This is a genomic window from Nostoc sp. (genome assembly GCF_036919815.1).
GTDB lineage: Bacteria > Cyanobacteriota > Cyanobacteriia > Cyanobacteriales > Nostocaceae > Nostoc.
The window spans coordinates 1-57,671 of record NZ_JBALCE010000028.1; the positions used below are offsets into that span (position 1 = coordinate 1).

Sequence of the window (57,671 nt, forward strand, 5' to 3'; positions counted from 1 at the left end):
TACCAAAAACGATTTGCTTATCTGGAGAAGAGATGGCAAATTTGTGATCATTATCTGTATTATATCCATTAATTTCGTAATAGATAGAAGGGTTAGCTTTGTCGTAGAAGCTGTATTGTAATCCAATAGGTGTTTGATTTATTAAGGATAAAGTTGGAAACACGAGGGGATAGTTTGGATATTCAGTATCATCCTTTTCGGTGTAAAGATTAGAATCATTGTCGAATTGAAAACTTAGCGATTTAACTAGTGCTACCGGAATAGCATTATTACTGAAAGTTGAGTCATCAAAGCTAAACAAACCCTTTCCCTTAGTGATCGGGCTATCAACAGTGAAAGCATAGTTAATAATTGCAGCAGATGCAGAGCTACCATTTAAGATAGTAAAACCTAGAGTAAGAGTAGTAGCAGTAAGTAATAATTTTGTAAACAACTTCATTTCTATTTTCCTCAAGATAGATTTTTCCAAGCGATCGCTAGGACAAATTATTGAAATAATGATGGAATACATCTACAAATTTTGTAACTAAACCAAAAGATTACCAATCAGGTGTTGTCACAACTAATTGTGTCCAAGGGGTGCAATTTGGTTCTTGAGCAGTATCTTTAGTAGTAGGAGCATTGCACCCACGGACTTTAAAGGTGTACTTGACAAGATCCCTGGCTCCAACATAAGTCCAACTACGTGCTGTTGGGTCATTGATTTGCGTCATATCATCTTTATCATCGCCCGAACTCACTTGATAGAAATCATTTTTTTGACATACATTCCAAGTAATCTGAATTCTACGGACTCTTGTTGTGTCTGCAACTAGGTTGTATGGATTTCTGGAATCACAAGGTGAGTTATCAGTTTTGCTATTACAGGTGCTAGTACTAGGGGTACATTCCGCTAGGGTTTTGATTGGGCGAATTAACCCAGCAGAAAATGTTGTTAATAAGATGACAGAGGTCAGACTATATCTGAAAAAGATAGAATTCAATCCGATTTTGTGCATAACAAACCCTTCAATTATCTTGACTAAAACCACAGCAGAATTTAGAAGGTAAAAGTGCTTCTAATAACTCCAAGTACAGCGTCGCTGTTACGCTCATCGTGGTTGGGAGCAGTCAGCCAAATTAAACCAGGGGTGATGGTAATATTTCTGAAAGTGCGTAGCTGTAAAAAGCTTCAATATGTAAAGAGGTATTGCGGTCTTGGGCAGAGTTGCGGTTTTGCGGCGCGACTATCTCCGTAAATACATTAGCGATCGCCCCATTCGCACTGGTAACTTTTGGCTCCATCCCCACAACAATTCCCGCCAGATTGCCTTTTTTACCCAAATCCGGGAAAGCCAGAGCAACCGCATAGTTCCAAATATCCGCGTCTCCTACGCCCAAAACACGGCTTTTGGCATAGCCAGCCCAAGCATTAATGAAAAAGCGGGAATTTACTTGATAGGATGCTTCTAAGCCATAAGCGTTGGTGAAAGTCGGCGAATCGGTAACTAAGCCCAAGTTAGCTTTTTGGCTACCCGTACCTGGGAGTGCCAAGTCTTCACCCAGGTTATTGTAGGCATTGACGTAGGTTAAACCGATGCTGAGGCGATCGCTTGGCTGAAATGTCAATTGAGCGATCGCACCATAAGAACCATTGAACAAACCGTTGTTGGGATTGGATGCCGTATTAGACAAATATCCCAAACTCAATTCCAACTGTTCAGAGAGGCGATGTCTCAGCCCAACCCCCGCTCCAGCAGGCACAAAGTAGTAAACTGAATTGCGGCTACCAAACTTGGATAAAGCACCACTTGCTCCTTCATCTCCATCCAAGAAAGGGTTGATCGTATCAACGAAGTCTTCAACTTCTCCTTCGTTGGCAAATAAGGTAACGTCAGTTTTTTTGCCTAGAGGAAATCTGTAAAACAGCGTCTCAACTTCAACTTGATTATTTGCAGGATCTTCATCCCCAATCTCACTATTAAAAGCTAGAGTCCCTTCTGGCAATCTAGTTTCAGTACCATCCTCACCGGAGAAGTAATTGAGGTTCAGGGCTTGTAGTCGAACTCTGAGTAAATCTTGGCCAGTGAAACTGGTGTCAAAGTTGAGGCGAATGCGATCGCCAAAAGTCGTATTTGTGGGAATGTCGGCATTATTGGCATCTTGCCCAGCAGCAAACCCTGATATAGCAAAAATAGCCTCACCATTAAGTTTTGTCGTGGTTGAGAACTGCTGTTTTTCCACAGTTTCAAGGTGAGGTTCCAAAACATCTAATCGACCCTGCAAAGTAGCCAATTCAGCAGCGAATTGTGCTTGTAATTTTTGCAGTGTTGTTAAATCTTCTTTCTTAACTATGTCAGTTGTTGCCGTTGCAATTAGTTGATTTAGCCGTTCTAAGCAGGCATTAATTCCAGCCGCAAATTCGTAACGACTTAAAGCCCGATTACCCTGATAAGTTGCATTCGGATAACCTGCGATACACCCATAACGCTCAACTAAAGATCGCAATGCACCGAATGCCCAATCTGTAGGCTGTACATCCGATAGTTGAGAAACAGATGTTACCTGTGCTGTTGACTCAGACTCTAGCTGTATTGAAGTATTAGTCTTCTTTGGAGATAACTGATTATTTTCTGATGGTTCATTTTTAGAGTTTGTCAGCTTCACCTCAGCATCTTGCTTCTGAAAACTTTCAGCTACAATTGGGGCTGCGATCGCCTGAGTTGTGGCAGTGATTACCGAGAATAGCCCCAACGCCAATGGAGAAATCGGCAGCCACTTCCAAAACATTCTGATCATTTTTCTGTAATCCTCACACCAATTAATATCAATCACAACCCACGCAATCAAAAGCAAATTCGTCTATTATCTTATGTCGGAAGACATTAAACCTCTTGCAAAAGTCCCTAACATCCCACCCCCAACCCCTCCCCGCAAGCTCTTAGGGGAGACAAAGCGTTGGGGTTCTTTCTTATTTTTGATTTATGCAAGAGGTCTATTAAACCTCTTGCCTTCCGACTAACTTCGTCGCTTTTTGTCTGCTATTTTTTCGCTTCAGGAGAGCGACTGTTTTCACTTAATTGCCAACCCTTTAGCAGTTGAGCGCGGTTTTCCCGTAAGTCCTTACGGTTACGTTCTTCAGGGTAAGGAATATTATCACCCTTAATTCCTGCCCAGAGAATTTCGTTGAATTCTTCTGGATCAAGCTTATCTTCACCTGCAAAATTGAAGTCCTTAGTTATATTAGCCCACCACTTTTTATCCTGAAGAATGGGCATAGCTGCCGTCTTCTCAACATTTTTGTCTTGGCAAGCTGGTACTAGTTTTGGATCTACAGGCTTACTACACAAGTTACCTGGCACAATAGCTGTGTAAGGCTGAAAGTTTGGTTCTCTGGTGAAGGCATCTGACATTGGTTCAGCATTAGCATCAGTAATTGCCAAGTAGCCAATGTTTAACAAATCCTCCATTGTCCGCAATACACTAATGGTGTTGTAGTTAGTGCTAACGAGCGCACCCCGTTTTGTGTAGGGCGAAATAACATAGGCTAAAGAACGGTGGGAATCGACGTGATCGGGGCCGTTTTGGGAGTCATCTTCAATGATGAAAATTGCTGTTTCCTTCCATTCCGGCAGATGAGAAATTTTCTCTACCAACTTGCCTATGGCATAGTCGTTATCTGCAATTTGCAGTTCAGGAGTGTTAAGTCCGGCTAAAGCAGTACCAAAGGAACCAAAATGATCATGAGATAAACGCACAAGCATTAAATTGGGTAGTCCATTTTGCTTAAGATCCCTTTCCCACTCGTTGTACAAATAAATATCGGCATTATTCTGATCGAATGACCGGAAGTAAAGATCAGTCTTATCCAACAATACAGTTTTAGTAACGGGAGCTTGAGGAATCTTGTCAGCGTAGGGAGTTGGTGAGATAGGGATATAAGTCGGGTTTTTCGGATCGGCTTTAGTAGGATCAGTTTGACTAGTAGTGTAAGGAACTGCATTATCAACGAAGAAACCGTAATTACGTACAGTTTTGCCAGCACGTAACGCCGTATCCCAAAGATAACCACCAATAGCATCTGGCTGGAGATTACCATCACCTTCGGGAGCATCAACATCTCTATCTCCAGGCAATATGGAAGACTGGCCAGAAGGATCTAAAATTCCCGTTATGCGCGTATTTATTGGCGACTTCTTCGAGGAAGTTTGTGGCAGTGCGAGACTTATATTCCGATTTGTACCTTCGTAATCGTAGGTTAAGCCGTTAAAGCCGGCGTTACCATAAAGAACTGATTGAGTTTTTTCGGTGTAATCTGTAGTACGACCATAGGTAGACCAGTTCCAACCCACTCCACTCGATTCGCCACTGTCGTAAAAGTTATCAAAAGTTGCAAAGCCAAGGGATAGCTGGTGATGATTGGGTGCAATGGGTTGCCCGAATAAGGTTAGTCTTGGATCACCATTACCAATAGGCAAGTCACCGAGTACTTGGTCATAGGTACGGTTTTCTTTAACTATGTAGATAACGTGTTTAATTTTATTTTGCAGAAACCCCATCATTCGGTCGGGACGGCGATTGTAGAAGCCGTTATTCTTGTCCACCTGAGCTGCAAGTTTAGCCAAAGTTCCGCCTTTTGGTACAGGAATAATTGAAATCCCTGCTTTTTCTAATGCCCAGGTGTAATCATTTTTAAAATTGATGTTACGCGCTTGTCCGGCTGCTGTCGTCAGACGGTTTGAGGGGTTGGGGCCAGAATTACTTTTGGCATTCACAACGTAGAGTTTTTGACCATCTGCACTAACACTTACAGAATTTGGATACCAACCTGTAGGAATACGTCCAGCCACTTGACCAGAACGCAAGTCTACAACAGCTACAGCGTTCTCACCACCCAAGGTTACATAAAGTGTTTGCCCATCTGAATTCAGAGCTAGGGAGTTAGGATTTGCACCTTTATACTTCTCACCAGGCCGAGATAGAGAAATTGTCTGCACTACACGATTGCTATTGGTGTCAATGACAGAAATTGAGTCATTATTACCGTTAGCTACGTAGAGTTTATTTTGGTCAGGTGAGAGCAATATTTTATTTGGTTGGCTCTCTACAGGTATACGGGTAATTTTTCCTGTAGCAATACTAACAGCAAGGACTTCGTTATCGCGCTGACTGCTGACGAAGACTTTATCTGCTTGACCGTTTTCTGCACTTTTAATGACTATATCAAAAGGAAATTCTCCAGTTGCTATTTTATCGCCTGCCTTAAAGAACTTAATTTCTTTAGTTACTTGACGGTTAGTAGTATCGACAATTGATATTGAGTCATTTTCAAAGTTAGCAGCTACTAAGGTCTTGCCGTTTTTACTAACTGCTAAACCCGCTACAACTGCTCCTGTTGCTACAGCTTTAGCTGGTGTGTTCTTCAACAAACCACCGTCATAATTGGGGAAGGGTGCAGTAGTGTTGGTATTATGTCCTAAAAGAATGAAGGGTGCTTGGGCTACGTACTGAGTCCCATTAGAAGCATAAACATAGATGCGATCGTCAATACCACCCGATACATAAAAGCGCGAGCCATCTTTAGCCCAAGCTAAACCATTATAGGTATTGGGAATGTTAATCTGTTGTCTTTTAACCAACTTTCCCTTACTGACATCATAGACAAAAACCCATTCTGCTTTGGGGGTTGTTGTACCACTTGGCTTGCCAGTTAGCGGGTCTAATACAGGGTAAGTGATATTACTACCTGTATTTTCATTCTTGAAGTTTTGGTTATAACCACTGGTAAGCACCAGTAGAGTTTTTCCATTGGGGCTAAGGGCTGTGCTTACAGCTTCAGCAGCATCAGCATTATCATCTGTACGCAAACCAGTTGCTAAAGGTGCAAAGGTTGAGCCTGGTGCAGCTGCGGGTGTAATAGTTTGACCCGTGGGTAGCAAAGCCGCTCCACCCTGTAAGTTACCAACGGGGCTGGTAGTCCGAGCGCTAACTGATTGTATATTTACACCCAAGGTACTTAGTAGCAAAAGACTTAGTAGATACCTTGAGTTTTTGTTAGTTACCATGCGATGTTTCTCTAATAAAGATAACCATTTAATACAGATATTTATAGTTAATGGTTAAGTTCTGAATAAGATTTGGTTATTTTGTGGTAAGGGTAAATTTTATATTATTAAGTTTTATTAAGTACTTTATTTACTAAAAAATAGGACTTTATTTTCAGTTACCTTGAAGTTGTGTACTTGGATAGGCAAATACGCAATTTAATTTAAATATTTAAAGTAAGAACTTTGCAGTAAATTAGGTAATGAATCATTTGAAAACTTGTTTACAAGACCTAACCGTTTTGATTTTAAATACAAAACAGTTTGTTTAATATCATCAACTTGAAACGCATAACGGTGCGATCGCTCACCTTTAAATAAAAGTTAACCTTGACAAATTATAGATAATATGATTATTAATGCGTTTGAGGATGCACTTCTCTACGAGACGCTGTGCGTTTTCGGTGTTTTCCGCAAGTCAAATGGCATTTGACTTACTAAATTTACTTGTTTGCTTGTTTATTTAAGTAATTCACGCATTTATTTTCTAAATGCTTGCTGTGGTGGGGCTTTTGGTTGTGAGCGATCGCTTTATATTGAAACAATCTGGATTTCCGTTATGACTCACGGAATCCACCTCGACGTACAGCAAGTTCAAGTTCAATTTCGTCTTCGCTGAGAAGTTGCAATCCAGCAGCGATCGCTCGTTGTCGGATTGACCATAATTTTTTGCCTAAGGGTGTTTGTGGCAGAAAATCAGATTCAAGGGGTGTTGTTTCTGACTCCGATTTAAGTAGTTCAACAAACTCCAAAACTTTTTGTTGCTTTTCGGGTGTGAGTTCTCGCCAGTGTTCAAGTAGTTCAACTTCATTACCCATAAGTACAACGCTCGTGAATGATTTTTCTATTTTAGTGGCAGAAGCCTTATTTACTGTGCCTTGCTATAAAATTTTGCTTGGAGTAGAATCGTTTCTGATCAACATAAGCGGTCTAATTTTGCTAAGAGTAAGAATAAATCTTAAGAATGTATAATTGCTCTCGCTCCCAGCCTAGCTATAGCGCAATATCTATAATACTTAGGGTATTCCGAACTTTCCCACAATTGTTAGTAATGTCAGTTTTTATGTTTGAACAACAAAGAGAAAATATACAGCTTCATGTTAAACAGTTAGCTACCGAAGCTTTACAAAAATCAGAACCATCGGCATGGTTTGAAGTTTTATATGCCGAAGCTCAAGGTGATACAACACAAATTCCTTGGGCAAAGTTAGCTCCTCACTCTTATCTACAAGATTGGTTGACGAATCATCAACCGTTCACTTCTGGACAAAAGGCGCTAGTTATTGGTTGTGGCTTGGGGGATGATGCACAAGCTTTAGCTCATCTGGGATTTGAGGTAACTGCTTTTGATATTTCCCCCACGGCTATTGCTTGGTGTAAGCAGCGATTTCCCAATTCGACTGTCAACTATGTAGTTGCAGATTTGTTAGCAATTCCCCCACAATGGCATCTTGGGTTTGACTTTGTTTTTGAATGTCGTAATATTCAATCTCTGCCGTTGAATGTGCGTTCTTCAGTTATTTCTTCAGTTGCCTTTGTCGTTGCTCCTGGTGGCACACTTTTGCTAATTACTCGTGTTCGGGACACAGAAGTTGAACCTTCTGGGCCACCTTGGCCATTATCAGACTCGGAACTCAAACAGGTTGAAAGTTTGGGATTACAGCAAGTAGAAAAACTTGAGTTTTTAGAATCTGAGCAAATTGACGTTAAGCAAATGCGGATTGAATATCAAAGGCATAATTCTTTGACATCCTCTGAGCGCTAACGCTGATTCTTCTGACCAAGTAATAAATGCTGCTTAATCCCCATTGCTGAGATCCGGTTATTTACCTTTATCCAATCTACTAGAATCTCTGGTATTTATCTCTGTAACTGCTTTATCTAAAGAGAAGCATTGTGTTTTCATCTGCGATCGCCTCGTGGTCGATTACGATTTTTGTAAGGAGCTAGGGTTACTTCCATGAAATTAGATCGCATTACCAGCAATCCCAATCGCATGAATGGACAGGCCTCTATTCGTAATCTTCGGCTTACCGTTCGTCGAGTGATTGAGTTATTAGCTACCTACCCTAATCGAGAAGAACTGCGCCAGGAGTTTCCTGAATTAGAAGATGAAGATATTCAGCAAGCCTTAATTTTTGCATCGTCCTACTTGAGCGATCGCATTATTATATAGTGCTAATCTTGAGGCAGCTAGAGCAGCCGGCGCTGACTTATGTAGAGCAAGATTCATCACTAATGATCAAGTTTGAGAGGTGGAAATGACGCAAGATGCAATCTTCAGCCCCTTCTTTGCGACAGTGTTTCTAACACTTATTGTCTGGGTGTATATGTACATCTGTCGTATCAGTTTCATCACAAGTAGAAAGATCAGCCCGAAAGACCTTGCTGTACCTGGCACACTAGCGCAACTCTCGCCACCAAACGTATCCAATCCATCAGATAACCTAAAGAATCTGTTCGAGATTCCGCTACTTTTCTATGCGCTTGTACTATATCTTTTTATCACAAATCAGGTGGATTCAGTGTATGTGAATGCTGCATGGGTCTTCGTTGTGTTTCGCGCATTACATAGCGTTGTCCATTGCACATTCAATCTGATCATGCTTCGGTTCTACCTCTACCTATTTGCCACGCTTGCGGTGTGGTTTATTGCCATCCGCGCAGCCCTTATTCACTTCAGTGCGTAAGTATGCTGATCTGAGAAACGCTAATCTTCAAAGTGCTAATCTTAAAAATGCAAACATTAGACCTCTTGCAAAAGTCCCTAACACCCCATCCCCAGCTAGTTACCCGATTACCCAAAACTCCTCTAAAACCTCACTCTGTCCTATCTTTAATCCCTCTCCTTAATAAGGAGAGGGACAGGTTTTACGTAGTAAAACCAGGGTGAGGTATCTCAGGGGCTATAAGACTTAACCGGAAATTATGTTCAGAAAAACTTGTATCTACACTGTAGCCCCGCTCTTCGGGAGGGGAGACAAAGCGTAGCTTTGGCGGGGTGGGGTTCTTGTTTTTGATTTATGCAAGAGGTCTATTGATTAGAAGAAAAGCAGGAGGCAGAGGGCAGTTCTTGCGGGAGGAGGAAAGGTACAAACCTCTTTCCTTCTGGTGTGATGAAACTAAGTATTTCTATAGAGGCGTTACAGAAGTTTGACATTTGTATTACCTTTTGGGCAACATTTATTAATCAAACTAAAATAAATTTTCAGTATCTTAAGTGAATGTTACCGAATTAATCAAGATTTCAATTATTCTCCTACTCGTTGCCACTGGTGTAGCCCTGATATCCCGTCGGTTACGCGTCCCTTATGTCACGGGTTTAGTGTTGGCTGGTCTGCCAATCACTGAGTTATTGTCTCGTCGCATTGGTTTAGACCCATCCCTGGTTTTGAATCTTTTCTTGCCAATTCTACTCTTTGAAGCTGGCATCAATACAGATGTCAGCCGCCTACGCAGCACGTTTAAACCAATTGCTCTCTTGGCTGGCCCTGGAGCTGTACTTTCCAGTGGTATTATTGCCGTTCTGTTGAAATTTTTGCTGGGGCTGACTTGGATACCTGCTTTATTTGTAGGAGTAATGTTGGCAAATACTGATACAGTTTCAATAATTGCCCTATTTAAGGAAATACCAGTGCCCTCGCGGCTTTCTACCATCGTTGAAGGAGAAACCCTATTCAACGATGGCGCTGCCCTAGTTGCATTCAACCTGATTTTGCAAGTATATTCGACAGGTTCGCTGACGTTACTAGATGGAATTGAACAACTGCTATTGATAGCTCTCGGAGGCTGCCTTGTGGGGTTAGTCTTGGGTTACTTGAGCATACCTGTATTCGCCCGTTTAGATGATCCCCTTAGCAGTCTCTTACTGACGGTCGCGGTTGCATTAGCAACTTTTCAGGTAGGGCAATTTCTAAATGTATCAGGCGCTGTAGCTGTAGTTGTAGCTGGATTAATTTTTGGGAATCTTGGGCTGTCTCGCAATACTTCTGCTTCTAGTCGCATCAGCTTGTTGAGTTTCTGGGAATATGCCAGTTTTACTGTCAACACCTTTATTTTTCTGCTGATTGGTGCAGAAATAAACCCAGTGACGCTCTGGAGGACTTTACCTGCTATTCTTCTTGCAGTTTTAGCTTATCAAGTAGGGCGAATTCTTACGGTCTATCCACTGCTGGCAGTGGTTCGTTGGTTTGACCGCCCAATTCCGCTACGCTGGCAACATTTACTTTTTTTAGGTAACATCAAGGGTTCACTCTCGATGGCTTTGGCTTTGAGTTTACCCGCCACATTGCCAGGGCGAGAATTCCTCATTACTTTAGTCTTCGGCAGTGTGCTGGTGTCATTAGTGGGACAAGGTTTAAGCTTGCCTTGGTTGGTAAAACGTTTAAAATTATCTCAATTTTCAGAGATTCAGCAGCAGGTTGAAGGATTGCAAGCTCAACTGATGACAGGTAAAGCAGCACAAGATGAATTAGATAGCTTGTTGAAGTCAGGAGTATTACCAAGAGCTATCTATGAAGAAATGCGCTCAACTTATCAGGTGCGAATAGCAGGGGCAGAAAAGGCGCTACGAGAATTTTATAATCGCCGTCCTGATGAGTTTGAAGCTAAAAGTGGTGAGCGCATTAAACTTGATCCTATTCGCCGTCGTTTGCTGTTAGCCGAAAAAGGAGCGCTCAACGAAGCAATGCGTAAACGAATTCTCTCGGAAGATATTGCGCGAGGGCGGATACAAATCATTGATGAACAGTTGCTGCGACTTGATGATGATTAATAGCTGTTCAAGACCCTTGTTTCGGCAATGAACGCTTGTAATTGTTTTGACTTTTAATCACCTTACCACGACTGGTAAAAGAAATTCCTTGCTGAAAGTCAGTACCAATCATCACTGTCTCTACTATTGGTTCAGCTATTTCTGTTTGAGATACCCACTCTACAATAAAGTTTGCGCCTAAGCCACCACTGCTGTCATTTGTATCAATAAAAAAATCTGTGGAAGCTAGCGCATCAAGTTGAATAGGACGCTCTAAATACTGCTTAACTAATTTTCCAGCCGAGTCATAGTAGCGCACAGAACTAATAATGATCGGATTGACCAAATCTGTATTCCGAATACTAAGCGTAACCGCTAAATTAAAAATCTGCTGTCGATTGTAATGATAAATATGAGAATAGACAGGTACATAAATGGTTTGACCCATTGCTATCTTTAAGTTATTATCTAAAGTCACTATCTTGTTAGGTGGGGTTGTCTGACTAGTAACTAGTTGTGACTTTGGTGAAATTTGAGTTGGTTGACAAGACGTAAGCAGAATAACTGCAATTACTAAATAAATATGTGGATACAGCTTCATCAAAACTATTTACAACCTTCAATAAAATCAATAACTTGATGTAAAGACCCTCGTTTTGTGACAATCAGTAGAGTCGAACCCGGTTTTAATACTGTACTGCCATTAGGAATCATTAAATCCTCGTGAGGGTGAGGTTGATAGCCGATAATCAGAGAACCAGTGGGAAACCGAGAATCTTGGGCAATTTCGGCAACGCTACGATTGGCTACATAGCAACTGTTGGGAATAGAAAGTTTTAGCACCTCAATCTGTCCCTGCTCAAAATGCATCATTGATTCTACCTGTGGATACTCAATGGCATTCACCATCGTTGAAACCGCTAGCTCAACAGTACTGATGATATGGTTGGCTCCAGCTAGACGAAGTGGCTCGGCAAAATCGGGGTGGCGCATCCGACTCAGAGTATGGGAAACACCGTAGTGTTTAGCGAGAGTTACTATTGCTAAGTTAAGGGCATCACTCCTGAGGACAGCTGCTAGAGCGTTGGCTTTACGAATCCCAGCTTCTAATAATACATCTGTACTGACAGCACTGCCTTCAAAAGCTATTGCTCCAACTTGTTCACGGGCATATCGGCAAGCGGTAGGGTCAATATCAATGACGGCAACCGTATGCCCTAGTTCTACCAATTTTTGAGCCAAGGTAAGCCCCACTAAGCCTGCTCCACCAATTAGCACGTACATGGCTGCTCCTAATAGTCAAAGACTTCTTATTTTACTTTAATTAACAAGTTAGCAAGTTCGTGAAGGGGTAGCTTAACAGGCTTGTTTGATATGGCAATCGGATTTGATTCCTGAAATTACTTGCGTAGGCAGGGAACTCTTAACTCTTAACTGGAAAGAAGGGGGTAGAGGTGGACTCAATACTATTCGGTTCGGTTAAGGCAAGAGACGCGATAAATCGCCGTCTTTACAATAATCAGTCCTTCGTCCTGACGGCAATTTATCGCGTTTTTTGGATCTATTATTTTCATCAAATAACCTTAACCCAAGCGTATTGGAGGTGGATTTTGTTTGTGTAGTAGCGTTCGCGTCAGCGTGCCGGAGGCTCTATTCTATTTACCCAATACTTTTTAAATATCCTCTTAAACTAGAGTTAACTTGACAAATGACAGCATGAGATGCATATTAATACGTTTGAGGATTTTATGGCTCTGAATTCATCAAACACCTGTGTTGTAGGCTAACAGATAGAAGTGATAGCGATCGCATCATTGAACTACCTAACCGTTATGAATTAGTATCATTAAGCCAGTTTTATTTAAACCCAACTTTCCCAAAGAAATTCTCGTACTTGTTGCATTCGCTCAAAGTCACTATCACATGAAACGACAATGAACGAGTGACGTAAACCTGTCGCAGCTATCCAGAGATCATTTTCACTAATGCCAATGGTAGCTAATTTAGTTGTTCTACGTTTACTTTTTTCTTTCGGGCCAAATTGCTTAATAATTTCTGATTTAAAATCACCGTAAATTTCTGTTGTTTCTTTATCGATTCCATATAGGTTAATTCGTCGCAAAAACGCATTTATTTTGATTAAATTAGCGGCTTTTTGCTCTGAATTTTGTGCCATAAAGCGTAGCTCCCCTGCAACAATGACACTAGTTGCTAGTTGTACTTGACCAAGCGATCGCAAGTGATTGGCGACACTTGGTACACCTTCCATCAAGAAGGAACAGTGATTAGTATCAAGTAGATACATGATTAAAATTCTAGTGGCATACGACTAGAATGAACCAGTTGCAGACATTCTTTAATGTCCGAACCTGACCAACTTCCCACAAACTCTAATAAATCTTCGGCAGTGGAACCTGTTAAAGTATGCTCTGCTAGAAGTGGTTGCTCTGGTTGGTTATTTGCAGATATGCCGATTTTTTGATGTTTGGTTTGTAACAACTGAACAAAGTCTAAAATTTCCTGTAATAGCGGTTCAGGTAATTTTTCTAGTTCTTGGGTAATCTGTTCTTTAATTGTCATTTTTACCTCTATATTTACACAATTGTCCAGCCGGAAATTACTTGAGCAATCTTTTCCATTAATTTAATTATTGCTGTAAGACGGTTTTTGATACAATTCTAGTTTTCTTGAGGTCTGCTTCCGAAAGTTCTTCTCCAGCTTGCAGGCGAGTCGCAGAAGTTTGCAACACTGTCGCTGCACCTTTATCTCCGATTTGTAAAGCGGTTTTAGCAGCTGTTTGCAACATTGTAGCTGCCCCAGTGCGATCGCCTTGTTGCAATTTCGCCTCGGCTAATTGGGTTTGGCGATACTTGGCTAATGCTAAAATAGACTGCTGTACCTGCGGATTAGATGCTGGTTGATATGCCCGCACCACATCTGCATACACTGGCACAAGGGGCGAAAGTAAACCTTGTTCATTAACCAATGGATCATCATAACGGATTTGCAGATGAGCGATCGCTCGTTGTCGGATTGACCATAATTTTTTGGCTAAGGGTGTTTGTGGCACAAAATCAGATTCGGGGGGTGTTGTTTCTGGCTCAGATTTAAGTAGTTCAACAAACTCCAAAACTTTTTGTTGCTTTTGGGGTGTGAGTTCTCGCCAGTGTTCAAGTAGTTCAACTTCATTACCCATAAGTGCTTCGCTGATTGAATGATTTTTCTATTTTAGTGGCAGAAGCGTTGATGCACAGTTGTTTCAAGTTATATAAGTTAATTTCGCAAAAAAAAGTTTGCTCACAGCGAATATAGTTCAAAAAGTTATGCTATATTAGTTTTAGTCGGGTAAAGGATGATATTTGCCACTCACTGGATCGCTTTTGTGGTCTGAGGAAGATGGGAAACCACCTTCTAGTGTGCTTTTAAGTAACTTATTTATAGTAAAACTATTTAGTTATTCAGTGACTCTACTGAAAGCTCAAAGCGAGTGAAATCTTGAACAATTTCTACTACGCAGAACTACTAAATAACTACTGTATCACCAAGCACAAAGGCGCAGCCAAGGCAACCTGCTGCGTTTGTGTATAGGGAGAGTTTAAACTGCCGTTCTCCAGTTTGTTTGAGGCAACACTCATTTGCAATAAGTGAATGAGTGCAACCAAACCACCAGTTAAGGAGTTCCTTATGAACAACCAAGACCCCGACAAACGGCAGGAGCAGTCAAAAAAGCGTAAGTATCAGCAGTACCTGAAATGGCTCTGCAAACCTCAAACGCTCCGTCTGTTATTTCAAGCTGGCCCAGTCATTTTCCATATTGTGAAGTGGCTGGTCGAGTTGTTGCAAGACTAAGCTGCTAACTCTTCTATACAAATCCCTTTCCATCCTTCTCAGTAAGAAGGTCAAATATGCTCAATAAAGCTTTAAGGTTGATAAGGGTATTCCATGATTTAGCGCAAAAAGAATTGGCGGAAAAGCTAGGAATATCCAAGTCTTATCTTTCGGAAATCGAATCCGGTAAAAAGGTTCCCACGCTGGACTTACTCAATCGTTATTCAGAGTTTTTCGATATACCTGTATCCTCGATTATGTTCTTCTCAGAAAGCTTAAATAAAGATGTAAGAACGGAAAAGTTGAGAACATTCGTATCCTCTAAAATTCTTGCAATCCTCAATCTTATTGCTGAAAAGTCTGGTCATTCTTATGCAGAGGAGTAGATGCAAACAGTACACAATAGACCAGTCACCTTTTTACTGGTTGGAATCAAAAAAAAGACTTGCAAAGCTACTGTATATAACTCAAAGAGAGCTCGAAGTGCTTGCCCACTCAGAAGAGCTATACATAGAGAAAGATAAATTCAATCCGAAAAAAGGAAAAACCTTTCGTGTTGAAGAGCCAAGACCCCCATTAAAGCGAGTTCAAAAGCGAATTGACGAGATTTTGAAGCGAGTCAAAATGCCGAATTACATACACGCTCCAGGAAAGGGACGTTCTTATATAAGTAATGCTAGAGCGCATATAAATGCTCCTGTAGTAAGAAGTCTTGATATAAAACAATACTTTCCCTCTTCACAATCATGGCGCGTTTACTCGTTCTTCTACAAGCAGATGCGATGCTCTTCAGATGTTGCTGGTATCTTAACAAGACTCTCTACATTTAAAAAACATCTGCCGACTGGAAGTCCATCGAGTCCTGTAGTTTCATACTTTGCTCATATAGATATGTGGGAGGCAATAAATGAACTGGTAGAGGGCGCAGGATGTACTCTAACTGTGTACATGGACGATGTTACGATTTCAGGTTCATCTGTAACAGGTGAATTGATTTGGCAAATTAAGAACGAGTTTTATCGTTGTGGACTGTGTGATAGCAGGAACAAAGAAAAGCATTATGTAGGTAATAAGCCCCGTGAAATAACAGGAGTCATTGTTAAAGATGGTGAGCTAAAGCTCCCTAATTCACAACATAAAAAAATGCATGATTGCCGCCAAGCAATTCAGCTAGAAACTGATCCTGCTAAACTAGTACATTTGAGGCAGTCATTGAAGGGCTTAGAATCACAAGCACAACAGATCAGGAAAGCGAATGAGATTCATGTAGATAATGGGTGTAATGATTTATGACTGAAAAACAATTGCTACCAGAAGCAGCATTATACGGTCGTAGCCGCGATGGTACACTTCACCCTCTAAATAGTAGCGAAAAACATTTACCTATTTTAATCAGAGAAAAATTTTCTGATGAGCCTTGTTATGTTCCTCGAGGTTCAACCGTGAGTAAGCATAATGTCTTCTATAGTGTTAGTAATATTCTTAAACGAACACAAGATGATAGAACTATAGAGGCTCTTCGCAAATGGGAAGATAGAGTCGGCATGAGAGAGTCCAAACGTATTCGGGATGAAGCAATCGAGGCCGGAAATGCTGTTCATTCGTATCTTCACTCTTACTTTACAGATGGTAAAGTAAAAGCAGTTAGCAACTCTTATAAAAATTACATTGATGCTCTGAATAAATTACTACCAAATTTCGGTGCTTGTCTTTATTCAGAACAGTATATTGTGAGCTTCAAGTATCAATACTTTGGAAAATTTGATCAGGTAACTTTGTATCGAGATAGCTTGACTCTTAGTGATTTGAAAATATCTCTAAAACCTAAGCTTTCTCTGAATTGGATTCAAGATAAAATTCTTCAATTGGCTGCTTATTACATTCCACTTGAAGCACTATATCATCTTGAACAAGCTGCTTTGATTTATTTAATCGGCGACGGTTCCTGTAATGAATTCCTTTTCACTCTACAGGAGATGGAGTTTTATAAGGATCTGTGGCTTGAGCGATTAAATCAAATTAATGAGACAGTTAGTCTAGCTGCTTAGTAGCCCGATAGAGGAGCTAGACCAAAGGCAAGAGGTTTTAAAAAGACTTGGGGATATTTTCATCTGCCAAACTGTTCGGGCTGGCTCTAGTGAGAGTGTCCCCAGGAGCAAGCAAAATTGTTAGGCAGCATTGGTTTAATCTCCCCTAATTTCGATCGCAGGCACTACCAAGCAGCATTAGTTTATGAAAAGCCCCGTTAATCAGCAACGTTGGATTTTTACTATTCCTGTAAAACAGTCTTTGATACAATCCTAGTTTTCTTCAGGTCTGCTTCGGAAAGTTCTTCTCCAGCTTGCAAGCGAGTGGCGGAAGTTTGCAACACTGTCGCTGCACCTTTATCTCCGATTTGTAAAGCGGTTTTGGCTGCTGTTTGTAGCATCGTGGCTGCACCAGTCCGATCGCCTTGTTGTAATTTCGCCTCGGCTAACTGGGTTTGGCGATACTTTGCTTTATTTGAGTTCGGGAATTACCCGAATTAGTCCAGTCTGGAAGGCTTTGTCGTAGGTAATGACAGGTAAACTTTCGAGTTCAGCCTGAGCCATGATCATGCGATCAAAGGGATCTCGGTGGGCAATCTGTAGGCTTCCTGCTCTGAGGGCATGGGCTGTGGCGATCGCAAGTTCGATAAATTTAGCCTGATGCAATATCTGTGAATATTGCTCAACAAGTTGTTTGGCTTCGGGTAGTTTACCCATGCGATATTTGGTAGCGATTTCCCAAGCAGAAGCACTACTCACAATAATACGATGATCTGGGTTGCGAATGATGTCTCGGCAATCAGTGTGGAGTTTTGGGTCGTCAAAGAGCCACCACAGCAGGATATGGGTGTCGATGAGGTAGCTCATTCCCATTGCTGGAGTTCATCTTCTGGCAGTGCTTCAAAGAAAGCATCGCCGATCTGTCCTTGCAATAAACCAGGGGTGCGAGGTTGTGTACGTTCTTGACTTAAACCTAGTCGAAAGTAGTGAATTAGGTCATAAATTTCTGCTAGTTTGTCTTCAGGGATATCTTGCAATTCTTGGACAATCTTTTGAATCAGCATAAGTCAAACTCTTCGGTGGTTGTTAATCAATAAGTTAGGAATATGCGACTACTTTGTTGCTCAATTGAGGAATAAAATATTTTTTCTCGCTTTGCGGCTTGGCACGAAACTTTCATACCGTTAATCAGCAACGCTGAATTTTTACTATTCTTGTAAAACGGTTTTTGATACAATCCTAGTTTTCTTCAGGTCTGCTTCGGAAAGTTCTTCTCCAGCTTGCAGGCGAGTGGCGGAAGTTTGCAACACTGTCGCTGCACCTTTATCTCCGATTTGTAAAGCGGTTTTAGCAGCTGTTTGCAACATTGTAGCTGCGCCAGTGCGATCGCCTTGTTGCAATTTCGCCTCAGCTAACTGAGTTTGGCGATACTTCGCTAATGCTAAAATAGACTGTTGTACCTGGGAATTCAACGCTGGTTGATACGCCCGCACTACATCTGCATAAACCGGCACCAGAGGCGAAAGTAAACCTTGTTCGTTAACCAACGGATCATCATAACGGATTTGCAGATGCGCGATCGCTTGTTTACCTTCTGGCAACTGTCCCAAATAAATGTTAGCCAAAACTACCCGTTCTACATCCTGCATCAAATCTCCCAAACGTACAGCAAAGCTACCATCAATTTCTGGTTCTATTGGTAACTCAATTGTGTCTGGGGCAACTTGGGCAATGGGTTTCAATTCTGCTAGTCGGACATTAGGCAGTAGAGATAACAGCAAGTAAGCATTAGTTAGCCCAATAGACTGAATCCGCCCAAACAAGCGGCTAAATTGCTCCACAGCTTGTTCAGGACGTTCAATATGGGCTAAAGTCCCACCACCGACATCAGCAATTTTTTCCAGCAAATCCTGATTCCAGCTATTGCCAAATCCGAAAGTGTTGATAGTTAGGTTCAGCTTGGCAGCCTTTTGCGCCAGTTGAAGGCAGCGCTTGTTGTCATCTCGCCCAATATCCCACTTCCAAATTCGCAAACCGCTATCACCATGTCCATCTGTCAGCAGAAACGCCTGAGAAACAGCGCCTCTTGTACCCTTCATCAGTTCTGTAATTCCCAATTCCAAACCCTCAGCTATGACTGTACCGCCGCTAGCACTGAGTTTGCTTCTAATTTCAGATTTGATGCTTTCGGGGTCTTCGATCACTTGGTTGGGAATAATGACTGACGCAGAACCGGAAAAAGCGACAACTGAGATGCGATCGCCTACTTTTAACCGATCGATTAATCCTTCCACTGCCTGAATCACCGTTTTAATTGGTTGTCCATGCATGGAACCACTTTTATCCAAAATCAAGCAGAGATTAAGCGGCAGATTTTGGTCAAACTCACCAGCCAAGGCAAAAATCGTCATTCCTAATTGACGTTGGCTACTTGTTTGAGCCACATCAACATTAGAATCATTTAACGCCGATAGCAATTTAACTTTCATTGCGGAGGGGTATCTTGCAAAACTGTTTTGGAAACCATCCTGGTTTTCTTGCGATCGCTTTCGGATAAATCTTGTCCAGCTTGCAAACTGGTGGCAGAATTTTGTAACACCGTCGCCGCCCCTTGATCTCCCATTTGCAGGGCAGTTTTAGCAGCTGTTTGTAACATCGTCGCTGCACCAGTGCGATCGCCCTGTTGCAATTTCGTCTCGGCTAACTGAGTTTGACGATACTTAGCTAATGCTAAAATTGAGTGTTGCACTTGGGGATTGGGGTCTGCTTGGTAATTTTTGACTACATGGGCATAAACTGGGATATTTGGTGTAAATAAACCTACCTGCTTAGCGGCTGGATCATCGTAACGGACTTGCACATTAGCGATCGCTTGTTCACCTGTTGGCAATTGTCCCAAATAAATATTAGCTAAAATCATCCGTTCTGCATCTTTCATTAAATCTCCCAACCGCACAGAGAAACGTCCATCAGCTTCTTGTTGCAGTGGTAACTCGATTGTGTCTGGGGAAACTTGGGCAATAGGTTTGAGTTCGGCTAACCGGACATTCGGCATCAGGGAGAATAACAGATAAGCATTAGTCAATCCCACTGTTTGAATGCGGCTGAACAGGCGACTAAACTCCTCCACTACCTGATCGGGTTTTTGAATGTAAGATAAAGTACCCAAACCAGCATCGGCAATTTTTTCTAAAACATCTTGGTTCCAATTGTCACCAAATCCCAAAGTGTTCAAAGTCAAATTATAGCTAGCCGCTAATTGGGCGAATTTCAAACAGCGATTGTTATCACCGTGTTTATTTTCCCCATCAGTTAATAGAAAGGCTTGGGAAACAGTATCTTTTTTGCCCTTTGCCAACTCTTCAATGCCCAAGCGTAGTCCTTCATCAATCGCAGTCCCACCATCGGCAGATAAGTGATTAATTAGCTGTTTGATTTTCTCTGGATTTTCGATTACTTGACTAGGTACTAAGACCTTGGCACGGTGATCGAAAACTACAATACTGAGGCGATCGCTAGGATTAAGTCTATCTACCAGACGAATCGCTGCTTTTTTGACCGTTTCTAGCGATCGCCCATTCATCGAACCACTATGATCGAGAATTAAGCATAAATTCAGGGGTACATTCCGGTCTAGAGCCTCTGCGATCGCAGAAATCGAAATTCCCAACTGACGTTGACTGTTCAGTGGATTCGCGTCCAAATTACCATCATTCAAGGCAGGCTGCAAACTAACCTTCATAACTCAAAGTCCTTATTACAGATATACATTTTTATAAATAACTTCAAAGCACTACTTTAGCTCTACGGAAAACCTATCCAACATAAAGAGACTAATATAATCAGAATATCTTAGAAGCGAAGCATTGGCAGATGCGAAGCCGCCTTAAGCATTAGGGAGAAATCCGCACCTTGAGTCAGGCTAGCATCGCGCTAGGATGTATTAGAGTTAACGGCATAGTTTCAGGCGATCAGTTGTTATGGACACTTCCCCAATTAAGGCTGTTCAAGCCCCTTATTACGGCGATAACTTCTACCGGACACCGCCGCCAGATTTACCTTCCCTCTTGTTGAAGGAGCGAATTGTCTATATTGGGATGCCACTGGTGCCTGCTGTCACCGAATTAATCGTGGCCGAGTTGTTGTTTTTACAGTCCGACGACCCCGAAAAGCCAATTAAAATCTATATCAACTCCACCGGCACTTCCGGTTACAGTGGCGAACCCATTGGCTTTGAAACCGAAGCCTTCGCCATCTTTGACACCATGAAATATATCAAACCTCCTATCCACACCATCTGCGTCGGTTCCGCGATGGGTATGGCAGCGATGCTCCTCAGTGCTGGTACAAAAGGTTGCCGCGCTAGTCTACCTCACTCCTCGATTATCTTGCATCAGCCCAAAAGCTACGCCCAAGGTCAAGCAACAGATATTCAAATTCGCGCTAGGGAAGTTTTGGTAAATAAAGGGGCATTAGTTGATATCTTGCATCGCACCACCGGACAGCCGCCAGAAAAAATTATTAAAGATATGGATCGGCTGTTATATCTGACACCCTACCAAGCGAAAGAATACGGGCTGATTGACCGAGTTTTTGAGAAAGAAGAACTTGCAAATCCCCCACTCCCTGCGAGTGTCCTTTAATTGAGTTATGAGTTATGAGTTATGAATTATTGAAAACTCCTCACTCCTAACCCTTCTCTACGAGACGCTGCGCGTAGCTTGCTTCCACTAAGTGGTACGGCAGGCTCAGGGCATCGCTTTTAACTCCTAACTCCTCACTTTGCGATCATCCCCAAATTATTAAAAACGGAGCAAATTATGCCTATAGGCGTTCCTAAAGTTCCTTACCGGATGCCCGGAGGACAATATACAGATTGGATTAGCATCTACGATCGCCTTTACCGGGAACGGATTATATTCTTGGGGCGAGATATTGATGATGAAATTGCCAATCAAATCATCGCTGTAATGCTGTATCTGGACTCAGATGATCCAGGTAAAGATATTTATATATACATCAATTCCCCCGGTGGAATGGTTACATCTGGCATGGCTATTTTTGACACCATGCAACATATCAAATCAGATGTCGTGACTATTTGCGTAGGTTTAGCGGCTTCAATGGGGTCTTTCCTGCTGGCAGCTGGCACCAAAGGCAAACGGTTAGCATTGCCTCACTCACGGATTATGATTCACCAGCCTTCAGGTGGCACCCGTGGACAAGCAAGCGATATCGAAATTGAAGCTAAAGAGATTCTGCGGATTCGTCACGAGCTGAATGGGATTTATGCTGATAAAACAGGTCAGACCATAGCAAAGATTGAAAAAGATATGGATCGCGACTTTTTCATGTCTGCCGAAGAAGCAAAAGAATACGGTTTAATTGACCGTGTGATTGAAGAACGAACCTCTGTAATAGTAGGGGAGTAGGAAATAGGGAGTAGGGAGTAGGGGGGATGAGGAAGCAGGGGAAGAATTCTAACTCCAAACTCCTGTACAGACGCGATTAATCGTGTCTCTCCAAACTCCCCACTCCAAACTCCTGTACAGACGCGATTAATCGCGTCTCTCCAAACTCCCCACTCCCTTCCCTAAACAAACTGTCAACATTGAACTTTAAAATAGCAAATTAGCCCTTATTATTAATGGTTTAGGCTGGAAGCAAATAGCTGATAGCCTTTAGCTGGATATTCGATAGCTCATAGCTCAAGATGGATCTGGGAGATTGCTACCGTTTATTGGGTTTAAGGTCGGGAGCCTCTTTTGCCGAGATCAAAGCGTCTTATCGACGACTGGCGCAGCAATATCATCCCGATATCAACCCAAATGACAACAAAGCCAAAGATAAGTTTATTGCCTTGACAGAGGCTTACAAACTCCTGCTGACGGTAGTACTGCCAGAGGAAACTGTCGCACATTTAAGTCAGGTGTCAACATCTGGGCGTGATGATGCTAAGGCAACGCAGTGGCAGAAAACACCAGTAACAACGGTGACAAGCCAACAACCACTCAAAGCAAAGCCACCTAATCTATTGGAAATAGAAGAGCGGCTAAAGTGGAAGACTTATGAACAATTGCAACGATTTTTGCAAGAAAGACGATTTCCTCAAGCGATCGCCCTGGCGGAAGCTTTAGCAGCTCGTTTGTCAACAGATGCAGAAGTCCGCCAATGGCTAGCGATCGCTTATCAAATATGGGGACGGGCGCTAATTACCGAAAACCAGCTGCTCAAAGCCAGAATTTATCTCAAAAAAGCTTTGAAAACAGACCCCCATAATAAAACTCTCTGGTATGAAGTGCAGCGCGATTTTCAACGCTTGGAACAAATTTTTTAAGGATTATTACAAACCATTTGTCGGGGTACAGCGCAGAAGCCCCACGCCATAATCTTTGATTTGGTCATCGTGGCCATCCGCGCAACACTGCTCCTAATGTAGCGATTCCCTCAACAATCTTCTGTGTTGTTTGAAAACTAAAAGCTAACCTGATGGCATCATCCCCCTGTCCATTGGCGTAGCAGCGAGTCCCTGGCAGAAAACTGACACCATGTTCACTGGCCTCGGTTAGGAGTGCTTTGGCGCTGATGTCTGGCGGCAATTTACACCAAACGAAAAAGCCGCCATCTGGTCGTAAGGCAACGATATCACTGGGAAACTCTTGAGCGATCGCTTCTAACAACAAATTACACTTATGCTTGTAGCAGGCGATTAGCTGCTGAATGTGATTATCTAGTTTCCCTGTGGCACAGTAGCGAGCGACCACATGACTGATAAATGGCCCCACAGTCCCCTCACTTTTAAACATTGCCAGCCGCTCAATAATCGCTGGATCGCCACAAGCCCAGCCCAACCTTACACCAGGCGCAATAATTTTCGAGAAGGTACTCACATATAATACCCACCCCTCCTTGTCGAGGGTTGCCAAGGGTGGCACAGTTTCCCCCTGAAAGCGCAAATCGCTATAAGCATCGTCTTCCACCACTACGACGCCATACTCAGCCGCTAACGCTACCAGTTTTTGGCGGCGAAATAACGGCATAGTAGAGCCTGTAGGATTGTGAAAGGTCGGGATGGTGTAAATAAACCGGGGTCGAATGCCCTGTTTCTTCAAGTCGCTTAATGTTACTTCTAAGGCATCTACATCCATCCCCAGCTCATCCACAGGAATACTAATTAGGTGTGCGCCAGCCTGGACAAATCTATTAACTACTCCCAAGGAGGTTGGTCCTTCCACGATTACCACGTCACCAGGTTCGACAAACACATCTGGTAGCAAGCCGAGAATCTGACTAGAACCGTAGCCAATGATCAAGCGATCGCGATCGGCAGTGATTCCTTTAGCCTGCAAGCGGAGAATAATTTGCTCATATAGTTGATCTGAAGGTGGCCCGTAATTGAGAGCGATCGGAGCCTCTTCTGCTAGCACAGCCGCACTTGCAGCAGCCAAGTCAGTATGGGGAAAGAAAATTGGGTCAGCTAGACCGTAGGTAAAGCTCACAGTGGCAATTTTGGTTAACTCTGTACCGTAGGTTAGTGGTGCGAGGTTTCTAGCTCGTTCGGCGAACAAATCACTAATTCGGTAAGCAGAAGTGGTAGGAGCCATAAGTAGTTCAAAATTGAGAGTCAGAATACAGAATACGCAAGAAGGCAATTAGCTAAAAGTCAGATCGGAGGCAGCCTCTAATCTGTTAGCGACGCCGGAGCGTCACTTTTCAAGAGAGTGGGGTCTTAAACTTTCGTCAGGAGCCAAAATCCACCATGAATTCTCGCTCCTGACGAATGTATTCTTTCTTATAACATCATGACAAGTATCGTGAATATTGACTGATAGAACAGAATTACAGTACTAGGAACAGAAAGCCCATCTCCCCCATTTATAAGGAATTGGCTGTCAATCTGCCAATATATTAAATATTTATCTAATATGCGTCACAATTAATACTGCCACCAAAATTTATTGATCAACTACAATCTCTTGTAGGTCTACTGTAGTCAGGGGCAGCCAATTGTGGCACCTTGGATCTTAGTGGCTATAAGCACCTTGGAACGGGAATTAAGGAACTTCCACTATGCTGATTTGCCCTCAGTGTAAATTTGAAAACCCCAATAGCAACAAATTCTGTCAAAACTGTGGCACGTCCCTGACTCACAAAGTCTGTCCTGAATGCAGTACCGATGATGTACCTGTGAATGCGCTACGTTGTTATAACTGTGGCACGGAATGTGGAACAGTGTTTTGGGCAATTATTACTAAGGAAACGACTGGGGAAGGTTTGGGAGATGAGGGAGTAATATCCGGCTCATCTGCTTTATCTCCAAGTTCTCAGATTGGATTAGGCTCCTATTTAGACTCCCAAGAGCGCTATCAATTGTTAGATCCGCTACCTGCACAAACGGAAACTGCCACCATTACTGATGTAGGTGTGAAAGTTCTAGACTGCCAGCCGTATCAAATATCACCTATTGAGGCAATACTAGCAAGTCAGCAATCAGATTTGCTAACGCCATCAGTGGAAGCAAGTGCAATTCCTCGCCTTGCTAAAGTTTATATTGCCTTACAATCCCAAGGTCTGCGGGAGATACCGCCGATTCACGATGCATGGCAGCAGGGTGATATCCAGGTAGTAATAATCGAAGACCGCTCGCATTGGCAGCATTTACTCGACCTATGGCAAGAAGAAACAACGAGTTCGTTAAAAATTTTACACTGGTGTTATCAAATGACCCAACTTTGGGCAGTATTGGAACCAGTAAATTCTTGCCAAAGCCTTTTAGATTTGTCGAATTTGCGATTGGATGAAGACCAAACGCTGGGGCTACAAAGGTTGTATGTAGAATCATCGAATTTTCAGCCCGGTGCCCAGTCGCCAGAAGATGCCGAAGACCAAACATCTGCTATTCCAGAGCAACCGTTAACCATTCAAGCTTTGGGGCGGGTTTGGCAAGCGTTATTTAAGCAGTCTCAACGCACTCAATTTGGCTCTGTAGTCCAGATGTTGGGGGATTTAGAGGTAGGTAAAATTCAGACGATCGCCCAATTGCGATCGCGTTTGGAGGAAATCTCTGTTGAGATGGAAGCACTAGGAACCGCAACTTTGCCCCCAATAAACGATGAAAATACTGCTGTGCCCACTATCCCGCAATTAGATCAGCCAGAAGAGATCATTAGCAAAATTGATGATATGCAAACTGTTGTGCTAGCCATGCAGTTAAGTGGCTTAGAAGATGCAGGATGCACAGATGTAGGGCGTCAACGTGATCATAACGAAGACTACTTTGGCATTGAAACCAAAATTCATAAGTTGGAGTTGCCTAAAAGTCGAGTTTTCCAAGGGCATGGTTTGTATATTCTCTGTGATGGTATGGGTGGACACGCTGGCGGTGAAATAGCCAGTGAGTTAGCAGTCAACACCCTACGGCAATACTTTCAAGAACACTGGATTGCCAACCAACTGCCAACAGAAGATAGCATTCGTGAGGCAGTGTATTTAGCTAATGAGGCGATTTACAAGCTCAATCAACAAGATGCCCGTTCTGGAGTGGGGCGCATGGGTACAACTCTGGTAATGCTCTTAATTCAAGATACTCAAGCGGTAGTTGCTCATGTAGGAGATAGCCGTCTCTATCGTTTGACGCGTAAGCGGGGGCTAGAACAAGTCACAGTAGATCACGAAGTTGGACAACGGGAAATTACGCGCGGAGTGGAAGCAAGCATAGCTTACGCCCGCCCAGATGCCTACCAACTCACTCAAGCCTTGGGGCCTCGTGATGAAAACTCGATTAATCCCGATGTCGGCTTTTTCGAGATCAATGAAGATACTCTTCTGCTGTTGGCATCGGACGGTCTATCAGATAATGATTTACTAGAAACCCATTGGCAGACTCACTTAGAACCCTTACTTAGTTCTGGGGTTAACTTAGAAGGAGGTGTTACAGATTTAATTGATTTGGCGAACCAACACAATGGCCATGACAACATTACTGGTATACTTATTCGGGCAAAAGTACGCCCAAATCTGGAAAGTTAAAAATAAATGAGAATGGGGCATGGGGCATCGGGAAAATAACTCCTAACTCCTGTAAAGACGCGATTAATCGCGTCTCTCCAAACTCCCCACTCCCATTCGGCTACGCTCACGGCAAGCCCACACCCCCCACTCCCTGTTCCTCTTACCTTTTAGGTTGTATTGTGGTTAGTCTGACACTGTTAGAACCGCAACAGAAAACGCCCCTCCAGCAGTGGTGCTTTGAGAACTCCTCCATAATTCGGATTGGTCGAGCGGCAGATAATCACGTTGTTTTAAGTGATAGTTTAGTTTCGCGGCATCATCTAGAACTCAGACAAGTCGATTCGCCCAGCAATGGCGCTGCTTGGCAACTGATTAGTCAGGGTACAAATGGGACTTTCCTTAACGGTGTCCTGGTGATTCAGAGTCCGTTACCAGATAATTCCCTTTTGCAACTGGCACAGGGAGGCCCAATACTGCAATTCCAAATTCAGGAGGTAACAGTAGTAGAAACTGGTTTGCGATCGCCAGATATGCAACGGACAGAAGAAAACGCCGCCGAGACATTTTACTCAGCAAAAAATCCGGCAAATTCATCCTCCACTTGCACGCACGAAGGTAACTCACCGAATAATCTATTTTGCATCCACTGCGGTCAACCTCTCTCAGTGCAACAAAGGATTCGCCATTATCAGGTGTTGCGAACTCTCGGACAAGGAGGTATGGGTACTACTTATCTGGCTAGGGATGCGACTGGTGAGATTGCGGCTATGCCACAACTGCTGGTGTTGAAGCAAATGAATGCTGATATGGTGAAAATTGCCAAAGCTCAAGAGTTATTTGAGCGGGAGGCGTACACTCTCAAATCCCTTAACCATCCTGGAATTCCCAAGTATTATGACTTCTTTGTAGAAGACGGAAAAAAATACTTGGCAATGGAACTAATCCACGGACAAGATTTAGAGAAACGTGTTTATACCACTGGTCCAGTTACACCAAGCCAAGCGATCGCTTGGATGATCCAAACCTGCGATATCTTAGACTATCTTCATAGCCAAAGCCCTCCACTGATTCACCGCGATATTAAACCCGCTAACTTAATGGTGCGAAGTTCAGTAAATCGCATAGTGTTGCTAGATTTTGGCGCAGTTAAGGAAATTGGCACAGCGCCTGGTACTCGAATTGGAGCAGAAGGTTATTGCGCTCCTGAACAAGAGCGAGGACAACCTTTGACTCAATCTGATTTGTATGCAATTGGGCCAACGCTGATTTTTCTGCTCACAGGAGAAAACCCGTTTAAGTATTACCGCCAACGAGGGCGAAACTTCAGGTTTGATGTGGCAAAAGTTCCCACCATTAGTTCCCAATTAAGAGATGTGATTGATCGCGTTACAGAACCATTGCCACGCGATCGCTATCAAACTGCAAAAGAATTAGCTGCGGCTTTAGCTGCTTGCAAAGTTTAGGGAGTCGGGAGTGGGGAATTTTGAAAATCCCTATTCCCTATTCTCTACTCCTCATCCCAAGTTTCTACAGCTAGCAGTTCACTAACTGGGTCTTGCATACTAAAGCCAAAGTCGAGCAGTTCTTGTTTCCAGTGCTGCCACTCATTACCGTAGAGCAAAGCGATTTTCCAGATGCTATCGCTTGGCTTGATAATGTTCGATTCTATGAGTGATTGCACGTTGCGCTGCAATTTCACCATTGGGTGAATCACTTTTTGAGTCATAACCTCGATTGAATTCAGATTTGGTTGGTAAATACTTAATTAAAACTGCTTACCATTCTGCAATTGTTGCCGGCCCGTAGAGTGGTGTAATTTGGTAAAGCTAGTCTTAACTCTCTAACTATACCATAATAAACTCTACTAAGTTACTGGTAAATTCGGTTTTGTACGGTAATTACCACCACAAAACTCCAATTTTACCAAGCAGTCCTTATACTTCTTGCAGAAATCAGGCAAAGGTTCAGACTGGGAAAATTCTATTTGTTTTAATCACGAAAAATATGTGTGGTTGTTGAAGAACCCATAGGACACGGGCTAGTTTGAAAGTTTTTGACTGACAGGAAAATTTGCAATTGAGTAGAGGTGTCTACTGTTTCTGTTTATCTAAACGTTATTTAGAATATCGCAAAGATCTGGCATTAAGCAAATTAATTGCAAATCTTTATATAATTTTAATATTTTATGCTGTGTGCAACTTTCTCTCAAACCTAACCTCCAACACCTTCCCTACTAGCGTTGGGGAGCAAGAATCAAAGCCTCTCGGACTGTGGGGGAGAGGAATGGAAGCGGGGTTCTAAGAATAAGTTCCACATCGCGTTATTTTGTTTGCTCAGAGAATAAGACTTGGAGGGTTGGCTTTGTTTAGGCGCAGCAGGGGGTTTTGCTTTGAAGCATTAGGAGCGATGCCTACGGCGGTAAACTACGCATGGCAAAATTGTCGGTAGAGTATGGGCTTACCATAAAGTTCCCTCATCTTCAGAGTCAGCATTTGAAGCTTGTGTAAAAAATTTTTAGCCAAGATGTTAGTTTCTGTTGAGCAGGTGGGTATCTTCATAACAGGAGGCTTGCTGATACCTAAGTATTTACCGCAGCAAGTATGTGAGGCATGGCTAGTTCGGAGGCAGAATACCTAATTACCCGCAAAAAGCAGATTCAAAGACGACAAAAGATTGTCACGATAGTATCGATGTTCTCGTTTTTTGGTTCTACGGTGTTTGCAGTAATTCCGGCAATACAAAAGGCTAGTCAACCTAAGCCAGCAAATGCGTCTGCTTCTGCGGAGTCAGTATTACAGCAACAGGCGCGAGGCTACGAGCTGGTTTTACAACGGGAACCAGAAAACCAACTTGCTTTAGAGAAACTGTCTGTGCTGCGGTTGCAATTGAAGGATGCTAAAGGTGCGATCGCGCTTTTGGATAAGCTCGTGAAGTTGCACCCTGATCGGCAAGATTACAAAGTTGTATTAGAGCAGATTAAGAAACAAGAAAGAAAGAGCGATCGCTAAGTGGTTAATTAGTTCGCTTTATTAACACTGAGATGAGCTTATTTAAACTCTAGACTGAATATTAAAGGTTGAATATGCTACAAAAACAAACTGCAATAATTGAAACAGATAAAATTGGAAAAAATGTATCTATAGGGCATTACTCAGTTATTTATGCTGGAGTAATTTTAGGCAATAATGTGATTATTCATCCTCATGTTGTTATAGAAAAAGGAGTAATAATTGGTGACAATGTAGAAATTTTCCCAGGTGCTTATTTAGGCAAACGACCTAAAGGAACTGGTGCAGTTTCTAGAAAAATAGACTATGAAGAAAAGGTAATTATTGGCGAAAACTGCGTAATTGGACCAAATACAGTAATCTATTATGATGTTTGTATTGGTAACAATACCTTAATTTGTGAGAACACTTCAATTAGAGAGAAAGTTACAATTGGCAATTTTTGTCTTATTAGTAGAAATGTAACTATTAATTACAACACTAATATTGGTAATCATACTAAAATCATGGATCTTACACATATTACAGGTAATTGTAAGATTGGTAATGATGTATTTATTAGCGTCCTAGTTAGCACTACAAATGATCGGGCTATAGGAAAACTAGGTTACGACGAAGATCGTGTTAAAGGGCCAAAGATTAGTGATGGAGTAGCTATTGGTGCAGGAGCAAATATCTTACCAGGAGTTAGTATTGGAGAACAATCTGTTGTGGCTGCCGCATCCGTTGTGAACAAAGATGTTCCTGCTAGAAAAATGGTCGTAGGTAATCCAGCACGAGTAATTAGAGATATTAGCAATAACGAAGAAGCTACTTAGCTCTGTTCCTATTTGAATAATACAGCAGAATTTAGAATTAAGGAGTCAGAATTCAGAAGCAAAACAGGCTTGATGCTTGCCTTTGAGACTTAGCTTGTGTACTTCACCAACTTGGAATCTGCTGTATGTTAAAACTAAAAGCTATTTGTCTTCATGTCTTATAATGGCATCTATCTATTTAGTGTTTCTCCAATTTTTTGAAAATAGCAAATGTATTGTATGAGTATTCAATACTCCCAAAACGTTAATATTGCGACAATTCATTCTGTTCTAATACATATCAATTTAGAAAGCTTTTTAAATGATTAACCTACAAGTATGAGTATTGAACAATGCCGTATTATTCATCTGCCAAAGGTACAAGATCCGCGAGGTAATTTAACATTTATAGAAGGTAATAAACATGTTCCCTTCGATCTCAAGAGAGTCTATTATCTCTATGATGTTCCTGGAGGAGCAGAGAGAGGTGGACACGCTCATAAACAATTACAGCAGCTAATCATTGCTATGTCTGGTAGTTTTGATGTGGTTTTAGATGATGGACATGGCAAATGGCGTTTTCCTCTAAATCGCTCTTACTACGGTCTTTATATTAGTTCTATGGTTTGGCGAGAACTAGATAATTTCTCATCGGGTTCTGTTTGTATGGTTTTAGCATCGACCTACTATGAGGAATCTGACTACTATCGCGATTACGATGAATTTATAAAAGCAGTAAGGAGCATAGACAATGGAAGTTCCATTTCTTGATTTAAAAGCTCCTTATTTTTAATTAAAAGAAGAACTCGATGCAGCCTATCAAAGTTATTTAAATTTTAATAGAGGTATTCAATCATGACATTATCTAATCCTTTAATTAGCGTAACTATGACTACCTATAACCATGAAAAATATATAGGTGAAGCCATAGAAAGTGTTCTCAAACAAACATATAAAAATTTTGAATTAATTATTGTTAATGATGGTTCTAATGATAAGACTGATGAAATTGTAAGAAAATTTAGAGATGAGCGTATAACTTATATTTATCAAGAGAATCAAGGTACAAGTAGTGCAATCAATCGAGCTATATTAGATTCTAGAGGAAAGTATATCGCTTTTATGTCTGGAGATGATATTAGTTATCCTCATAGACTAGAAACAGAATATAATTATTTAGTTACATCTCAAAAGAAAATTGTTTTTTCATGGGTAGATTTTATCGATGAAAACAGCCAGATAATAACTGATAGTCATTTTGCACAAAGCTTATTTAATCATCCTAATAGAACAAGTGCTGAAATACTAAGATATTTCTTTTTTAATGGGAACTATATTAATGCTGTAACTGGTTTTATCTGTAGAGAACTACTTTTAGATGCTGGACTATTTAACTTAGCCACTATTCAATTACAAGATTTTGAGATGTGGCTTAAACTCTTGAAACAACATGAATTATTTATTTTAAATGAGAAACTTATTAAGTATAGAATTCGAGCCACTAATGCTAACCTAAGTAGTGTCTCTAATCAAGCTCGTTCAAATTTTGAACTTTGTCAAATATCTAAAAATATATTTAATGATGTTCCTATTGAAATATTCAAAGACGCATTTGCCAATCAAATCAAAAAACCAGATTTTAGTAGTGAAATCGAATACAAATTAGAAAAAGCTTTTCTGTATCTGTTACATAATCTACATTTTATCCAATGTATCGGAGCCGAAAAACTGTTTGAATTACTGCAAAATGAGGATATACTAGATACCGCCAAGCAAAAATATAATTTTGGTTTAGCTGAATTATATAAATTAACTAAGGATTTAGATGCTACTAATTTTGTCTTATTACAGCAACTAAGGTATAATATCTCAGTGAAGGATGTAGAAATAGCTCACTTAAAATCTTTATTTACGCAAGGTTTACTCGAAGTTAAAGTAGATGAAAATAAAGAAGATAAAGATTATAAAAAAGAGCAGCTTCAATTATCTGATATTGTAACTTATAAAATAACATCGATTAAACACTCTCAACCTCTAGTTACTATTTGTATTCCTACTTATAATGGTGAAAATTTTGTTAAAGAAGCAATTGCCAGTGCTTTATGGCAGACCTATTCTAATATAGAAATAATCTTATCTGATGATAATTCTAGTGACAGAACAGTTGAGATTGCTAAATCATTAAAACAAAAAACATCCTTTGATTTCTCAATTGTCGAACATAGTCAGTATGGGCTAGCTCATAATTGGAATTTTTGTATTTCCCAAGCTAAAGGAAAATATATAAAATTTCTATTTCAAGATGATGTATTAGAGCCAACTGCTATTGAAGAAATGGTAAATTTGGCTGAACAAGATGAAGAGATAGGGTTGGTTTTTTCACCTAGAAAAATTTTCAGTAATACTGGCGATACTAACTATGATTCAAACTTTTTAATGCATCATGAAGCCAAGGATGTACACAAAGGTTGGTCAACATTAAAGCTGATTCAATCAGGACAGCAACTTTTGTTAGATCCAAATATACTCGACAATCCAATTAATAAAATTGGTGAACCAAGCACAGTCCTTATTAGAAAAGATGTATTTGAAAAAGTAGGATTATTTAATTCTGAATTTTGTCAACTTGTAGATTTGGAAATGTGGCTCAGAATTATGAGCCAATACAAAGTTGGTTTTGTTGACAAAGTTTTATCTCACTTTAGAATACATTCACAACAACAAACTCGTCGAAATGTTGCTTTAAAGGATGCGATTTTATTAGATTATCAAAAACTTTTTCAGACAATTTACAATGATCTACGATATCCTCAAGCAACGAGACAACGAGCTCTTTATAGATATGTAGCTTTGAGTGAACAGACTACTGAATTGTATCAGTTACGAAAGCAAATAGCAGAAGAATGCTTAAATATCTCAGATGAACAGATAAAAGATAGGTACGTGGGTCTACTAGGTAAAACACATCAGATGTTACTGAATAGTAGCATCAAATATGAAAGTCTGACTGATGAAGAAGAAATTTTCGCTAATGATATAGTTAAAAATATATCTCAAGGTTTTGAGCAGCCAAAAGCAATTCAGCATTTACTAGCAGCTATGCTGTATCGCCGTGCTGACCAGTTACGATTACAGCATGACCTCTCTCGCATACCTCGTTGGTTACTTAAGGACTATTTACAATTCCTATTTTCTTCCCCAGTCAACTTTCAACAACTGGGTGATGCAGATAATTACTATTACTATATGCAGGGGTGGATTGATTACTTACACACATCGATACTTAAAAATTCTGATTCTCCCTTGTGGCATGAAATAATTAATAACTTTGCTCCCGTTGCTAATTTTATTCCCCTATATTTTAATGAGCATAATCTTAAAGATATCTATACTAAACGTGGAGATATTATAGAGTTTTTACTAAAGCTTAAGGGTTATGAGGTAGATTACGAGTTTGGTGATAGACCTACAACCAGAAAAAAAATACGGTTGGGTGTCCTGGCTGCACATTTTCTACCTGGATCTGAAACATTTGCTTACCTTCCTGTTTATGAGTATATCAGTAGAGATTTTGAAGTAATCTTGTACTCTCTTAATCAAACTGATCATCCTCTAGAGCAATATTGCCGTAGTTGTGCAAACTCCTTTAAAGTACTACCACAAGATTTAGTAGAACAGGTAAATATTATTCGTGCTGATAATATCGATATATTATTCATTGCTACCAATGTGACGGCAGTAACGAATCAAATCTGCCTCTTATCAATACATCGGTTAGCTAGAATACAACTCACAAGTGGTGGATCTGTAGTAACAACAGGAATGCGGCATATTGATTATTATATCTCTGGTACACTAACCGAACCATCGGCAACGGCAGAACAGCAACATCAAGAAAAATTGGTGAAACTGGAAGGAACTGCTCATTGCTTTAGTTATGGCAATGAAGAAGACAAGGTAATTGTAAAAAGTGAGCGAAAAAGTTTAAGTATTGCTGACGATGCTGTTATTTTTATCTCTGGTGCTAACTACTTCAAAATTATCCCTGAACTGATTTATACGTGGGCAAAAATAATTTTTGGAGTGCCAAAGTCTGTTTTAGTACTTCTACCATTCGGCCCAAATTGGTCAGATGTTTATCCTAAAAAAGCTTTTGTGAATCACTTGAATAAAGTATTTTCAAAGCATGGAATAACAGCAGAGCGATTGATAGTCTTAGATCCTCAGCCCGTACCAAATCGACAAGAAGTTAAAGCATACTTCGGTATTGCCGATGTTTATCTAGATTCTTTTCCCTTTGCTGGAACAACTTCTTTGATAGAACCACTACAAGTTAATTTACCAGTAATTGCTAGACGGGGAACTACCTTTCGCTCTGCAATGGGGGCTGCAATAGTGCAAGCACTGGATGTACCTGATTTAGTTGCGGATAGTGAAGAGTCTTATATACAATTAGCGATCGCACTCGGAACTGATCCTGAATTACGCCAACAAAAGAGCGCCCAAATCAAAGAAAAAATGCAGGGTAATCCTAGTTTTCTAGATAGCCGCGCTTACTCAGCTAAAATAGGCAGCCTCTTCCAAGGACTATTTAGTAAATATCTTGCAGATACTCTGAGTCAAAATTTTCGCTTAAAAGATATTAACCTAATTATTTTCCCTGACTGGTTACAGCTAGAAGAGTTAATCGGTTTAGAATTGCAACAAGTGATGAAGGCGGTAGCAACTCATATTGATAGTGAAAAAACTACCCTACTTATTAACACGGGGAATATTGGTGTTGAGGATGCTGAACTGTTTTTATCTAGTGTGGTTATGAATCTTTTGGTACAGGAAGATTTAGATGTTGCCGAAAGATTAGAAATTTCTCTAGTGGAAAACTTGGCTGATATTCAGTGGGAAGCTTTGCTACCTCGCATACATGCAAGAATTGTTTTGGAATACGAAGATAAAAACGCGCTGATTCAAGCAAAAGCAGAAACTCTTAAATCTTACGAAATAGAAAGCTTTAGCCAAGCACAAGCTGAACAGTTTTTTTTTGCTTGAGCAATAAATTATTTGGTGAGGGAAGATGGAAAGAAGCGATCGCGCAATATCAAAAACTCCTAGAAATACAATCAGGTGATGCAGATATTTATTGGAATTTGAGCTATTGCTATAGACAGTTAAACCTGCAAGATAAATATTTTAATGCTCTCCAGCAAGGAATTAAGCTTTACCCTACAGATGGAAGGCTACATTTTTCATTAATCATCGATTTGCGGCAGAATGGACGTATTGAAGAAGCAATTTCAAGTGCAGAGAATGCAGCTAAATGCTTACCTGATGATTATACTTTTCAAATCCTCAAATATTTAACACTCCCATTAATATATGAGAATCAAGGGGAAATTAACTTTTATCGCCAACGCTACACTCAAGGATTGCGAGATTTAATTGAGCAAACATCTATTAAAACTACAGAAGACCAACATAGTGCTTTAGCCGGTATAGGTCGCCTCACAAACTTTTACCTATCATATCAAGCACAAAATGATATAGATTTGCAACGCCAATATGGAAACTTAGTGCATGAAATTATAGCTGTTAACTATCCACAATGGGTGGTTCCTTTATCTATGCCTAAGCTTCAGCCTAATGACAAAATTCGTATTGGTTACGTTTCCCATTATCTACATTCTTATAGTGGAACACTTTGGTTAACAGGTTGGTTACGTCAGAGTAATCATGAAAGCTTTGAAATCTACTGTTATTACACAGGAAATGACCCAGATCGAATTACCAAACAATTTCAAGAATATAGTGATGCTTTCCACCATATTCCTTATAATTTATCAGCAGCCTGTGAACAGATAATTGCTGATAAGCTGCACATTTTAGTTTTTCCCGAAATTGGGATGAATCCACAAACTATGCAAATGGCAGGTCTGCGGCTTGCGCCTGTGCAATGTGTCGCTTGGGGACATCCGGTAACAACTGGCTTACCTACAATTGATTACTTTTTATCCAGCGAGTTAATGGAACCTGAAAATGGCCAAGAGCATTATTCAGAAAAATTAATTCGCTTGCCCAACATTGGCGTTTCTTACCCTAAACCATATATTCCGCCAGTCATCAAAACCCGCTCAGATTTTCAGCTACCAGATGATGCGGTTATTTATTTATGCTGTCAAGCTCCTTTCAAGTATCTACCGCAATATGATTTTATTTTTGCGGAAATTGCTCGGCGTGTTCCACAGGCTAAATTTGTGTTTTTGCGTGGTACTTCACTTCAGCCACGCCTGAAGCGTGCTTTTGCTGCTATCGGTTTTAACAGCGAGGATTATTGTGTATTTATCAATATTCCAGAGCGACTGGATTATCTAATGATTAACTTGCTTTCAGATGTTTATCTAGATACATTCACCTGGTCTGGTGGTAATACTACCTTAGAAGCGATCGCTTGTAATCTGCCCATTGTTACCTGTCCCGGAGAATTTATGCGGGGTCGTCACTCTGACAGCTTCCTGAAAATGCTAGGGGTGACAGATACTATTGCTGAAAACAAAGCAGAATACATCGAAATTGCTGTTAAATTAGGACTAGACCCAGCTTGGCGACGCAGCATTGCAGAGCAAATGAGCCAAAATCACGACTGTCTCTTTGACGATAAAGCCTGTGTTGCAGGTTTAGAAGCCTTTTATATACAAGTTTGTAGTAAGCACTTCAGTGCTTAAATTTGTAATTTTAAGGGAGGAGGACTTTAGTCCTCACTACAAACTTTTGAATTTTTTGTAGTCAGCAATTCAGTGCTTAAAAATATATGTATGAATATCGCAAACTCACAGCAGAACAAAAAGCTGAACTAGTTAAATATCGCTTAAGCCAGGGTTATCCACCACATTAAGTACGAGATAAACAATTTTATTTGCTAACGGTAGCTTGTTATGAACATCAGTGTCATATACACACTTAATCTCGTCGTCAGCAACTGCTAGATATGATTTTTGATAGGTTTGGTGGGAGTGTAAATGAAGAGATAAGCCCTGAAGCGCTCACTACGAACTTAATAATTTGTGCTTGGGTTGTTTTGCCTAATCACTATCATCTACTGGTTGATGTTGAAAATTTTGATGTATTAGGTGAATTATTTCGGAGAATACATGGTGCGCTTTCTCGACAGTGGAATATAGAAGACAATATTACTAAGAGAAAAATTTGGTATCGTTGGAGCGATCGCGCTATTCGCTCGCAAAGACATTATTATACAACTCTTAACTATATTCATTACAACCCAGTTAAACATGGTTTAGTCAAATCTGCTTACGACTGGGTTGAAAGTAGTGTTCACTGGTATTTACAAGCTTGTGGACAGCAATGGCTGCGTGATTCTTGGACTCAATATCCAGTCCAAGATTATGGTAAAGATTGGGATAATTTTTAATGTTCGTAGTAAGGGCTTCAGCCCTTATTAACAATCTATTTTGAGGGCTGAAGCCCTGACTACGAGCTTATTTTCCCTCAATATACTTCTGCCACATCTGCTCGTAAGCCTTTTCCATCTCACGCGTAAACTGTTTGCCATTCCACAACGGTGCTGTTTGCCGCGATGCTTTCAGTTTCAAAGCAACTTGCTGGCGTAAAACTTCATCCTTCCCCAACCGCACACCCCATTCTATATACTCTTCATCAGTCCAGGCAATGCCTTCTGTGATACCCGCATTTATGATCATGGTATAGCTATTACGCGCTGCAAATTGTTCACCGACTCGCGTCACCAAGGGGATACCCATCCACAATGTTTCTAAGGTTGTTGTCGCTCCGTTGTAGGGAAATGTATCTAATACAATATCAGCAATGCCTAAATTAGCACGATGAACTGACTCTGAATAAACTTGTGGTAAAAATCGTAACCGAGAACAATCTACACCTTCTTGTTCGGCAATTTGGTAAAAGAAGCGTTTAATTGTTTCCTCTTCAGCAGGTCCTTTAATCAAAAAGTAGCTGTTAGGTACTTGTTTGATAATTTGCATTTGCCACTTTGTCGTTTCTGGATGGCGTTTATACCCTCTTTGGGCGCTGAGATATACAATGGCATCCATAGGAATATCCAAGTCATCGCGGCGGAGAGTTGGTACACCAACTTCAAAACCATCTACTGCTATGTAAGTTTGGGGTAATCGCCAGATTTTCTCTCTATAGTAATTTTGTGCATCATCTGGCAGTACATAAGGGTCTGCGATAAAGTAATCAATTGCAGGTATGCCTGATGCATCCCACCCCAGCCAAGTAACTTGAATTGGGGCTGGCTTGAGTGCCATGACTTCAGAAGTAATATCTAGAGTGATGCTATCAAGGTCAATTAAAATATCAATATCATCTTGATATATCTGGTCAGCAATTTCTAGACCATCCATGCCTAATTTGTGAGCTTTTCCTCCCTGACTTAGATACCACTCTTTGAGATAGTCGTTTCCTAATTTGTAGTTAACAAAATAAGTATGAATATCAAATTTATCTCGATTATGATGTTGAAATAACCAGCGAGCTAGCCAACCAACAGAATGATTCCTTAAAGCGTAAGATATATAACCAATTTTTAATTTCTTCGGATGATGTGTTAAAAATTGATTATTAATAATTTCATGAACATAGTTTTTTCCTTGTGATTGGCCAAGAGCTTGAATATAATTATTAAATATCTCAGCTACCTTATTATGAATAGCTCGGAAATCAGCAGGAGCATCTTTAATGTGAGGTATTGCAAAAGATGGCGTAAGCAACCGTAATATTCTTGCTTCTTCTAAAGGAATTCGTTGAGCTTTAATAAACTGTTGAAACACAGTTTCCAATTCTTCACAAGTTGTACATATCTCTTGCCAATATCCTCCTGCTGACATTAGACCCCTTAACAGCAAATGGAGTGCAAAAATTTTATCAGCCAAGCCTTCTGATAAGGAATAACATAACCTAGCTGTCTCTATGCCCTGAGAATAATTACGAGCGTCTTGATAAAAAATCGCTAAGTGTCGCAAAATTTCTACATTATCTGGCTCTAATCGTAAATGCAATTCTAACAGAGATGCTGCTAGTAAAGGCTCCCGCAAAGTATGTCCAATTTTTAGAGCAGCAGGAAGCAGTATAGAGAAGCATTGATTAGTATCAGAAAAATAAGGAAGACTGGCTTCTATTAAATTTAGATTAATTGGATGTAAGGGAACAGCATTTAAAAAATCTTTTATAACTTGGATTAATAATTCGGGATTAATTTCTATATTTTCTTTTGCGTTTAAGCTCTCAATTAATCCCCATTCATTTAAATCATCAATCCCTTCAAATTTTTGCAACTTGATATAAAGTATAAGAATTTGAAGTAAATTATTTATATAACTAGGATTAATTTCCCGCATATGCTGGCGAATTAACCAAGCTAGAGAATATTCCGCCAGCGTTTCACGCCTTTCAGCTTCTATTTGCAAAACTTTAAATAGTTCATTTATCCAAATTTTTAACTGTTCTTCATCTGCCTCTGTCATTGGCAGCATCCAAGTCATTTGAGCTTCTACTTCTTGCCCTTGTAATAGTAATAGTAGTCCTAAATGCCAATAATAAGAAATAGCATTTGGTTCTCTTGCTATTGCTTGTTGATATAACTGTGCTGCTTGGGAATATTTTTCTTGAATGAAGTATTGTTCAGCTTTATTTTGCCAATTATATATATCAGTAATCATTGTGATTCTCATAGAGAAAGGTATGGGTAATCTAATTGTGAATAAATCACAAAGTTGAAATAAAGTGCATATAAAAGTCCACCCACTTGGGAAAATACGTAATTTAGCTTAATAAAAGCCGTTCTGACAAGTTAACTTTTATCTCAAGTACTGTATATGACTAATATTTCGCTTATTAACTCACATATCTACTTAGATAAGCTGGCAAAGCCGGTGGGGCAAGTCGGTGAATTAGTAGTGGCGTTGAAATTGCTGGCGCTATAGGCAATTACATCTAAACCACCGCTAACTCTAGGTAGTGAAGCTTCACATAAAAGAGCTATAAGGGCTATAGTGGTGGCTTCGTTGGTAGAAGCTTGCGTTGTTACACCTACATTACCCATATAAGTTTTGAGAGGTGCATTCGCAAGTACTGTTGATGCTTGGTTCGTTACTTGATTAGGAGCAGTAGTACCACCACCGGAAATTTTGTAGATGTAATTTGATGTTTGTGTTGCAATACCAAGACCTAAACTACCAAAGTCAGCTTGCGCTGCAAATTTATTTTGTTCTAAGAAATAAGCTTGCTGCGTGCGGATCATAGAACCTATATAAGTTTTAGCTTCTGACTGCTTGGCTTTGTTAGCTTGGTTCAAGAAAGAAGGTAGAGCGATCGCAGACAAAATACCGATGATGATAATTACTACTAGTAATTCAATAAGTGTAAAACCCTCATCTCCCTTCTTCTTGGCGAGGATGTGCTGGAGAAATTTGGCTTGTAGTTCGGTTTTCAGAAGTGTTTTTCCGGAGGGTAGGAAGTGGTTGGATGTACTAGATGTAGCTTACCCACTCCCATTTGCTTTGATATCAGCCCACCCGAAAAAATTTTGACCATATTTATAGCCTTGGCGAATTCCATTAGCTTGTGAATAAATCACAAAATTGAAATAAAGTGGATAGAAGCATCTACCCACTTTGAAAAATATCTAGTTTAGAGACAATTTATATGCTGTTTGTCCTTGGTTGGTTACTTAGCCAAAGTGGTGTAGCCGGTGGGACAAACAGGTGCTCCAGCTGTGTAAGCAAATTGAGAGCCAGCTGCACTTGCATTTACACCACCGTTAACCATAGCGGCGTTAGCTTCACACAAAATAGCTATGGTAGTAGCTTCACTGGTAGCAGCTTGGTTTGTCACCTCTACACCACCAACATAGCTTTTGAGAGGCGCAGTGGTTAGATTTACTGTTGCTTGGTTGGTTACTACACTATTGCCCGTCAGCGTGACAGCCTGGTATTGGTAATTTACGGTTTGTGTTGCAATACCAAGACCTAAACTACCAATTGAAGCTGTAAATGAATTATTTTCTAAGTAATAAGCTTGTTGAGCGCGGTTCATGGAACCTGTATAAGTTTTAGCTTCTGACTGCTTGGCTTTGTTAGCTTGGTTCAAGAAAGAAGGTAGAGCGATCGCAGACAAAATACCGATGATGATAATTACTACTAGTAATTCAATAAGTGTAAAACCCTCATCTCCCTTCTTCTTGGCGAGGATGTGTTGGAGAAACTTGGCTTTTAGTTCAGTCTTCATAAGTGTTTTTCCGGGGGTAGGAAGTGATTCGGTGTTCTAGATGTAACTTACCCAACTGCGATCGGTTTCCTATCACCCCACCTAAAAAACTTTTGCCTATATTTATTCAAACTCAGGTGGCCACAGCTCTAATATTGCCAGTTCCCAACCTGGTAGCAAGTCTGGTAGCATCAGCCTGTCGCCATTCTGCATAACCACTGGAGTTTGGTTTACTCTATAAACCGTTACTGTCAATTTGTCAGGGTCAATCAATATGCCGACTGTAGACCCAAGTTGCAAAAATAACTGAATCTTCTCTTCAAGCGGTTTAATTCTGTCGCTTTTAGATTTAACGTATCGCGGAAGTCCCCACCTTCAATGTACTCATAAGGTGGGGATTGTGAGCGGGGAATGTTCGCGGAGCGTCACGAAGTGAGGATTACATCTGGAATTGATTTTAAACGAAGAGTAAAAAGAAGTTCTAGATGTATGACGAATTCCCAATTATTTTATTTTGGTACTTTACCAGAATATATATTTGTGGTAAACTATAGATATCAAGGAGGTGATGTTGAGTGTTCCACAAAGTTGTACAAGTCCGTTTATATCCGTCACAAGAGCAGCAAATCCAATTAGCTCAAACTTTTGGGTGTGCTAGATGGTGGTGGAATTACGCGCTGAATAAGTCAATTGAGACTTACAAGGAAACGGGCAAAGGACTTAGCCGAGTTGCACTCAACGCATTTCTCCCAACACTCAAAAAATCTGTTGATACAGTATGGTTAGCTGATTGTTATAGCCAAGTTTTACAGGCGACAACACTGAATCTAACAACAGCGTACAAAAACTTTTTTGAGCAGCGTGCTGGTTTCCCTAAGTTCAAATCTAAGCATGGAAAACAGTCTATTCAATATCCTCAAAACGTCAAGATTGTAGATGGTAATGTGAAACTTCCCGGTAATATCGGGATAGTCAAAGCCAAAATACATAGACCTATTGAGGGGAAAATCAAGACCGTTACTGTGAGTAAAGCACCATCGGGGAAATACTTTACATCTATACTTACTGAGATAGAGGGGGATAAACCCACTGTAATAGAAGGAAAGATTTATGGCATTGATTTAGGATTGAAACACTTTGCTGTTGTAACCGATGGAGAGAAGGTTTCTAAATACGACAATCCTAAGCACCTTGCCAAACACGAAAAGAACCTCAAACACAAACATAAAAAATTAGCGCGTAAACAAAAAGGGAGTAAGTCAAGGAATAGATATAGAAAAGTTGTTGCCAAAGTGTACGAGCGAGTTACTAACTCGCGGCAGGATTTTCTACATAAACTTAGTCATAAGTTGACCAGCGATAGCCAAGCTGTGATAGTAGAGAATCTTCATGTATTAGGCATGGTACGCAATCATAATTTGGCAAAATCAATATCTGATAGCGAAGCGTTAGCGAGTCTTCGAGCGTCTGCAGGATGGGGAACATTCACCAATTTTTTAGCCTATAAGCTAGAGCATAAAGGCGGGAAGTTGGTTGAAATTGATAGATGGTTCCCCAGTTCCAAGCTCTGTTCTAATTGTTTCTATCAAATAGGTGAGATGCCGTTGGATGTCCGCGAGTGGACTTGTCCTCATTGCAATACTCATCATGATCGTGACGGGAATGCCGCAACAAATATTAGAGCAGAGGGTATCAGAATGATAAAGGCGGAAGGTTCAGCCGTCTCTGCTGTAGGAGGGGATATAAGTCCTATTCTTGGGCGAAAGTCTAAGTTTAGGCATTCCCCCGTGATTACAGAAGCTCCTAGTTCAGCTTTATAGCTACTAGGAGTAGTTCACTCTCAACCATTAGGTCTGGAACCAACTCAACAAAGTCGCGCTTGGTCTTCTTCAATCGGTCAGCACGAACAAAAGACACGTCAGGGGCACGCAGATTTCTTTTTTCCGAGTCGTCCTCTTCTATACTCGGCAGGATAAACCCCGCGCTAGAGCCAGTTATACGCCCTAGTTTGCGCGACATGACCCAGTTATTCAAGAAGGTAATTAGACGAGCGCCAATTTCCTCTGACTCGTAATCTGATGGCCTCATAACTATGATTTTCCCTTCTACCAACTCCATCTGCCATTCTGGATGCTCGGTTTGTAGCTGCTCTAAGTCTGTAATCGTGAGGCACATAATATTACAGAAAATACTTCTATATATATCATAAGTAGCGGCAATTCATGAATTGCCGCTACTCTAAGAAAGCTAAAATGTATTATATTCAAAGAAAAACGGCTGTATAGTTTGCCATTAGTAGCATCAATGAAAACAGATGTAATTTTTTATGAACTTATCAAGGAACTACCACAGATATTTTTTGAACTCATTGATCAACCTGATACTAATCCCAATATCTACACATTTATTGCACCTGAAATCAAACAACAATCATTTCGTTTAGACGGGTTATTTTCTACTGTCAAGGGATTTGAAAATGAACCTTTATACTTTGTCGAATTGCAAACCTACAAAAGATGAAGAATTTTACGAACGGCTTTTTGGGGAAATTTTTGTTTACTTTCGTCAATATAAACACACAAATTCAGACTGGTACGCAGTTGTTATCTACGATCGCCGCATTCATGAAACCCCACCTCACCCCCGCTATCAGGTTTTAATCGAAAAACATCTACGCTGCATTTATCTGAATGAACTTTCTACTAGGGGAGAAGATTCCTTGGGGGTAGGAATTGGCAAACTATTTATAGAAGCACCTACAAAAGCTACTTCCTTAGCCCAACAGCTAATCAATCAGGCAAGAGAAAACTTAGCCGATAAAAATCTTCAAAAGAAAGTGCTAGCATTTATCCAAGCGATTGTATTTTATAAGTTTCCCAATCTTGCTTTAGAGGAAATTGAAGCTATGCTTGATTTAGATGAATTCAAAAATACTCGATTGTACGAGAGTATCGTGGCAAAAACAAAGCCGAAAACAGAATTAGAAACAAAATTGAAATTAGTCTCAAAATGTGTTGAGAAAGGTATGAGCATTCAAGAAATAGCAGAATTTTTAGAACTAGACGTTGAAATTATCAGGAAATATCTGCAATACCAGTCTTAGAGGATGTTTGAAAAATATCGTTATTAACATCAAAACCGTCGAAACATAAATTTAATTTTTTCTTTATTTTTTCTTTGATTTTGCGTAGCGATCGCGCAAATGGTCGCACATAAACCTTTTTTGGTAACTCGTTTGTATTTAACCTTTAGGATGATACATAAAAAATGATCCTTAGAATACTTTTCTGTTCAAGTAAAAACTATATATTTTGCACATCTAGCACAGTAGGAAACGCCGAGGGGGAGACTAGATAAAAGCTAAAAGGTACAAGGTAAAAAGTACAAGGTAAATTTACTTCTTCATTTTTGCTTTCTTTCTATCCTTGTGACGCAAGCATTTAGCCTACTCACTCTTGGCGTTTTAATTTTTACTTTCTCCGCCGTAGCAAGTTCACAACAGCTACGACGGAGTTTTGCTTTCTTTGTTTGTTAGATCAAGACTTGTTTGTTTTAAACTTCCTTAGTATTTAAGTTAATAACCTTGATTTAATGATTTGTCAAGATATTTCTGAAAATATTTTAGATGAAGAATTCAGATGGCTATTGGCTACTCTTGCGCTCCAGCTTTTTGCAGACTCCGCACGACATTCTTATAACCGTTAAATTCTGCAATCATCAAAGCAGTATAACCGCCCCGGTTTTTCAAATTCACATCTGCCCCTGCTTGAAGTAATAACTGCACAATTTCGTCATAACCTGCTGAGGCAGCCCACATTAATGATGTTGCCCTCGCTGAGTCTTGAAAATTCACATCTGCCCCTTTTGCCAGCAGCAAATGTATGATCTCTGTGTGCTTGCGTTCGCTTGCCTTGATCAAAGCAGTTTTGCCCTCATCCCCCGGAGTGTTGGCATCAGCACCATAGTCTAGCAACACTTTCACTGTTTGGGTGTGTCCTTGTGATGTGGCCAGTATCAAAGGTACTTCACCAAGGTTTTCCCCAGTAATATCTCCCCCAGAATGCAGCAGTGCCTCGACAATTTCGCTATGTCCCTGCAATGCTGCTACAAGCAGTGGTGTATCACCCAGATGGTTTCTAATTTGGACATCTGCACCCCTGTTAAGTAACACTTGCACGACATCAATGTAGCCTTCCACAACGGCAAGATGTAGGGCAGTTTCATCATCTTGGTCTTGGAGATTAATCTCGGCACCTCGATCTAGTAAAGCTGCTGCGATCGCACTCTGTCCAGCAGCAGCAGCAGCTGATAGGGCAGTTCCACCATCAGCGTTTTTCACATTCACATCCGCCCCTGCTGCTAGGAGTGCTTTCACAATATTCAGATGTCCCAAGTCTGCCGCTAGCATTAAGAGTGTTTCACCCTCCTGATCTTGAATATTGACATCGACACCAGTTTGGAGAATTGCTTCTATAACTTCTATTTTTCCCTGCTTAACGGCGAGTTTCAACGCAGTCTCATCATCTTTATCTACGATATTAACTTGGGCCTCAGCAGCCAATAAGACTCGCACTACGTCAATATAACCTTTGAGTACTGCTGCCATTAAAGCTGTGCTGCCATCTTCATTAGTAGCATTGACATCAGCACGTCTGGATACTAAAAGCTGCACAATATCAAGCTGTTTGGCACTAGCTGCCAACATCAAAGCCGTCAAACCATAGAGTTTTCTGGGCAAGTTGATATTTGCCCCAGCATCCAGCAGCGATCGCCCAATTTCGGTGTAGCCTAAATTTGCAGCAAACATTAACGCCGTCGTGCCTTGGCGATCGCACGCATCCACAAAGGCACCAGCAGCCAGTAGCGCACACAGCCCTTTGATATCACCACTTTTAGCAGCTTTTAGCAGCAAAGTATCGTTGTTTTCAGTCATGGATGAGATCCCACACAGGGGGTTTTGTTCGTCTAACCTTAAAATTCAGTCTGAGATTGTTTATCCACTTTGGCAAGAGGGTAAAAGAAAATAGTGGGGAGTGGGGGAGTTAGGAGTTAGGAGTTAGGAGGTTGGAGTTATAAGAATTCTTCCCCAATGCCCAATTCCCAATGCCCCGACTTCTTTAATTTGTGCAACTTTAAGCACAGAAAATAGAGTTATGCTAATTTTTATGAATATTTAATACTTGGGCGAGAACACATGAGTCTGGAACTTTCTGCGTCGGTAAAATATTGGCTGAACTTCATCCATCCGGTGCTGATGTGGGCCCTATTAGCACTCTCAATTTATGCTGGCTACTTGGGGCTGCAAGTACAGCGTACCAGAAATGCTCAGGGGGAAGAAAAGAAAGAACTGATTAAAGGTAGATATAATGTCAGACACTACCAAATGGGGTCTATACTCCTAGCTTTGATGGTGACAGGTGCGATCGGTGCTATGGCTGTCACTTACATTAATAATGGTAAGTTATTTGTCGGGTCTCACCTACTAGCAGGACTGGGTATGATGTGTTTGATTGCATTTTCTGCTGCTTTGTCTCCTTATATGCAGAAAGGGGCAAATTGGGCGCGTGCAACCCACATTCTGTTGAATTTCACCCTTTTGGGAATTTTTGCTTGGCAGGCTGTTACTGGCGTGCAAATTGTCCAAAGAATTCTCACTAAAGCATAGTTAAGTAGTTATTTGTCAGTTGTCATAAACTAATGACAACTGACAAATAACTCAGCGCTTTTGCTTGGAATTGCCACCACAGGGTATTTCTAAAGATTTCTGAAAATCTTCTTGAACTTTGCGAGTTAAGCGGCGGGAGACTTGGCGGACAATTTGGTTAAGTAAGCGATCGCCTGTAGATTGAATTATAGACTGGGGTAAGCGCTGAATAAACCTGGGAAAGTGCAAATAAACCATTAAATCCAGTTCCCATTCAACTCTCGTAACCTCGCCAATACTAGTAGAAGCATCGCTTTCTATTAACTGTAGAGATGCCCGATAGTCTACGTCATAACCAGGCGCTTGGTAATCAGGAATGGGAATTGTACGGATGCGGTAAATACCTTCTTCTGGGGGCAACAATTCCAAACCAATTTTCGGTTCTACTTCATAACCAAAAGCACCAAAACGACCAATTACTAAAGCGTAGCCATTTTCCCCAAGTGATTCCACTTTCATCGGTTGAGCGCAATGAGAAAACCATGAGGCGTGAGCATTAAGATACTCGGCAACCTTCTCTATTGGGGCAGGCATTTCCATAAAATCTTGATAACGACCAGAAAATGTTGTGAGCGTCGCTACATTTGCTTGTCTGAATACATCCTCGGCTTGTTCTTGGCTGGACGCTACAGGTAAAACTGCTTCTGTTATTTCCCAGGATTTATATTCGCTTTTTCTTGAAAGCATAAATGCGTTACTGTATAATTTTGCGTTCGTCTATATTAATAGTTCCCCAGATGCTTGGGTCATTTCGTACTAGTATCCCATTTTCACCCAAACCTCATAAATCTACCATCAACTCCATAGAATTACTAAAATAAAGAACTGAACAAGCACATAATAGTTTACTAGGATAACATTTCTCATGAAAGCATTTGTAGCAGGGGCAACGGGTGAAACAGGTCGCCGGATTGTCCAAGAGTTGATAGCGCGGAATATTCCCGTCCGAGCCTTGGTGCGGGATATTGAGAAAGCTAGGGGTATTCTGTCTCCTGAAGCCGAATTGGTGGTAGGCGACGTCTTACAACCAGAAAGTCTGACTGCTACGTTGGGAGATAGCACAGTTTTGTTGGTTGCTACTGGGGCAAAACCTAGCTTTGACCCCACTGGCCCCTATAAAGTGGATTTTGAAGGGACTAAAAATTTAGTAGATGCTGCTAAGGCAAAGGGAATTGAGCATTTTGTCTTCGTTTCTTCTTTGTGTACTTCGCGGTTATTCCATCCACTCAACTTGTTTTGGCTGATTTTGCTATGGAAAAAGCAAGCTGAAGAGTACATCCAAAAAAGTGGTCTTACCTATACGATTGTGCGTCCTGGTGGGTTGAAGAATGAAGATAACCTCGACGCGATCGTCATGCAGAGTGCTGATACACTCTTCGACGGTAGCATCCCCAGGCAGAAAGTCGCCCAAGTTGCTGTTGAGGCGCTGTTTGAAGCAGATGCACGCAATAAAATTGTCGAAATTGTTGCCAAACCGGAAGCAGCATCAAAAAGCTTTCAGGAGCTATTTCAACAGTGCTGATATCCGATCTAAATTGACCGCCCCTTGATTCGACTCCGTAAAGCGATCGCTCCATCCCACACCCAAAACGTAGGGGTAAAGCGCAATGCTAAACCCCTTATTCAGGACAGACAAGCGATCGCTCTCTTATTACCTTCATCTTCACAAAGAGCAATACAAAATCACTTTTATTCTGGGAAGTACTCACTATTGAAAATATCTTCAGGAGTAAAAGGGCATTTCTCTGGGAAAATTTCCGGCGGTAAACCTGTTTTTTGAATTGCTTGCCTTCTGGCTTTAAGATAAACTGCATCTAAGCAGTTAATAAAATAGTTATAAAGTGTTTTGGAACGAAAATAAAATTCTAGCTCATCACGGAAATTAGTTATTTCTATTTGCCAGCCTCGTTGAAAATATTCTTTTTCAGTTTCCCAATAACGATAAAGTAAAAGATGAATTAATAATTGTTTTAAGTAACTTTCTACTTTTCGTCTTTGTTCAATTCCCAAAGCTTCAATTTCTTCTGCTAAATGTTGCCAATCGAGATTTGCAATATCTTTATTCTCTAATTGTTTAAGTGTTGTTTCTACCCATAAATAATAATCTTCCTCGTAAAGGGTAGGTTCAACAGATTTTAATATTTCTGTTGTCATAGCTAATCGCTGGCAAAATCAATTATCTAATTATAACATAGGTAAGCGATCGCCTTAAGTTTCAGCCACATCATCAATAAGAACTCATGTGATTTTAGAGACTAAGACAATACTTATTCGGTATTTTTGGGAGTATGTCGCTTGCTATACTTATTTATGCTCGTTTTTTCTAATTCTTAAAAAAATCAGAGAATCGGGAATGATAACTGACAATAAAGTATGAACTTTGCCAGAATGAGTACGTCAATGATTATTGTTAGGAAAGAGAGCAAATTTCAAGGAGTCAGACTCTGAAAGGCTTTGAATTAAAAGGCGTTGAAAAACTTATTGGGCCAATAGCCGCGCTTCTCGGCTTTGTATATTTGTTGCAATGGTATATTGGAGACTTGCGATCGCCTTCTGATCCCATCTTTGAAGAGAAACAGCCGCCTTTGGTGATGAAACAGGGCGATCCCTATATCCGCGCTTTAATGCGAACCATCTCGGCGAGTGAGGCTAGTGGAAACCGTCCCTATTCGCTGTTGTATGGTGGACAGCAAGTCAACGATCTTAGCCGACATCCTGAGATATGCGTCACAATTGTCACAGGCCCCAACACAGGTAATTGTTCCACTGCTGCTGGTAGATATCAAATTATCAACATTACTTGGTATCGTTTAGCCCCGCGTTATCACCCAAAGCCGATGCAGATGATGTTTTGGACTGCTTATAGTTTTGAAGCAGAATATCAAGATGTAGTAGTTTACCGTTGGTTAAATGATTCTAAAGTTTGGGGAATTGATATTTCTCAACAGTTGCGTCACGGAAAGTTAAATGATGTTTTGCGGCGACTCTCTCCCACCTGGACAAGTCTCGGATATGGTATAGAAACAAATTTTCTTAGTAGCTCTTTGCCTAAAGTTTATCAGAAAATGTTGCAAGAGGAATTAACCGCAGCCAAGCAACCACCAAAAGTAAAATTAGCCCCAACTCCCCAGATTCAGCCATCAGGTAAACAGCCAAAGAAGCAGTAAAATAAGTTTACTGTTTCTGGAAAAACTCTCTGATATTTTGCACAAATTCTACAGCATTTTCAAAGTGAATGTTATGTGCAGTATTACTAATTACTTTTAGTTGGGCAATTTTACATATATTAGCCATTTCTGTATTTATATCTCTAAACTTTTCGTCATTTTCACCAGCTACTAAAAGTAAAGGCGTTGTATTGTCTTTAAGTTTTTCCCATAAAGATGGTTGATTACCAGTCCCCATAAATTGGAGTGATTTGGTTAATTCAGTCAGATGATTTTGCAAACGATTTTCTAACAATCTTTCAAATTCTGGATGATTTTTGATATAACCAAAAATCGGCTGACTATACCAATTTGAGAGAAAAGTAGCAAAATCAGTTTGAATAATACTTCTGCTTAATTTTCTAGCTATCTGAGTATCACGTCTAACTCGTTCTAATCGATCTGCTTCTGTTGTTAAACCTGGGGAAGCTGATTCTAATATAACTTTTATAAAACGTTCTGGCAAATATAGAGTTAGGTATAAAGCCAATCTTCCGCCCATTGAATAACCAATTAAGTAGCATTTATCTATTTTTAATTCATCTAATAAATTGATTATTGCTTGAGCCGTGGGTTCTATTTTATAGTATTCATCACCTCCTAAAACTTGGGTTTTACCATGTCCTGGTAAGTCAAGGGTGAGATAAGAAAAATCTTCAGCTAGTAATTTTATTGCTTCATCAAATTCATTAATGTTTCCCATGAAGCCGTGCAAGAAAAGAATTAGAGGTTTGTTTATATTGACATTGAAATAATAGTTAAATTTATATTTTTTTAAAATCATTTGCGTGAGCGTCATTACGAATTATTTTGGCACAAATAACCCTCTGCCTGAGTCAATACAGCAAATCTGGGAGCTCTACAAAATGTCTTGTCGTGCGAGTTAATTTTTTATTTTTCTAATTATTAAGGTAAAAATCGATCTAAAGCAGCTTTTAACTGTTTAATTTCAAGATCAATATTACCCTCTTGTGCAGCTCTACCAATACACTCAGTTAAATGTTCATCCAAAACAATTCGCGCTACCCGATCCAATGCGCCGCGCACTGCGGCAATTTGGAGTAGAACATCAGGACAAGGGGTACTTTGCTGCACCATTCCCTTAATACCGCGAACATGTCCTTCTATGCGCGATAATCGATTGACAATTCGCCGTAAAGACTCTTCACTATGGACGTGAGGATGAATCGATTCTCCAGTCCCATGAGTATGATCTGTATACTCATGATCTGTATCTTGATGGTGGGAATGTTCTGCTTGCTGGGATATTGGCAAGGATTCCTTACCTAATCGGTTTGATCCATTCATGAGTTATCAAAGGACTTGTAGTTTTAAGATCCTAGTTTAGGACTCGACCAACCCAAAATTTCTGGGTCACGATGGACGTGGGGGAATGAGGGAGAATTAGAATTTCCTTTATTTAGTTTAAAAGACTTCCAAATAAAAAAATATCCAACTATTTCTTGTGGGATGGGCGTCTCGCCCGTCCTATGAACTGGGCGGACTAGAGAGCTTACCCCACAAGACTCGTTCTTTCGCCCCATCCCCCCTAACTCTACTACTGACGATTAGCTTTTTCTTGGGGAATAATTTCTGTTACTACTCTACCGCTAGAGCTGCCACCTTTGACAACAATATTTTCTGTTTGCAGATTACCAACGGCTGTTTCACCCCGAAAATTTAACGGCGGGTCAACTTGCCGATAAACTATATTTCCCTGAGCTTCAACTAACTTATTGTCTAAATACCAAGTTAATGAATTAGATTTCAAAGACTGGCGACGCTGACCAATGGCATTGACATTACCTGTTAAATAAACCGTTTTTTGTGGTATTTTCATTTCACCTTGATTAGCGGTAACAGTAAGATTTTCGACACGCTGGAACATCCGCACGGGGGAATTTGTAATGACAGTTTCTGCGTTCATGTTCCAGGTCATAGAGTTACTAACTATTTGCACTGGTGGGTCTAGTAATTCTAATTGAGCATTCTGTTGAATAGTAGCAATTTTCGTTTTTAAGTTGACTTCGGCAGAATTTCCCTTGCCGCGATCGCTAATTTTATTATCTTTATATCGGTCAATTTCTATGGGGCGATCGCCAATCAATTTTTCTTCTTTGATTTTCCAGATTAAATGCTCGGTTCTGACTTGCATCTGGGGATCAACGGAATTTGCTACTACCCCTCCAGAAAATTCCATGCGCTGTTCGCGGGTTTTAACTCGCGCTTCCTGCGCCACTGCTTGTAGTTGTTTATGACTACCGTTAATCTGGTTGCGGACAATCAACAAATCTTCTTGAGGACGCCATTCTAATTCATTACCTTGCAACACAACTCCATTATTAGGGTCTGTGGCAAATATTTTACCTTTAAGAAACAACTGCTTCCCATTTTGTTCAATGTCTGCTACATCTGCCTTGATTTGGTAAACTACTTTCCCATCTTGGTATAGTTCACCATAAGGACTTTCAGCCTGACCAATTTGTTTTTCTTTGGTGTATTTTGCCCGTGTCGCCCTGACTTTCCAAATCGGTCGTCCTACTTCATCTGCTTGTTCTAGGGTGACATCAAAGAAAGTCAAATGGCTATCTTGATTAGCTGATCCCCCAGTATTTTGTTGAGAAGCTGTGGGGGATTTACCCCCGCAAGCAACTAAACCAAATACCAAAAAAAAGCTCAAAGGTAAAAGAAGGAAGGAGCGAGTGGAGGAGAAATTTTGGATTTTTTTTCCCACCTCTCTCCCCTTTTGATCAAATTGATGCGCCATTATTCTTGGATTTCTGGATGTCCATCACTAGTTCTGGGGTCTTCCAAAAAACCTATACCAGATAACGGCCGATATGGATAGCTTTGGCGAGGGGTTTTTTGAATATCTTCTTTGATAGCTTCTAAATCAATGTAGCGATCGCTTACATTAATTAAGCTGTCGCTGGTCATCGAACGCAAACTCACCACTTCTACCCGCACGCCGCGATAGCTGACTGAATTTACCGCATAAGCCAAATCTCCATCACCGCTAACTAAAACTGCGGTATCATAAGAATCAACTAGCGCCATCATATCTACTGCTATTTCTACATCCAGGTTAGCTTTTTTAGAGCCATCTGGTAGCTGTACCAAATCCTTCGCAATGACTCGATAACCATTGCGACGCATCCACAGCAGAAACCCCTGTTGCTTCTCGTTTGTCCGGTCTACCCCAGTATAGAAAAAAGAACGCAGTAGTCTAGAACCTCCAGTTAATCGACACAATAACTTCGTATAATCGATTTCGATCCCTAGTTGCAATGCAGCGTAAAATAGATTTGAGCCATCTATAAATATGGCAACCCTGCCCCGATTCTCCAAAACTTGTTCTGGCGTAAAAATTGAATCGGTTTCAAAATTATTCAACATCATTGTCATACCTCAATTTTTATCCCTGTTATTTTTGATACAAATTACCAACTTTTAGATGCTAGTCACAGCGGCTTATGATAATGTTCTGGGGCGAATATTAAGTTAAGCCCCGATAAATTTTTTGAGAGAATAAGAAATTGAACAAAATCAGAGTTTGATCAGGACTAATCGCTTTTCGGGGGTTCTATTCGCTTAAAAATTGGCTGGGGTGTACCCAACTGTTGTTTACTCGATAGTATCCCCCATGTCGAATGGATGGCAAAAGGAGCGATAACTGAACTTTGTATTTGCTCGTTAAAGTTTATTCCGAAGCCCAGCTGCTGATAAATATCGCTACTGATGTTCGGAATAATTGGGGAAAGCAGATAAGCTGCTACTCTAACTGATTCTAGAACTGCGTAGAGAACTTTTTCCACCGTCTCCTGCTGTCCCTGTTTATATAATGACCAAGGAGCTTGTTGATCAATAAACTTATTACTAGCTTGCACCAGTAAAAGGATGGCCTCGCAGGCTTGACTGAAAGCTAGCTCCTGGTAGGCTTGTTTTACCTGTTCACCTAAACGTAAACCAATTGTTTTCAAAGGATTTTCGTCAGGAATTGCTTCATTGCCGATTGATGGGACATTATTCTGGGCACAGTATTTCTTCACCATGTTTAAGGTGCGATTGAGCAAATTACCTAAATCATTCGCCAAATCTGCATTCAGAACATTAATGAACCTAACCTCATTAAAATCTCCATCCTTGCCAAATTCGATTTCCTTAAGGAAGTAATAACGAACGGCATCACTACCATAGCGCTGAACTAACGCCACAGGATCAAGGGTGTTACCCAGACTTTTACCCATCTTTTGACCATCTTTAGTCAAAAAGCCATGCCCAAATACTCGCTCTGGTAAGGGTAAGCCAGCCGACAACAACATTGCTGGCCAGTAAACTGCATGGAAGCGCAAAATATCCTTACCAATTAGATGCAAGTTAATCGGCCACCATGTTTTTAAAGCATTTGCTAAAGTCGGTTCTGCATCTGGTTCAAGTAATGCCGTTACATAAGCTAGTAGCGCATCAAACCAGACATAAAGGGTGTGTTTGGGATCAGTTGGTACGGGAAAACCCCAATCTAGATTTACCCGCGAAATTGAAAAGTCTTGCAGCCCTTGATTTACAAAGCTGAGGACTTCATTCCGCCGACTTTCTGGTTGAATAAAATCCGGTCTAGATTGATAAAATTCTGTCAGCTTATTTTGATATTTGGATAAGCGGAAAAAATAGTTTTGCTCGTCTCGCCACTCGACTTCTTTGTTAATATGAATCGGGCAACGGTGTCCTTCTAAGAGATCCCGTTCTTCTTTGAATTCTTCGCAGGATACACAGTACCAGCCTTGTTGTTGTCCCTGGTAGATATCACCAGATTCCCAGACTCGCTCAAAGAATTCTTTAACGATCGCTTCATGACGAGGTGCAGTAGTCCGACTAAAGCGATCATATTGAATGTCTAGTAACTGCCACAAACTAATGAAGCTAGGGACAATTTCATCGCAAAACTCTTGCGGTGCCTTCCCTAAACTTTCTGCCGATCGCTGAATTTTTTGCCCATGTTCATCTGTACCTGTAATCAGCAATACCCGATGCCCCAGCAGCCTGTGAAATCGCGCGACTACATCGGCTGCGATCGTTGTATAAGCACTGCCTATATGAGGGACATCGTTTACATAATATAGCGGTGTTGTTAGTGCAAATGTCTTTTCTGTTTTATTCACTAGATTCATACAAAATAAAAATTAACTTATTAAAATGTTTTACATCTTAGCTTTGTCCGGTAAAATCATAGAATTATACAATATTATTCCCATTTTTTCCAATAATACCTTAATACTAGCAAATTTATCAGGTCAACAATCCTTTTGTAATATGCATCAATTCATCTCATTTTTGCCTAAAAGATGGAAATTAACTAATCATAGTTTTTTTTAATAGTTACTATTAGATGATATTATTGTATTCAGGAATACATAATTCCCAAGGCAGAAAATCTAGCTGCTTTTGTGGATTAGACATTTCTATCTTAAGACGGTGATGGCAATAGTAAAGAAATGTAAAAATTAATTTAAGATAAACTGCCATATTTACCGGAAAAATATATTGATTAGGTATGAGTCGAAATAGCCCCCTAGAGATTTCTCGCGCTTTGGTGGCGGCATTCTCAACCCAAATGTTTCGCTATTATGAGGATCGCATTCCCCAGGATGCCAGCGTACTGGTAGTCAGCAATCACCGCAGCTTTATGGATGCAGTGGTTTTAATGGCGGCGTTATCGAATCCGATTCGCTTTGCTTGCCATCACTACATGGGACAAGTGCCAGTAATGCGGGAGATTGTCACCGGACAATTGGGGTGTTTCCCCTTGGAGGAAACTGAAAACCGCCTGCAAAGCTTTTTTTCGCAGTCGCAGGTGCTATTGCAGTCGAAGCAGATGGTGGGAGTATTTCCAGAAGGGACTGAACCAATGGTGAAATTTACTGTGCCAAATCATCTGGGTGAATTTCATCGGGGATTTGCTCATTTGGCATTGCGAGCGGATGTGCAGGATTTAGCTGTTTTACCCATTGCGATCGCCTCCTTAGAAGAGGTAAACACGTCTGGCTTCCCTTTAAAGCTTTTGAGCGTATTTGACCCTTCAGAACCGTTATTTAACCAAGGTGGTTGGCATCCTTTGGTAATTTATCGGCGGGTTGCGGTGTTAATCGGTCGCCCTTATTGGATTACACCCCAACAGCAGAAAAAATATCAGGGCAAACAGGCCAGAACTATTATAGCTGAACTGACGGAACACTGTCACGGCGAAATTAGTAACTTACTGCGTCAAGGTTGCTATTAAGGTCAAAAGAACCGAAGCTTTTATAAGCAACAATCAGGATTTCAAAAGTTTTATACCATTGACTAGTAACAAATGACCATAACAGAAGTTGAGCTAAACCCTTGTTTCCTGACTCCTGAAAGAGTACAGCCAGAGTATCCTTTGTTGGTATATTTGCCAGGAATGGATGGAACTGGTCAACTATTGCGATCGCAAACAGCTGGATTAGAAACTGGCTTTGATGTCCGCAGTTTGGCGATACCACGCAAAGACCTTAACACTTGGGATGTGCTAACTAAGAGTGTATTGGAGTTGATCGACGCCGAATTAGAAAAAATCCCTGAGAGGCCAGTTTACCTGTGTGGTGAGTCCTTTGGTGGTTGCTTGGCAATGAAAGTGGCGATCGAAGCGCCACATTTATTTAAGCGAATTATCCTAATTAATCCAGCTTCGTCCTTTCATCTTCGTCCTTGGTTGAGTTGGATATCCCAACTAACTTACTTAGTGCCATCAGAATTGTATGATGTTGGCGCACTGGGGTTGTTGCCCTTTCTAGCGTCTTTGCCGCGCATTTCGCCAAGCGATCGCCATGAACTGTTGAAAACTATGCGTTCTGTACCGCCAGAAACTGTTCATTGGCGGTTGTCTTTACTGCGAGAATTTAATGTTGATGAGCAACAGTTAGGTCGTTTGACTCAACCAGTTTTGTTGATTGCCGGTGCTAGCGATCGCCTTTTACCTT

53 protein-coding genes and 5 pseudogenes (1 of these 58 running past the window's edge) are annotated in these 57,671 nt (G+C 40.7%); 28 read left to right on the forward strand and 30 right to left on the reverse strand.

The annotated features are described in order from the left end of the window. From V7K15_RS07695 to V7K15_RS07720, 5 genes and pseudogenes are all read right to left on the reverse strand, one after another. Positions 1-511: PEP-CTERM sorting domain-containing protein (locus V7K15_RS07695; protein ID WP_334904508.1), on the reverse strand; the 511-nt coding region annotated here is incomplete at its 3' end. A gap of 28 nt (positions 512-539) precedes the next feature. Continuing rightward, the gene (locus V7K15_RS07700; protein WP_334904510.1) at positions 540-998 is read right to left on the reverse strand and encodes a hypothetical protein; all 459 of its coding nucleotides are present in this window, start codon (positions 996-998) and stop codon (positions 540-542) included. A gap of 41 nt (positions 999-1,039) precedes the next feature. Continuing rightward, positions 1,040-2,778: pseudogene (locus V7K15_RS07710) on the reverse strand (iron uptake porin). Between the two features lie 242 nt (positions 2,779-3,020). Beyond that, the gene (locus V7K15_RS07715) at positions 3,021-6,044 is read right to left on the reverse strand and encodes a bifunctional YncE family protein/alkaline phosphatase family protein (protein ID WP_334904514.1); all 3,024 of its coding nucleotides are present in this window, start codon (positions 6,042-6,044) and stop codon (positions 3,021-3,023) included. A 596-nt stretch (positions 6,045-6,640) separates the two neighbouring features. Continuing rightward, positions 6,641-6,901: a hypothetical protein gene (locus V7K15_RS07720; RefSeq protein WP_334904516.1), complete on the reverse strand. Its 261-nt coding sequence runs from the start codon at positions 6,899-6,901 to the stop codon at positions 6,641-6,643. Positions 6,902-7,146: 245 nt separating this feature from the next. Between V7K15_RS07720 and V7K15_RS07725 the strand changes: the two genes are divergently transcribed. From V7K15_RS07725 to V7K15_RS07740, 5 genes are all read left to right on the forward strand, one after another. Continuing rightward, complete coding sequence (locus tag V7K15_RS07725; RefSeq protein WP_334904518.1) at positions 7,147-7,848, forward strand: class I SAM-dependent methyltransferase; 702 nt, start codon at positions 7,147-7,149, stop codon at positions 7,846-7,848. Positions 7,849-8,043: 195 nt separating this feature from the next. Continuing rightward, positions 8,044-8,259 carry a DUF433 domain-containing protein gene (locus V7K15_RS07730; protein WP_334904520.1) on the forward strand — a complete coding sequence of 72 codons (216 nt, stop codon included), beginning with the start codon at positions 8,044-8,046 and terminating at the stop codon, positions 8,257-8,259. A gap of 85 nt (positions 8,260-8,344) precedes the next feature. Next, entirely contained in the window at positions 8,345-8,773 is a 429-nt protein-coding gene (locus V7K15_RS07735; RefSeq protein ID WP_334904522.1) for an MAPEG family protein, read from the forward strand. Then, positions 8,766-8,936: a pentapeptide repeat-containing protein gene (locus V7K15_RS29930; RefSeq protein ID WP_442949655.1), complete on the forward strand. Its 171-nt coding sequence runs from the start codon at positions 8,766-8,768 to the stop codon at positions 8,934-8,936. The genes V7K15_RS07735 and V7K15_RS29930 overlap by 8 nt, the downstream gene beginning before the upstream one ends. A 367-nt stretch (positions 8,937-9,303) precedes the next feature. Further along, positions 9,304-10,857: a cation:proton antiporter gene (locus tag V7K15_RS07740; protein ID WP_334904523.1), complete on the forward strand. Its 1,554-nt coding sequence runs from the start codon at positions 9,304-9,306 to the stop codon at positions 10,855-10,857. A gap of 7 nt (positions 10,858-10,864) precedes the next feature. On the opposite strand, the gene V7K15_RS07745 is transcribed toward V7K15_RS07740, so the two are convergent. The 5 genes and pseudogenes from V7K15_RS07745 to V7K15_RS07765 form a co-directional block, all read right to left on the reverse strand. Further along, positions 10,865-11,437, reverse strand: coding sequence for a DUF3124 domain-containing protein (locus tag V7K15_RS07745; RefSeq protein ID WP_334904525.1), 573 nt, complete (start codon positions 11,435-11,437; stop codon positions 10,865-10,867). Positions 11,438-11,442: 5 nt separating this feature from the next. Then, positions 11,443-12,120, reverse strand: coding sequence for a potassium channel family protein (locus V7K15_RS07750; RefSeq protein ID WP_334904527.1), 678 nt, complete (start codon positions 12,118-12,120; stop codon positions 11,443-11,445). 577 nt (positions 12,121-12,697) lie between these two features. Continuing rightward, positions 12,698-13,141, reverse strand: coding sequence for a type II toxin-antitoxin system VapC family toxin (locus V7K15_RS07755; RefSeq protein ID WP_334904529.1), 444 nt, complete (start codon positions 13,139-13,141; stop codon positions 12,698-12,700). A 2-nt stretch (positions 13,142-13,143) separates the two neighbouring features. Continuing rightward, on the reverse strand, positions 13,144-13,416 hold the full coding sequence (locus V7K15_RS07760) for a DUF2281 domain-containing protein (protein ID WP_334904531.1): 273 nt from the start codon (positions 13,414-13,416) through the stop codon (positions 13,144-13,146). Positions 13,417-13,483: 67 nt separating this feature from the next. Then, a pseudogene (locus V7K15_RS07765) lies at positions 13,484-13,864 on the reverse strand (hypothetical protein); the annotation flags it as partial. Positions 13,865-14,520: 656 nt separating this feature from the next. Between V7K15_RS07765 and V7K15_RS07770 the strand changes: the two are divergent. From V7K15_RS07770 to V7K15_RS07785, 4 genes are all read left to right on the forward strand, one after another. Beyond that, positions 14,521-14,685 (forward strand): hypothetical protein, encoded by a 165-nt coding sequence (locus tag V7K15_RS07770; protein ID WP_323202614.1) that lies wholly within the window; start codon positions 14,521-14,523, stop codon positions 14,683-14,685. A gap of 56 nt (positions 14,686-14,741) precedes the next feature. Continuing rightward, positions 14,742-15,050: a helix-turn-helix transcriptional regulator gene (locus tag V7K15_RS07775; RefSeq protein WP_334904536.1), complete on the forward strand. Its 309-nt coding sequence runs from the start codon at positions 14,742-14,744 to the stop codon at positions 15,048-15,050. 97 nt (positions 15,051-15,147) lie between these two features. Then, positions 15,148-15,957: a reverse transcriptase family protein gene (locus V7K15_RS07780; RefSeq protein ID WP_334904538.1), complete on the forward strand. Its 810-nt coding sequence runs from the start codon at positions 15,148-15,150 to the stop codon at positions 15,955-15,957. Continuing rightward, positions 15,954-16,712, forward strand: a complete 759-nt coding sequence (locus V7K15_RS07785) for a hypothetical protein (protein WP_334904540.1) — start codon at positions 15,954-15,956, stop codon at positions 16,710-16,712. The genes V7K15_RS07780 and V7K15_RS07785 overlap by 4 nt, the downstream gene beginning before the upstream one ends. A 221-nt stretch (positions 16,713-16,933) precedes the next feature. On the opposite strand, the pseudogene V7K15_RS07790 reads toward V7K15_RS07785, so the two are convergent. From V7K15_RS07790 to V7K15_RS07810, 5 genes and pseudogenes are all read right to left on the reverse strand, one after another. Further along, positions 16,934-17,161 (reverse strand): annotated as a pseudogene (locus V7K15_RS07790) (hypothetical protein); the annotation flags it as partial. Between the two features lies 1 nt (position 17,162). Then, entirely contained in the window at positions 17,163-17,558 is a 396-nt protein-coding gene (locus V7K15_RS07795) for a type II toxin-antitoxin system VapC family toxin (protein WP_334904541.1), read from the reverse strand. After that, on the reverse strand, positions 17,555-17,755 hold the full coding sequence (locus V7K15_RS07800) for a hypothetical protein (RefSeq protein ID WP_334904543.1): 201 nt from the start codon (positions 17,753-17,755) through the stop codon (positions 17,555-17,557). The genes V7K15_RS07795 and V7K15_RS07800 overlap by 4 nt, the downstream gene beginning before the upstream one ends. Positions 17,756-17,899: 144 nt before the next feature. Further along, the gene (locus tag V7K15_RS07805) at positions 17,900-19,180 is read right to left on the reverse strand and encodes a vWA domain-containing protein (protein WP_334904545.1); all 1,281 of its coding nucleotides are present in this window, start codon (positions 19,178-19,180) and stop codon (positions 17,900-17,902) included. Next, a complete protein-coding gene (locus V7K15_RS07810; RefSeq protein ID WP_334904547.1) occupies positions 19,177-20,433 on the reverse strand; it encodes a vWA domain-containing protein in 1,257 nt (418 codons plus the stop codon). Before V7K15_RS07810 ends, V7K15_RS07805 begins: the two co-directional genes overlap by 4 nt. Before the next feature lie 238 nt (positions 20,434-20,671). Here V7K15_RS07810 and V7K15_RS07815 point away from each other — a divergent pair, with 238 nt between their 5' ends. From V7K15_RS07815 to V7K15_RS07825, 3 genes are all read left to right on the forward strand, one after another. Next, positions 20,672-21,334: an ATP-dependent Clp protease proteolytic subunit gene (locus V7K15_RS07815; protein ID WP_292798361.1), complete on the forward strand. Its 663-nt coding sequence runs from the start codon at positions 20,672-20,674 to the stop codon at positions 21,332-21,334. A 177-nt stretch (positions 21,335-21,511) separates the two neighbouring features. Continuing rightward, positions 21,512-22,123 carry an ATP-dependent Clp protease proteolytic subunit gene (locus V7K15_RS07820; RefSeq protein ID WP_334904549.1) on the forward strand — a complete coding sequence of 204 codons (612 nt, stop codon included), beginning with the start codon at positions 21,512-21,514 and terminating at the stop codon, positions 22,121-22,123. A gap of 281 nt (positions 22,124-22,404) precedes the next feature. After that, entirely contained in the window at positions 22,405-23,028 is a 624-nt protein-coding gene (locus V7K15_RS07825) for a J domain-containing protein (RefSeq protein ID WP_334904551.1), read from the forward strand. A gap of 64 nt (positions 23,029-23,092) precedes the next feature. Here the strand turns inward: V7K15_RS07825 and V7K15_RS07830 are convergent, their stop codons facing one another. After that, on the reverse strand, positions 23,093-24,295 hold the full coding sequence (locus V7K15_RS07830; protein ID WP_334904553.1) for an aminotransferase-like domain-containing protein: 1,203 nt from the start codon (positions 24,293-24,295) through the stop codon (positions 23,093-23,095). A 466-nt stretch (positions 24,296-24,761) separates the two neighbouring features. On the opposite strand from V7K15_RS07830, the gene V7K15_RS07835 reads away from it, so the two are divergent. Together V7K15_RS07835 and V7K15_RS07840 are read left to right on the forward strand one after the other, a co-directional pair. Then, positions 24,762-26,720: a serine/threonine phosphatase gene (locus tag V7K15_RS07835; protein ID WP_334904555.1), complete on the forward strand. Its 1,959-nt coding sequence runs from the start codon at positions 24,762-24,764 to the stop codon at positions 26,718-26,720. Between the two features lie 161 nt (positions 26,721-26,881). Further along, the gene (locus tag V7K15_RS07840) at positions 26,882-28,165 is read left to right on the forward strand and encodes a protein kinase domain-containing protein (RefSeq protein ID WP_334904558.1); all 1,284 of its coding nucleotides are present in this window, start codon (positions 26,882-26,884) and stop codon (positions 28,163-28,165) included. 44 nt (positions 28,166-28,209) lie between these two features. Here V7K15_RS07840 and V7K15_RS07845 read toward each other — a convergent pair whose 3' ends face one another. After that, positions 28,210-28,428 carry a DUF4327 family protein gene (locus V7K15_RS07845; RefSeq protein WP_181930103.1) on the reverse strand — a complete coding sequence of 73 codons (219 nt, stop codon included), beginning with the start codon at positions 28,426-28,428 and terminating at the stop codon, positions 28,210-28,212. Between the two features lie 883 nt (positions 28,429-29,311). Here V7K15_RS07845 and V7K15_RS07850 point away from each other — a divergent pair. The 6 genes from V7K15_RS07850 (at position 29,312) to V7K15_RS07875 (ending at position 37,930) form a co-directional block, all read left to right on the forward strand. Further along, a complete protein-coding gene (locus tag V7K15_RS07850; protein ID WP_334904560.1) occupies positions 29,312-29,710 on the forward strand; it encodes a tetratricopeptide repeat protein in 399 nt (132 codons plus the stop codon). A gap of 74 nt (positions 29,711-29,784) precedes the next feature. Continuing rightward, entirely contained in the window at positions 29,785-30,528 is a 744-nt protein-coding gene (locus V7K15_RS07855) for an acyltransferase (protein ID WP_334904561.1), read from the forward strand. Positions 30,529-30,846: 318 nt separating this feature from the next. Next, a complete protein-coding gene (locus tag V7K15_RS07860) occupies positions 30,847-31,278 on the forward strand; it encodes a sugar 3,4-ketoisomerase (protein ID WP_334904563.1) in 432 nt (143 codons plus the stop codon). Positions 31,279-31,362: 84 nt separating this feature from the next. Further along, complete coding sequence (locus tag V7K15_RS07865) at positions 31,363-35,553, forward strand: glycosyltransferase (RefSeq protein WP_334904565.1); 4,191 nt, start codon at positions 31,363-31,365, stop codon at positions 35,551-35,553. Continuing rightward, positions 35,550-37,223 carry an O-linked N-acetylglucosamine transferase, SPINDLY family protein gene (locus V7K15_RS07870; RefSeq protein WP_334904567.1) on the forward strand — a complete coding sequence of 558 codons (1,674 nt, stop codon included), beginning with the start codon at positions 35,550-35,552 and terminating at the stop codon, positions 37,221-37,223. The genes V7K15_RS07865 and V7K15_RS07870 overlap by 4 nt, the downstream gene beginning before the upstream one ends. Positions 37,224-37,486: 263 nt before the next feature. Beyond that, entirely contained in the window at positions 37,487-37,930 is a 444-nt protein-coding gene (locus tag V7K15_RS07875; protein WP_334904569.1) for a transposase, read from the forward strand. Positions 37,931-37,997: 67 nt separating this feature from the next. Here the strand turns inward: V7K15_RS07875 and V7K15_RS07880 are convergent, their stop codons facing one another. The 4 genes and pseudogenes from V7K15_RS07880 to V7K15_RS07895 all read right to left on the reverse strand — a co-directional run. Beyond that, positions 37,998-40,217: an O-linked N-acetylglucosamine transferase, SPINDLY family protein gene (locus V7K15_RS07880; protein ID WP_334904571.1), complete on the reverse strand. Its 2,220-nt coding sequence runs from the start codon at positions 40,215-40,217 to the stop codon at positions 37,998-38,000. 188 nt (positions 40,218-40,405) lie between these two features. After that, on the reverse strand, positions 40,406-40,990 hold the full coding sequence (locus tag V7K15_RS07885; RefSeq protein ID WP_334904630.1) for a type IV pilin-like G/H family protein: 585 nt from the start codon (positions 40,988-40,990) through the stop codon (positions 40,406-40,408). A gap of 233 nt (positions 40,991-41,223) precedes the next feature. Beyond that, positions 41,224-41,784 carry a type IV pilin-like G/H family protein gene (locus V7K15_RS07890; RefSeq protein WP_334904573.1) on the reverse strand — a complete coding sequence of 187 codons (561 nt, stop codon included), beginning with the start codon at positions 41,782-41,784 and terminating at the stop codon, positions 41,224-41,226. 102 nt (positions 41,785-41,886) lie between these two features. After that, positions 41,887-42,117: pseudogene (locus V7K15_RS07895) on the reverse strand (Uma2 family endonuclease); the annotation flags it as partial. A 221-nt stretch (positions 42,118-42,338) separates the two neighbouring features. On the opposite strand from V7K15_RS07895, the gene V7K15_RS07900 reads away from it, so the two are divergent. Further along, positions 42,339-43,583, forward strand: coding sequence for an RNA-guided endonuclease InsQ/TnpB family protein (locus V7K15_RS07900; RefSeq protein WP_334904575.1), 1,245 nt, complete (start codon positions 42,339-42,341; stop codon positions 43,581-43,583). A gap of 19 nt (positions 43,584-43,602) precedes the next feature. On the opposite strand, the pseudogene V7K15_RS07905 reads toward V7K15_RS07900, so the two are convergent. Continuing rightward, positions 43,603-43,938, reverse strand: a pseudogene (locus V7K15_RS07905) (Uma2 family endonuclease); the annotation flags it as partial. Between the two features lie 129 nt (positions 43,939-44,067). Between V7K15_RS07905 and V7K15_RS07910 the strand changes: the two are divergent. Together V7K15_RS07910 and V7K15_RS07915 are read left to right on the forward strand one after the other, a co-directional pair. Further along, on the forward strand, positions 44,068-44,283 hold the full coding sequence (locus V7K15_RS07910) for a DUF2887 domain-containing protein (RefSeq protein WP_334904577.1): 216 nt from the start codon (positions 44,068-44,070) through the stop codon (positions 44,281-44,283). After that, positions 44,240-44,866 carry a DUF2887 domain-containing protein gene (locus V7K15_RS07915; protein ID WP_334904579.1) on the forward strand — a complete coding sequence of 209 codons (627 nt, stop codon included), beginning with the start codon at positions 44,240-44,242 and terminating at the stop codon, positions 44,864-44,866. The genes V7K15_RS07910 and V7K15_RS07915 overlap by 44 nt, the downstream gene beginning before the upstream one ends. A gap of 546 nt (positions 44,867-45,412) precedes the next feature. Here the strand turns inward: V7K15_RS07915 and V7K15_RS07920 are convergent. Then, positions 45,413-46,696, reverse strand: a complete 1,284-nt coding sequence (locus tag V7K15_RS07920; RefSeq protein ID WP_334904581.1) for an ankyrin repeat domain-containing protein — start codon at positions 46,694-46,696, stop codon at positions 45,413-45,415. A gap of 261 nt (positions 46,697-46,957) precedes the next feature. Between V7K15_RS07920 and V7K15_RS07925 the strand changes: the two genes are divergently transcribed. Further along, on the forward strand, positions 46,958-47,428 hold the full coding sequence (locus tag V7K15_RS07925; protein WP_334904583.1) for a DUF4079 domain-containing protein: 471 nt from the start codon (positions 46,958-46,960) through the stop codon (positions 47,426-47,428). A gap of 51 nt (positions 47,429-47,479) precedes the next feature. Here V7K15_RS07925 and V7K15_RS07930 read toward each other — a convergent pair whose 3' ends face one another. Beyond that, positions 47,480-48,154 carry a DUF1997 domain-containing protein gene (locus V7K15_RS07930; RefSeq protein ID WP_334904585.1) on the reverse strand — a complete coding sequence of 225 codons (675 nt, stop codon included), beginning with the start codon at positions 48,152-48,154 and terminating at the stop codon, positions 47,480-47,482. A gap of 178 nt (positions 48,155-48,332) precedes the next feature. Between V7K15_RS07930 and V7K15_RS07935 the strand changes: the two genes are divergently transcribed. Continuing rightward, positions 48,333-48,989 carry an NAD(P)H-binding protein gene (locus V7K15_RS07935; protein WP_334904587.1) on the forward strand — a complete coding sequence of 219 codons (657 nt, stop codon included), beginning with the start codon at positions 48,333-48,335 and terminating at the stop codon, positions 48,987-48,989. 167 nt (positions 48,990-49,156) lie between these two features. On the opposite strand, the gene V7K15_RS07940 is transcribed toward V7K15_RS07935, so the two are convergent. Then, positions 49,157-49,621 carry a DUF29 domain-containing protein gene (locus tag V7K15_RS07940; protein WP_334904589.1) on the reverse strand — a complete coding sequence of 155 codons (465 nt, stop codon included), beginning with the start codon at positions 49,619-49,621 and terminating at the stop codon, positions 49,157-49,159. Positions 49,622-49,983: 362 nt separating this feature from the next. Here V7K15_RS07940 and V7K15_RS07945 point away from each other — a divergent pair, with 362 nt between their 5' ends. After that, a complete protein-coding gene (locus tag V7K15_RS07945; protein WP_334904591.1) occupies positions 49,984-50,634 on the forward strand; it encodes a glycoside hydrolase family 24 protein in 651 nt (216 codons plus the stop codon). Positions 50,635-50,641: 7 nt separating this feature from the next. On the opposite strand, the gene menH is transcribed toward V7K15_RS07945, so the two are convergent. The 5 genes from menH to metG form a co-directional block, all read right to left on the reverse strand. Beyond that, the gene (gene menH / locus V7K15_RS07950) at positions 50,642-51,457 is read right to left on the reverse strand and encodes a 2-succinyl-6-hydroxy-2,4-cyclohexadiene-1-carboxylate synthase (RefSeq protein ID WP_334904593.1); all 816 of its coding nucleotides are present in this window, start codon (positions 51,455-51,457) and stop codon (positions 50,642-50,644) included. Between the two features lie 122 nt (positions 51,458-51,579). Continuing rightward, a complete protein-coding gene (locus V7K15_RS07955; RefSeq protein WP_334904594.1) occupies positions 51,580-51,981 on the reverse strand; it encodes a metal-sensitive transcriptional regulator in 402 nt (133 codons plus the stop codon). A 250-nt stretch (positions 51,982-52,231) separates the two neighbouring features. After that, positions 52,232-53,440 (reverse strand): LPS export ABC transporter periplasmic protein LptC, encoded by a 1,209-nt coding sequence (gene lptC / locus V7K15_RS07960; RefSeq protein ID WP_334904596.1) that lies wholly within the window; start codon positions 53,438-53,440, stop codon positions 52,232-52,234. Next, positions 53,440-54,069, reverse strand: a complete 630-nt coding sequence (locus tag V7K15_RS07965; RefSeq protein WP_334904632.1) for a LabA-like NYN domain-containing protein — start codon at positions 54,067-54,069, stop codon at positions 53,440-53,442. Before V7K15_RS07965 ends, lptC begins: the two co-directional genes overlap by 1 nt. A gap of 167 nt (positions 54,070-54,236) precedes the next feature. After that, entirely contained in the window at positions 54,237-55,841 is a 1,605-nt protein-coding gene (metG, locus tag V7K15_RS07970) for a methionine--tRNA ligase (protein WP_334904598.1), read from the reverse strand. A gap of 383 nt (positions 55,842-56,224) precedes the next feature. Here metG and V7K15_RS07975 point away from each other — a divergent pair, with 383 nt between their 5' ends. Together V7K15_RS07975 and V7K15_RS07980 are read left to right on the forward strand one after the other, a co-directional pair. Next, a complete protein-coding gene (locus V7K15_RS07975) occupies positions 56,225-56,950 on the forward strand; it encodes a lysophospholipid acyltransferase family protein (protein WP_334904600.1) in 726 nt (241 codons plus the stop codon). A gap of 72 nt (positions 56,951-57,022) precedes the next feature. Then, positions 57,023-57,671, forward strand: partial view of an alpha/beta fold hydrolase gene (locus V7K15_RS07980; protein WP_334904602.1) — the 5' portion only. The gene runs 185 nt beyond the window's last position; 649 of the gene's 834 nt are visible here — the first part of the coding sequence; the start codon lies at positions 57,023-57,025; its stop codon lies beyond the right edge, outside the window.

Coding starts and splice junctions, on each gene's coding strand:
- V7K15_RS07700 (WP_334904510.1), bottom strand. CDS start 998: ATGCACAAAATCGGATTGAATTCTATCTTTTTCAGATATAGTCTGACC.
- V7K15_RS07715 (WP_334904514.1), bottom strand. CDS start 6,044: ATGGTAACTAACAAAAACTCAAGGTATCTACTAAGTCTTTTGCTACTA.
- V7K15_RS07720 (WP_334904516.1), bottom strand. CDS start 6,901: ATGGGTAATGAAGTTGAACTACTTGAACACTGGCGAGAACTCACACCC.
- V7K15_RS07725 (WP_334904518.1), top strand. CDS start 7,147: ATGTTTGAACAACAAAGAGAAAATATACAGCTTCATGTTAAACAGTTA.
- V7K15_RS07730 (WP_334904520.1), top strand. CDS start 8,044: ATGAAATTAGATCGCATTACCAGCAATCCCAATCGCATGAATGGACAG.
- V7K15_RS07735 (WP_334904522.1), top strand. CDS start 8,345: ATGACGCAAGATGCAATCTTCAGCCCCTTCTTTGCGACAGTGTTTCTA.
- V7K15_RS07745 (WP_334904525.1), bottom strand. CDS start 11,437: ATGAAGCTGTATCCACATATTTATTTAGTAATTGCAGTTATTCTGCTT.
- V7K15_RS07750 (WP_334904527.1), bottom strand. CDS start 12,120: ATGTACGTGCTAATTGGTGGAGCAGGCTTAGTGGGGCTTACCTTGGCT.
- V7K15_RS07755 (WP_334904529.1), bottom strand. CDS start 13,141: ATGTATCTACTTGATACTAATCACTGTTCCTTCTTGATGGAAGGTGTA.
- V7K15_RS07760 (WP_334904531.1), bottom strand. CDS start 13,416: ATGACAATTAAAGAACAGATTACCCAAGAACTAGAAAAATTACCTGAA.
- V7K15_RS07770 (WP_323202614.1), top strand. CDS start 14,521: ATGAACAACCAAGACCCCGACAAACGGCAGGAGCAGTCAAAAAAGCGT.
- V7K15_RS07775 (WP_334904536.1), top strand. CDS start 14,742: ATGCTCAATAAAGCTTTAAGGTTGATAAGGGTATTCCATGATTTAGCG.
- V7K15_RS07785 (WP_334904540.1), top strand. CDS start 15,954: ATGACTGAAAAACAATTGCTACCAGAAGCAGCATTATACGGTCGTAGC.
- V7K15_RS07795 (WP_334904541.1), bottom strand. CDS start 17,558: ATGAGCTACCTCATCGACACCCATATCCTGCTGTGGTGGCTCTTTGAC.
- V7K15_RS07800 (WP_334904543.1), bottom strand. CDS start 17,755: ATGCTGATTCAAAAGATTGTCCAAGAATTGCAAGATATCCCTGAAGAC.
- V7K15_RS07805 (WP_334904545.1), bottom strand. CDS start 19,180: ATGAAAGTTAAATTGCTATCGGCGTTAAATGATTCTAATGTTGATGTG.
- V7K15_RS07810 (WP_334904547.1), bottom strand. CDS start 20,433: ATGAAGGTTAGTTTGCAGCCTGCCTTGAATGATGGTAATTTGGACGCG.
- V7K15_RS07815 (WP_292798361.1), top strand. CDS start 20,672: ATGGACACTTCCCCAATTAAGGCTGTTCAAGCCCCTTATTACGGCGAT.
- V7K15_RS07820 (WP_334904549.1), top strand. CDS start 21,512: ATGCCTATAGGCGTTCCTAAAGTTCCTTACCGGATGCCCGGAGGACAA.
- V7K15_RS07825 (WP_334904551.1), top strand. CDS start 22,405: ATGGATCTGGGAGATTGCTACCGTTTATTGGGTTTAAGGTCGGGAGCC.
- V7K15_RS07830 (WP_334904553.1), bottom strand. CDS start 24,295: ATGGCTCCTACCACTTCTGCTTACCGAATTAGTGATTTGTTCGCCGAA.
- V7K15_RS07835 (WP_334904555.1), top strand. CDS start 24,762: ATGCTGATTTGCCCTCAGTGTAAATTTGAAAACCCCAATAGCAACAAA.
- V7K15_RS07845 (WP_181930103.1), bottom strand. CDS start 28,428: ATGACTCAAAAAGTGATTCACCCAATGGTGAAATTGCAGCGCAACGTG.
- V7K15_RS07850 (WP_334904560.1), top strand. CDS start 29,312: ATGGCTAGTTCGGAGGCAGAATACCTAATTACCCGCAAAAAGCAGATT.
- V7K15_RS07855 (WP_334904561.1), top strand. CDS start 29,785: ATGCTACAAAAACAAACTGCAATAATTGAAACAGATAAAATTGGAAAA.
- V7K15_RS07860 (WP_334904563.1), top strand. CDS start 30,847: ATGAGTATTGAACAATGCCGTATTATTCATCTGCCAAAGGTACAAGAT.
- V7K15_RS07865 (WP_334904565.1), top strand. CDS start 31,363: ATGACATTATCTAATCCTTTAATTAGCGTAACTATGACTACCTATAAC.
- V7K15_RS07875 (WP_334904569.1), top strand. CDS start 37,487: ATGATTTTTGATAGGTTTGGTGGGAGTGTAAATGAAGAGATAAGCCCT.
- V7K15_RS07880 (WP_334904571.1), bottom strand. CDS start 40,217: ATGATTACTGATATATATAATTGGCAAAATAAAGCTGAACAATACTTC.
- V7K15_RS07890 (WP_334904573.1), bottom strand. CDS start 41,784: ATGAAGACTGAACTAAAAGCCAAGTTTCTCCAACACATCCTCGCCAAG.
- V7K15_RS07910 (WP_334904577.1), top strand. CDS start 44,068: ATGAAAACAGATGTAATTTTTTATGAACTTATCAAGGAACTACCACAG.
- V7K15_RS07915 (WP_334904579.1), top strand. CDS start 44,240: ATGAACCTTTATACTTTGTCGAATTGCAAACCTACAAAAGATGAAGAA.
- V7K15_RS07920 (WP_334904581.1), bottom strand. CDS start 46,696: ATGACTGAAAACAACGATACTTTGCTGCTAAAAGCTGCTAAAAGTGGT.
- V7K15_RS07925 (WP_334904583.1), top strand. CDS start 46,958: ATGAGTCTGGAACTTTCTGCGTCGGTAAAATATTGGCTGAACTTCATC.
- V7K15_RS07930 (WP_334904585.1), bottom strand. CDS start 48,154: ATGCTTTCAAGAAAAAGCGAATATAAATCCTGGGAAATAACAGAAGCA.
- V7K15_RS07935 (WP_334904587.1), top strand. CDS start 48,333: ATGAAAGCATTTGTAGCAGGGGCAACGGGTGAAACAGGTCGCCGGATT.
- V7K15_RS07940 (WP_334904589.1), bottom strand. CDS start 49,621: ATGACAACAGAAATATTAAAATCTGTTGAACCTACCCTTTACGAGGAA.
- menH (WP_334904593.1), bottom strand. CDS start 51,457: ATGATTTTAAAAAAATATAAATTTAACTATTATTTCAATGTCAATATA.
- V7K15_RS07955 (WP_334904594.1), bottom strand. CDS start 51,981: ATGAATGGATCAAACCGATTAGGTAAGGAATCCTTGCCAATATCCCAG.
- lptC (WP_334904596.1), bottom strand. CDS start 53,440: ATGGCGCATCAATTTGATCAAAAGGGGAGAGAGGTGGGAAAAAAAATC.
- V7K15_RS07965 (WP_334904632.1), bottom strand. CDS start 54,069: ATGTTGAATAATTTTGAAACCGATTCAATTTTTACGCCAGAACAAGTT.
- metG (WP_334904598.1), bottom strand. CDS start 55,841: ATGAATCTAGTGAATAAAACAGAAAAGACATTTGCACTAACAACACCG.
- V7K15_RS07975 (WP_334904600.1), top strand. CDS start 56,225: ATGAGTCGAAATAGCCCCCTAGAGATTTCTCGCGCTTTGGTGGCGGCA.